Origin of the sequence: Pseudomonas shahriarae (assembly GCF_014268455.2) — a bacterium.
GTDB classification, from domain to species: Bacteria; Pseudomonadota; Gammaproteobacteria; order Pseudomonadales; family Pseudomonadaceae; genus Aquipseudomonas; species Aquipseudomonas shahriarae.
Genome location: NZ_CP077085.1, coordinates 3,545,463 through 3,603,133, shown reverse-complemented (window position 1 = coordinate 3,603,133; position 57,671 = coordinate 3,545,463). Strand labels below are relative to the sequence as shown.

General features: G+C 59.4%; 49 protein-coding genes, 1 tRNA gene and 1 pseudogene (2 of these 51 cut by a window edge). 25 read left to right on the top strand and 26 right to left on the bottom strand.

The features are described from left to right. From HU773_RS15915 to HU773_RS27565, 12 genes are all read right to left on the bottom strand, one after another. Positions 1-1,148: the 5' end (the start) of a PAS domain-containing hybrid sensor histidine kinase/response regulator gene (locus tag HU773_RS15915; protein ID WP_057959250.1), read on the bottom strand. The gene continues 1,402 nt to the left of window position 1, outside the view; only the first 1,148 of its 2,550 coding nucleotides appear in the window; the start codon lies at positions 1,146-1,148; its stop codon lies off the left edge, out of view. 145 nt (positions 1,149-1,293) lie between these two features. After that, positions 1,294-3,246 carry an acetoacetate--CoA ligase gene (locus tag HU773_RS15910; protein ID WP_186625647.1) on the bottom strand — a complete coding sequence of 651 codons (1,953 nt, stop codon included), beginning with the start codon at positions 3,244-3,246 and terminating at the stop codon, positions 1,294-1,296. Between the two features lie 100 nt (positions 3,247-3,346). Further along, the gene (locus HU773_RS15905) at positions 3,347-4,120 is read right to left on the bottom strand and encodes a 3-hydroxybutyrate dehydrogenase (protein ID WP_057440854.1); all 774 of its coding nucleotides are present in this window, start codon (positions 4,118-4,120) and stop codon (positions 3,347-3,349) included. Positions 4,121-4,127: 7 nt separating this feature from the next. Beyond that, positions 4,128-5,519 carry a GntP family permease gene (locus HU773_RS15900; protein WP_057959253.1) on the bottom strand — a complete coding sequence of 464 codons (1,392 nt, stop codon included), beginning with the start codon at positions 5,517-5,519 and terminating at the stop codon, positions 4,128-4,130. Between the two features lie 286 nt (positions 5,520-5,805). Continuing rightward, positions 5,806-7,212, bottom strand: coding sequence for a sigma-54 interaction domain-containing protein (locus HU773_RS15895; protein ID WP_186625649.1), 1,407 nt, complete (start codon positions 7,210-7,212; stop codon positions 5,806-5,808). 49 nt (positions 7,213-7,261) lie between these two features. Beyond that, positions 7,262-8,839, bottom strand: a complete 1,578-nt coding sequence (locus HU773_RS15890) for an ABC transporter ATP-binding protein (protein WP_186625651.1) — start codon at positions 8,837-8,839, stop codon at positions 7,262-7,264. 14 nt (positions 8,840-8,853) lie between these two features. Then, a complete protein-coding gene (locus tag HU773_RS15885) occupies positions 8,854-9,876 on the bottom strand; it encodes an ABC transporter permease (protein ID WP_057959255.1) in 1,023 nt (340 codons plus the stop codon). Continuing rightward, positions 9,876-10,937 (bottom strand): microcin C ABC transporter permease YejB, encoded by a 1,062-nt coding sequence (locus tag HU773_RS15880; protein ID WP_057959256.1) that lies wholly within the window; start codon positions 10,935-10,937, stop codon positions 9,876-9,878. The genes HU773_RS15885 and HU773_RS15880 overlap by 1 nt, the downstream gene beginning before the upstream one ends. Then, positions 10,937-12,796, bottom strand: a complete 1,860-nt coding sequence (locus HU773_RS15875) for an extracellular solute-binding protein (protein ID WP_186625652.1) — start codon at positions 12,794-12,796, stop codon at positions 10,937-10,939. The genes HU773_RS15880 and HU773_RS15875 overlap by 1 nt, the downstream gene beginning before the upstream one ends. Before the next feature lie 135 nt (positions 12,797-12,931). Then, positions 12,932-13,213: a peptidylprolyl isomerase gene (locus HU773_RS15870; RefSeq protein WP_128592944.1), complete on the bottom strand. Its 282-nt coding sequence runs from the start codon at positions 13,211-13,213 to the stop codon at positions 12,932-12,934. 80 nt (positions 13,214-13,293) lie between these two features. Further along, positions 13,294-14,364 (bottom strand): 3-deoxy-7-phosphoheptulonate synthase, encoded by a 1,071-nt coding sequence (locus HU773_RS15865; protein ID WP_057959258.1) that lies wholly within the window; start codon positions 14,362-14,364, stop codon positions 13,294-13,296. A 339-nt stretch (positions 14,365-14,703) separates the two neighbouring features. Further along, positions 14,704-14,838, bottom strand: a complete 135-nt coding sequence (locus HU773_RS27565; protein WP_258571517.1) for a hypothetical protein — start codon at positions 14,836-14,838, stop codon at positions 14,704-14,706. A gap of 147 nt (positions 14,839-14,985) precedes the next feature. On the opposite strand from HU773_RS27565, the gene HU773_RS15860 reads away from it, so the two are divergent. Together HU773_RS15860 and HU773_RS15855 are read left to right on the top strand one after the other, a co-directional pair. Further along, the gene (locus tag HU773_RS15860; RefSeq protein WP_120733400.1) at positions 14,986-15,735 is read left to right on the top strand and encodes a carbon-nitrogen hydrolase family protein; all 750 of its coding nucleotides are present in this window, start codon (positions 14,986-14,988) and stop codon (positions 15,733-15,735) included. Positions 15,736-15,754: 19 nt separating this feature from the next. Continuing rightward, a complete protein-coding gene (locus HU773_RS15855; RefSeq protein ID WP_120734439.1) occupies positions 15,755-16,204 on the top strand; it encodes a GNAT family N-acetyltransferase in 450 nt (149 codons plus the stop codon). Between the two features lie 36 nt (positions 16,205-16,240). On the opposite strand, the gene HU773_RS15850 is transcribed toward HU773_RS15855, so the two are convergent. Then, positions 16,241-16,480, bottom strand: a complete 240-nt coding sequence (locus tag HU773_RS15850) for a DNA-binding protein (protein WP_057440874.1) — start codon at positions 16,478-16,480, stop codon at positions 16,241-16,243. An 81-nt stretch (positions 16,481-16,561) separates the two neighbouring features. On the opposite strand from HU773_RS15850, the gene HU773_RS15845 reads away from it, so the two are divergent. The 5 genes from HU773_RS15845 to HU773_RS15825 all read left to right on the top strand — a co-directional run bounded on the left by HU773_RS15845 (position 16,562) and on the right by HU773_RS15825 (position 20,292). Beyond that, complete coding sequence (locus tag HU773_RS15845) at positions 16,562-16,927, top strand: helix-turn-helix domain-containing protein (RefSeq protein WP_057959260.1); 366 nt, start codon at positions 16,562-16,564, stop codon at positions 16,925-16,927. Between the two features lie 151 nt (positions 16,928-17,078). After that, positions 17,079-17,720 (top strand): response regulator transcription factor GacA, encoded by a 642-nt coding sequence (gene gacA / locus HU773_RS15840; RefSeq protein WP_029293774.1) that lies wholly within the window; start codon positions 17,079-17,081, stop codon positions 17,718-17,720. Between the two features lie 16 nt (positions 17,721-17,736). Further along, positions 17,737-19,560 (top strand): excinuclease ABC subunit UvrC, encoded by a 1,824-nt coding sequence (gene uvrC / locus HU773_RS15835; RefSeq protein WP_120734438.1) that lies wholly within the window; start codon positions 17,737-17,739, stop codon positions 19,558-19,560. A gap of 32 nt (positions 19,561-19,592) precedes the next feature. Continuing rightward, positions 19,593-20,153: a CDP-diacylglycerol--glycerol-3-phosphate 3-phosphatidyltransferase gene (pgsA, locus tag HU773_RS15830; RefSeq protein WP_057959261.1), complete on the top strand. Its 561-nt coding sequence runs from the start codon at positions 19,593-19,595 to the stop codon at positions 20,151-20,153. Between the two features lie 63 nt (positions 20,154-20,216). Next, a tRNA-Gly gene (locus HU773_RS15825) sits at positions 20,217-20,292 on the top strand. Positions 20,293-20,617: 325 nt separating this feature from the next. Here the strand turns inward: HU773_RS15825 and HU773_RS27815 are convergent. Continuing rightward, the gene (locus tag HU773_RS27815) at positions 20,618-20,947 is read right to left on the bottom strand and encodes a phage integrase central domain-containing protein (RefSeq protein ID WP_408980310.1); all 330 of its coding nucleotides are present in this window, start codon (positions 20,945-20,947) and stop codon (positions 20,618-20,620) included. Between the two features lie 577 nt (positions 20,948-21,524). Between HU773_RS27815 and HU773_RS15820 the strand changes: the two genes are divergently transcribed. After that, complete coding sequence (locus HU773_RS15820) at positions 21,525-23,651, top strand: TonB-dependent siderophore receptor (protein ID WP_057959262.1); 2,127 nt, start codon at positions 21,525-21,527, stop codon at positions 23,649-23,651. 238 nt (positions 23,652-23,889) lie between these two features. Here HU773_RS15820 and HU773_RS15815 read toward each other — a convergent pair whose 3' ends face one another. From HU773_RS15815 to HU773_RS15800, 4 genes are all read right to left on the bottom strand, one after another. Beyond that, complete coding sequence (locus HU773_RS15815) at positions 23,890-24,048, bottom strand: YeeE/YedE family protein (RefSeq protein WP_178118094.1); 159 nt, start codon at positions 24,046-24,048, stop codon at positions 23,890-23,892. Between the two features lie 76 nt (positions 24,049-24,124). After that, positions 24,125-25,408 carry a C4-dicarboxylate TRAP transporter large permease protein DctM gene (gene dctM, locus HU773_RS15810; protein WP_057959263.1) on the bottom strand — a complete coding sequence of 428 codons (1,284 nt, stop codon included), beginning with the start codon at positions 25,406-25,408 and terminating at the stop codon, positions 24,125-24,127. Further along, a complete protein-coding gene (locus HU773_RS15805; RefSeq protein WP_057959264.1) occupies positions 25,405-26,037 on the bottom strand; it encodes a TRAP transporter small permease in 633 nt (210 codons plus the stop codon). The genes dctM and HU773_RS15805 overlap by 4 nt, the downstream gene beginning before the upstream one ends. A gap of 65 nt (positions 26,038-26,102) precedes the next feature. Beyond that, positions 26,103-27,098 (bottom strand): TRAP transporter substrate-binding protein, encoded by a 996-nt coding sequence (locus HU773_RS15800; protein ID WP_057959265.1) that lies wholly within the window; start codon positions 27,096-27,098, stop codon positions 26,103-26,105. A gap of 775 nt (positions 27,099-27,873) precedes the next feature. On the opposite strand from HU773_RS15800, the gene HU773_RS15795 reads away from it, so the two are divergent. After that, complete coding sequence (locus HU773_RS15795) at positions 27,874-29,754, top strand: DUF294 nucleotidyltransferase-like domain-containing protein (protein ID WP_057959266.1); 1,881 nt, start codon at positions 27,874-27,876, stop codon at positions 29,752-29,754. Continuing rightward, positions 29,751-30,473 carry a 3'-5' exonuclease gene (locus HU773_RS15790; protein WP_057959267.1) on the top strand — a complete coding sequence of 241 codons (723 nt, stop codon included), beginning with the start codon at positions 29,751-29,753 and terminating at the stop codon, positions 30,471-30,473. Before HU773_RS15795 ends, HU773_RS15790 begins: the two co-directional genes overlap by 4 nt. A 228-nt stretch (positions 30,474-30,701) precedes the next feature. On the opposite strand, the gene HU773_RS15785 is transcribed toward HU773_RS15790, so the two are convergent. Next, positions 30,702-32,369 carry a BCCT family transporter gene (locus HU773_RS15785; protein WP_057959268.1) on the bottom strand — a complete coding sequence of 556 codons (1,668 nt, stop codon included), beginning with the start codon at positions 32,367-32,369 and terminating at the stop codon, positions 30,702-30,704. A gap of 410 nt (positions 32,370-32,779) precedes the next feature. Then, on the bottom strand, positions 32,780-33,697 hold the full coding sequence (locus HU773_RS15780) for a LysR family transcriptional regulator (protein ID WP_057440882.1): 918 nt from the start codon (positions 33,695-33,697) through the stop codon (positions 32,780-32,782). A 126-nt stretch (positions 33,698-33,823) separates the two neighbouring features. Here HU773_RS15780 and HU773_RS15775 point away from each other — a divergent pair, with 126 nt between their 5' ends. The 6 genes from HU773_RS15775 (at position 33,824) to HU773_RS15750 (ending at position 39,581) form a co-directional block, all read left to right on the top strand. Then, positions 33,824-34,582, top strand: a complete 759-nt coding sequence (locus HU773_RS15775) for a 5-oxoprolinase subunit PxpA (RefSeq protein ID WP_169960879.1) — start codon at positions 33,824-33,826, stop codon at positions 34,580-34,582. A gap of 95 nt (positions 34,583-34,677) precedes the next feature. Next, positions 34,678-34,923 (top strand): acetyl-CoA carboxylase, encoded by a 246-nt coding sequence (locus HU773_RS15770; protein ID WP_057440886.1) that lies wholly within the window; start codon positions 34,678-34,680, stop codon positions 34,921-34,923. Between the two features lie 10 nt (positions 34,924-34,933). Continuing rightward, on the top strand, positions 34,934-36,307 hold the full coding sequence (locus HU773_RS15765; RefSeq protein ID WP_186625653.1) for an acetyl-CoA carboxylase biotin carboxylase subunit: 1,374 nt from the start codon (positions 34,934-34,936) through the stop codon (positions 36,305-36,307). Next, positions 36,304-37,176: a 5-oxoprolinase subunit B family protein gene (locus tag HU773_RS15760; RefSeq protein ID WP_057440888.1), complete on the top strand. Its 873-nt coding sequence runs from the start codon at positions 36,304-36,306 to the stop codon at positions 37,174-37,176. The genes HU773_RS15765 and HU773_RS15760 overlap by 4 nt, the downstream gene beginning before the upstream one ends. Continuing rightward, positions 37,173-38,147 carry a 5-oxoprolinase subunit C family protein gene (locus HU773_RS15755; RefSeq protein WP_057959271.1) on the top strand — a complete coding sequence of 325 codons (975 nt, stop codon included), beginning with the start codon at positions 37,173-37,175 and terminating at the stop codon, positions 38,145-38,147. Before HU773_RS15760 ends, HU773_RS15755 begins: the two co-directional genes overlap by 4 nt. Positions 38,148-38,378: 231 nt before the next feature. Continuing rightward, complete coding sequence (locus HU773_RS15750; RefSeq protein WP_390897818.1) at positions 38,379-39,581, top strand: purine-cytosine permease family protein; 1,203 nt, start codon at positions 38,379-38,381, stop codon at positions 39,579-39,581. Positions 39,582-39,868: 287 nt separating this feature from the next. Here HU773_RS15750 and HU773_RS15745 read toward each other — a convergent pair whose 3' ends face one another. Beyond that, on the bottom strand, positions 39,869-40,096 hold the full coding sequence (locus tag HU773_RS15745; RefSeq protein WP_081044215.1) for a helix-turn-helix domain-containing protein: 228 nt from the start codon (positions 40,094-40,096) through the stop codon (positions 39,869-39,871). Between the two features lie 10 nt (positions 40,097-40,106). Further along, positions 40,107-40,667 (bottom strand): DUF2975 domain-containing protein, encoded by a 561-nt coding sequence (locus HU773_RS15740; protein ID WP_057959273.1) that lies wholly within the window; start codon positions 40,665-40,667, stop codon positions 40,107-40,109. 207 nt (positions 40,668-40,874) lie between these two features. Between HU773_RS15740 and HU773_RS27445 the strand changes: the two are divergent. Both HU773_RS27445 and HU773_RS15735 read left to right on the top strand, forming a co-directional pair. After that, positions 40,875-41,110: pseudogene (locus tag HU773_RS27445) on the top strand (IS3 family transposase); the annotation flags it as partial. Positions 41,111-41,452: 342 nt separating this feature from the next. Beyond that, positions 41,453-42,964: a trypsin-like serine peptidase gene (locus HU773_RS15735; RefSeq protein ID WP_120733383.1), complete on the top strand. Its 1,512-nt coding sequence runs from the start codon at positions 41,453-41,455 to the stop codon at positions 42,962-42,964. Between the two features lie 76 nt (positions 42,965-43,040). Here the strand turns inward: HU773_RS15735 and HU773_RS15730 are convergent, their stop codons facing one another. Continuing rightward, the gene (locus tag HU773_RS15730; protein ID WP_120733381.1) at positions 43,041-43,559 is read right to left on the bottom strand and encodes a GNAT family N-acetyltransferase; all 519 of its coding nucleotides are present in this window, start codon (positions 43,557-43,559) and stop codon (positions 43,041-43,043) included. Between the two features lie 311 nt (positions 43,560-43,870). Here HU773_RS15730 and HU773_RS15725 point away from each other — a divergent pair, with 311 nt between their 5' ends. The 6 genes from HU773_RS15725 to HU773_RS15700 all read left to right on the top strand — a co-directional run bounded on the left by HU773_RS15725 (position 43,871) and on the right by HU773_RS15700 (position 53,034). Further along, a complete protein-coding gene (locus HU773_RS15725) occupies positions 43,871-46,444 on the top strand; it encodes a heavy metal translocating P-type ATPase (RefSeq protein WP_186625654.1) in 2,574 nt (857 codons plus the stop codon). Between the two features lie 165 nt (positions 46,445-46,609). After that, a complete protein-coding gene (gene cueR, locus HU773_RS15720; RefSeq protein ID WP_120734437.1) occupies positions 46,610-47,110 on the top strand; it encodes a Cu(I)-responsive transcriptional regulator in 501 nt (166 codons plus the stop codon). A gap of 50 nt (positions 47,111-47,160) precedes the next feature. Continuing rightward, positions 47,161-47,376 (top strand): heavy-metal-associated domain-containing protein, encoded by a 216-nt coding sequence (locus HU773_RS15715; protein ID WP_057959277.1) that lies wholly within the window; start codon positions 47,161-47,163, stop codon positions 47,374-47,376. Positions 47,377-47,737: 361 nt separating this feature from the next. After that, the gene (locus HU773_RS15710; RefSeq protein WP_057959278.1) at positions 47,738-49,456 is read left to right on the top strand and encodes a hydrogenase maturation protein; all 1,719 of its coding nucleotides are present in this window, start codon (positions 47,738-47,740) and stop codon (positions 49,454-49,456) included. Positions 49,457-49,603: 147 nt separating this feature from the next. Further along, positions 49,604-51,976, top strand: a complete 2,373-nt coding sequence (locus HU773_RS15705) for a DUF3772 domain-containing protein (protein ID WP_390897822.1) — start codon at positions 49,604-49,606, stop codon at positions 51,974-51,976. Positions 51,977-51,987: 11 nt separating this feature from the next. Further along, positions 51,988-53,034 carry a DUF2931 family protein gene (locus HU773_RS15700; RefSeq protein ID WP_186625655.1) on the top strand — a complete coding sequence of 349 codons (1,047 nt, stop codon included), beginning with the start codon at positions 51,988-51,990 and terminating at the stop codon, positions 53,032-53,034. Between the two features lie 36 nt (positions 53,035-53,070). On the opposite strand, the gene HU773_RS15695 is transcribed toward HU773_RS15700, so the two are convergent. From HU773_RS15695 to HU773_RS15685, 3 genes are all read right to left on the bottom strand, one after another. Continuing rightward, positions 53,071-54,297 (bottom strand): MFS transporter, encoded by a 1,227-nt coding sequence (locus tag HU773_RS15695; protein ID WP_057444027.1) that lies wholly within the window; start codon positions 54,295-54,297, stop codon positions 53,071-53,073. Between the two features lie 281 nt (positions 54,298-54,578). Continuing rightward, on the bottom strand, positions 54,579-55,502 hold the full coding sequence (locus HU773_RS15690; protein WP_120733374.1) for a LysR family transcriptional regulator: 924 nt from the start codon (positions 55,500-55,502) through the stop codon (positions 54,579-54,581). Positions 55,503-55,589: 87 nt separating this feature from the next. Continuing rightward, positions 55,590-56,525, bottom strand: a complete 936-nt coding sequence (locus tag HU773_RS15685) for a LysR family transcriptional regulator (RefSeq protein ID WP_225923793.1) — start codon at positions 56,523-56,525, stop codon at positions 55,590-55,592. A 104-nt stretch (positions 56,526-56,629) separates the two neighbouring features. On the opposite strand from HU773_RS15685, the gene HU773_RS15680 reads away from it, so the two are divergent. Beyond that, positions 56,630-57,671: the 5' portion of a CaiB/BaiF CoA transferase family protein gene (locus HU773_RS15680; protein WP_057440908.1), read on the top strand. 188 nt of this gene lie beyond the right edge of the window; only the first 1,042 of its 1,230 coding nucleotides appear in the window; its start codon is at positions 56,630-56,632; the stop codon falls past the right edge of the window.

Here is a 57,671-nt window from a genome sequence, read left to right as displayed (position 1 = left end):
CGATGGGGGGTGACGGTAATGAAGCTGCAGGCCTTGCCCTTGAGGGCGGCGGCGATCTTATCGGCGCGCCCGGCATAGATCTCGGCGCCGATCACTTCGCGGATGGTCTTGCCATACAGCTCTTGCGGGGTCAGGCCATACCAGTCGAGGTAGGCGCTGTTGTTCAGGCGAAAGCGTTCTTCGTGATCGACATAACCGATCAGCACCGGCATCGCGTTGATGATCAACTGCAGCTCGGTCTGGCTCTGGCGCAGGGCTTGCTCGGTGTGCTTGCGTTCGGTCAGGTCCAGGGCCGCCCCGAGAAAGCGCGTCGGCCGGCCGTGGTGATCCTTGTAGCAGCGGCCACGGGCAAACACCCAGCGCACCTGGCCGTCGGCCTGGAGCAGGCGATATTCCTCGGCGTACTCGGAGCCATGGCTGATGCAATGCTTGATGCTGCGGGCCACCATGCCACGGTCTTCCGGGTGCACGCCTTGCAGGTAGTCACTGATGGGCAACTGCCGGGCTTTAGCCGGATCAACCCCATGCAGCTGGGCAAAATGGCTGTCGGCGATAAAGCGGTCTTCGCTGATATCCCAGTCCCAGGTGCCCACTGCATCGGTGGCGGCCAGGGCCAGTTGCAAGCGTTGCTCGGTATCGTGCTGGGCCTTGAGGCTGGCCTCGGAGCGTTGTTGCAGCTCCTGGGCGAGTTGCCGGCGCTCGTTGGTTTCAATCGCCGTCACCAGGACCCCGGCGACCCGGCCGCGTTCGTCGCGGATCGGGCTGTAGGTCAGGTCCAGCCAGATTTCCGTATCACGGTGATTGCGCTGCAGGATAAAACGCTGCTCGCTGAACGTACGCACCTGGCCGGCCAGTACGGCGCTGTAGATCGGGGCGGTGAAGTGTTGCATCTCCGGCCAGACCCGGTGGGTCGGCTGGCCGAAGGCCTGGGGGTGCTTGTTGCCGGCCAGCAGGGCGAAGCCATCGTTGTAGATCTGCGTGAGTTCGTCGCCCCACAGCAACAGCATCGGCATCGGTGAGTGGATGACGATATCGACTGCCGTGCGCAGGCTTTGTGGCCAATGGCTGGCATCACCGAGGGGGCTTGTGGCCCAGTCCAGCCGTGCGATCAGGGCCGCGGCCTGGCTGCCGGTGGGTGATCCGTTCATGTGTAAGTGTCCCGCGCGTAACGCTTGAAGAATGACAGAGGCCGATTATCCCGTGCTGCGGAAACGGCTGCCTACCCCTCGAAAAATAGCATGCTTGAGGGGTTTATCTTCAAATGAGTGTGTGGGCGCTGAAACCTTTCATCCTTTATGCCAGCTCAGGGCGGTCGCGAAACTGCTCCAGGGCTTCGGGGTTGGCCAGGGCATCGGTGTTTTTCACCGGTTCGCCATGCACGACATTTCTTACCGCCAACTCGACGATCTTGCCGCTGATGGTGCGCGGGATGTCGCTGACACTGAGGATCTTTGCCGGCACATGGCGCGGCGTGGTGTTGGCGCGGATCACCTCGCGGATCTGCTGCTCAAGCGCGGCGTCCAGGTGTTCGCCGTCATTGAGGCGCACAAACAGCACCACGCGCACGTCGTCCTGCCAGCGTTGGCCGATGGCCAGGCTTTCCAGGACCTGGGGGACTTTTTCCACCTGGCGGTAGATTTCCGCCGTACCGATGCGCACGCCGCCGGGGTTGAGCACCGCATCCGAACGGCCATGGATCAGCAGGCTGCCATTGGCGCGCTGCTCGGCATAGTCGCCCTGGGCCCAGACGCCGGGGAACTGGCTGAAATACGAGGCGCGCAGTTTTTCCCCCTGTGGGTCATTCCACAGGCCAATGGGCATGGCCGGGAAGTGCCGGGTGCACACCAGTTCGCCTTTTTCACCGACCAGCGCCCGGCCCTGGTCGTCCCACACTTCGATGGCCATCGCCAGGCTCTTGCACTGCATTTCGCCGCGCCGTACCGGCAGCACCGGGTTGCCGATGACAAAGCAGGAGACGATATCGGTACCGCCCGACATCGACGACAGGCACAGCTCCTGTTTGATGTCGCGGTACACGTAGTCGTAGCTCTGGGGCGACAGGGGCGAGCCGGTCGAGATCAGGCCCTTGAGGCTGCCCAGGTCATGGCTGCGACGCGGTTGCAGGCCAGCCTTTTCCAGGGTGGCGAGGAATTTCGGGCTGGTGCCGAACACGCTGATGCGCTCCTGGTCGATCAGGTCAATCAGGCGCTCCGGCCCCGGATGAAACGGCGAGCCGTCGTACAGCACTACCGTGGCACCGATGGCCAGGGCCGACACCAGCCAGTTCCACATCATCCAGCCGCAGGTGGTGTAGTAAAACAGGCAGTCGTCGTGTGACAGGTCGGCGTGCAGGCCATGTTCCTTGAGGTGAGTCAGCAGCACGCCGCCGGTACTGTGGATGATGCATTTGGGCACGCCGGTGGTGCCGCTGGAGTAGAGGATGTACAGCGGATGGTCGAAGGGCACGGCGACAAACTGCGGTTCGCCGCCGGGGCGGTAGAAGTCATCCCACAGGGCGACGTTGGCCTGGGTCGGGTAATCCTCGACGCGCGCCTCGGGCCGGGCGTAGGGCACAATGATCAGGTGTTGCAGGGACGGCAGGCGGTCGAGGATTTCATTGAGCTTGGCGCTCTGGTCGATCAGCTTGCCGGCATAGCGATAACCGGCGCAGGTGATCAGCACCTTGGGCTCGATCTGGCCGAAGCGGTCGATCACCCCTTGGGTGCCGAAGTCCGGCGAGGAACACGACCAGATCGCCCCGAGGCTGGTGGTGGCAAGCATGCCAACCAGGGTTTGCCAGGTATTGGGCATGCACGCCGCCACCCGATCACCCAGGCCCACGCCCGCCGCTTGCAGGCTGCGTTGCAGGCCGGCGACGTGGCGGGCCAGTTCGGCATAGCTCAGTTGTTCGCGCTGGCTGTCTTCGCCGATGGCGACCACGGCGGGGTGGTCATCGCGGCGGCGCAGCAGGTGCTCGGCAAAGTTCAGGGTGGCGCCGGGAAACCACTGGGCGCTGGGCATCGGCGTGCCTTCCACCAGCACGGTGCTGGGTGGCGTACGAAACTGCACGTCGAAGAACTCGACAATCGCCGCCCAGAAATCCGGGCGCTGGTCGATGCTCCATTGGTGCAGGGTGGGGTAATCGTTGATCTGCAAGGCGTGGCGATCATTGATAAAGCGCCGGAACTGGTCCATCCGGGTGGTGTGGATGCGTTCCGGGCTGGGTTGCCAGAGGATATCGGACATGGCGCACTCTCTTGTTCTTGTATGAAATCTGCCAGGCACCACACATCCAAACTGTAGGCGCAGGCTTGCCTGCGCCTACAGGGGATTTGCGATGTTTGGGTTACTGGGCCAACCACCCACCATCAATATTCCACGCCGCGCCACGCACCTGGCTGCCGGCTTCACTGCACAGGAACAGTACCAGTTCACCCAGTTGCGGTGGGGTAACGAACTCCAGGGAGGGCTGCTTCTCGGCCAGCAGATCATGCTGGGCCTGTTGCGGGTCTACGCCTGCAGCAATGCGATCGTCGATCTGCTTTTGCACCAGCGGGGTCAGGACCCAGCCGGGGCAGATGGCATTGCAGGTCACATTGCTGGTGGCGGTTTCCAGGCCGACCACTTTGGTCAGGCCGATCACCCCGTGCTTGGCCGCTACGTACGCGGCCTTGCCGACCGAGCCGACCTGGCCGTGTACCGAGGCGATATTGACGATCCGTCCCCAGCCCTTGGTCTTCATGCCCGGCAGGCTCAGGCGCGTGCTGTGGAACACCGACGACAGGTTGATCGCGATGATCGAGTCCCAGCGCTCCACCGGGAAGTCTTCCACTGCCGCCACATGCTGAATGCCCGCGTTGTTCACCAGGATGTCGATGCCGCCGAACTCGCGCTCGGCGTAGGCGACCATCTCGGCGATTTGCGCCGGGTCGCTGACATCCGCCGGGTGATGGCCGACTTTGCCGCCGAAGGCCTGCACCTGGGCGATCACCGCGCTGGCATCGCCGAACCCATTGAGGATCAGATTGGCGCCGGCCTTGGCCAGGCTCAGGGCAATCCCCAGGCCGATGCCGCTGGTGGAGCCGGTGACCAGGGCGGTCTTGCCGTTCAATGTCGTCATGAAAACCTCACACAATACCGGTGGCGTAGAAAGTACCGATCACCACGAACACCGCGAGGGTCTTGATGATCGTGATGCCGAAAATATCCTTGTAGGCTTCGCGGTGGGTCAGCCCGGTGACCGCCAACAGGGTAATGACCGCGCCGTTGTGCGGCAGGGTGTCCATGCCGCCGCTGGCCATGGCCGCGACCCGGTGCAGCACTTCCAGAGGGATATTGGCGGCATGGGCCGCGGAAATAAAGCTCTCGGACATGGCCGCCAGGGCGATGCTCATGCCGCCGGACGCCGAGCCGGTGATGCCGGCCAGCAGGGTCACGGTAATCGCTTCGTTGACCAGCGGGTTGGGGATGCCCTTGAGCCAGTCCGCCAGCACCAGGAAGCCTGGCAACGAGGCGATGACCGCGCCGAAGCCGTATTCCGAAGCGGTGTTCATCGCCGCCAGCAGCGCGCCGCTGACTGCGCTTTTACTGCCTTCGGCCAGCTTGCTCTTGATCGCCTGGAAGCCGAACACCAGGACCATGATGATCCCCACCAGCAAGGCCGCCTGCACCGCCCAGATCGCGGTGAGCTTGGCGATTTCGGTGGTCACCGGTGCGCTCATGCCCGGCAGGGCGAGGCTGTGGGTCTTGCCGTACCACTGCGGGATCCAGTGGGTGAACAGCAGGTTCATCACCCCCACCAGAATCAGCGGCGACAGGGCGATCCACGGGTTGGGCAGGCTCAGGTCTTCGGCGGTTTCCGGCTCGTTGCGCAAGTCGGTGCCATAGCCTTCACCGGCACGCTGGGCCTTGTTGCGCTGGCGCGCCAGGTACAGCATGCCGGCGCAGAACACAAAGATCGTGCCGATCACGCCCAGCCAGGGCGCGGCCCAGGCGGTGGTGTTGAAGAAGGTGCTGGGGATGATGTTCTGAATCTGCGGCGTGCCGGGCAGGGCGTCCATGGTGAACGAGAACGCGCCCAGGGCAATGGTCGCCGGGATCAGGCGCTTGGGGATATTGCTCTGGCGGAACATCTCGGCGGCGAACGGGTACACCGCAAACACCACCACAAACAGCGACACGCCGCCGTAGGTCAGCAAGGCACACACCAGCACGATCACCAGCATCGCCTGGCGGGTGCCGAGCAAGCGGATGGCGGCCGCGACAATCGAGCGCGAAAAGCCCGACAGCTCGATCAGCTTGCCGAACACCGCGCCGAGCAGGAACACCGGGAAATACAGTTTGATAAAGCCGACCATTTTTTCCATGAACACCCCAGTAAAGGCTGGGGCAACGGCGGAAGGGTCAGTGAGCAACACCGCGCCGAGGGCGGCGATAGGGGCAAACAGGATGACGCTATAGCCACGGTAGGCAGCCAGCATCAGCAGCGCGAGCGCCGCCAGGGCAATGATCACACTCATGGTGTGTCTCCATCGGATTGTTATTGTTGTGGGGTGTAGCTGTAGGAAGGGGCTATAGCGGGAAGCGTGCCAAGTTTGTAACTTATTGATATATATGGATATTTATAATTTCTGAGCTGTGGTTTTCATGCTGAGTCTCTATTTCAAGACAGATGAAATTCCAATGTGGGAGCGGGCTTGCTCGCGAAAGCGCTGTGTCAGGCAATGATTTTGTTGCTGATAGACCGCATTCGCGGGCGAGCCCGCTCCCACATGGAGGTGTCTTTGTTGTGAGATTTATATCTCTTTATTGAGATTGCTCGATGCCCAGCGCCACCATCTTCTTGTACAGCGTCGAACGCCCGAGCCCCAATTGCTTGGCGGCCTCGATCACATTGCCCCCGCATTGGCGCAACGCTGCACCAATCAACTGCCGGTCAAACCGCTCCCGCGCCACGCTGAAGGTTTCGACCTCTACGGGCGCCACAGCGCTACGCTCCACCGGGCTGAAGGTGCCGATCGCCGCACGAATCTCCTGCGCATCCAACACCAGGTCATCACTGAGCAACGCGGCGCGCTCCAGCACGTTGCGCAGCTCGCGGATATTCCCCGGCCAGGCATGCCGGGCCAGCAGTGCCAGGGCTTCGCGGTCCAGTTCATGCTGGCTGCGCAGTTCTTCGAGGATTGCTTCACTCAACGCCGGGATATCGTCCAGGCGTTCGCGCAGGGGCGGGACTTGGATCGGCAACACGTTGAGGCGGTAATACAAGTCGGCGCGAAACTCGCCACGCTTGATCGCCGCTTCCAGGTCGTTGGAGGTCGCGGCAATCACCCGCACGTCGCTGTGGATCATCTCGTTGGAGCCCACCGGCTCAAATTCTTTCTCCTGCAGCACCCGCAGCAGTTTGCTTTGCAGGGGCAATGGCATGTCGCCGATTTCATCGAGGAACAACGTCCCGCCCTGGGCGATTTGCAATTTGCCGGGGCGGCCCTTGCGGTCGGCGCCGGTGAAGGCGCCGGGCGCGGTGCCGAAGAACTCGGCTTCCAGAAGGTCATGGGGGATGGCGGCGCTGTTGATGCTGACAAACGCTTTATTGGCTCGGGGTGACGCACCATGGATGGCCTGGGCCAGCAGCTCCTTGCCGGTGCCGGTCTCGCCCAGCAGCAACACCGGCGACTCGGCACTCGCGCTGCGCCGCGCCCGGCGCTTGACCTCGAGGCTGGCAGCGCTGGTGCCGATAAAGTGTGCGAAGTTGTACTTGCTCTGGCGTGAACGCAGCAGCGAGCGGGTCGAAGCCAGTTCCTGTTGCATGCTCAGGTAGCGCTCGATCATCGGCGAGAGGTTGCGCAACTCATCGAACAGGGCAAAGCCGATGGCGCCGATGACCTTGCCGGCATCGTCGTGGATCGGCAGGCGCATCACCACCAACGGGCCTTTGGGCGTGTCCTGGATATCCAGGAGGATCGGCTGGTCACTGCGCACCACCTGGCGTAACAGGCTGTTGGAGATCACCCGCTCGCAAGGTTGGCCGATGGCCTGGTCGGCGCTTTTCAGGCCGAAGCGCTTGGCGTAGCGCTCGTTCATCCACACGATGTTGGCGTCGCGGTCGACAATCACCGTGCCTTCGCTGGACTGCTCGATGATCTCGAACAGGGACTGGATCGCCAGGCCGCGAACGTGCGGGTAGTCCTTGAGGCTTTCGGTGGTGTTCATGGTCGGGGCGCCAAAAATAAAGGATGAGTTCAATGGTAGGAGCCGGCTCCTACAGGGGAGCGTGCGCGGCAGCAAGCAGCTCTTGAGTGTAGGGGTGCTGTGGCGCGGCAAAGACGTCAGCGCATGGCCCGCGCTCAACCACCTGGCCATCCTTGATCACGATCATATCGTGGGCCATGGCCCGTACCACGGCCAGGTCATGGCTGATAAACAGGTAGGTCAGGGCGTATTTTTCCTGCAGTTCACGCAGCAGCGCCACCACTTGTTTTTGCACGGTGCGGTCCAGGGCCGAAGTCGGCTCGTCCAGCAGCATCAAGGCCGGGCGCAGCACCAGGGCGCGGGCGATGGCGATGCGTTGGCGCTGGCCGCCGGAAAATTCGTGGGGGTAGCGGTGACGGCTGGCCGGGTCGAGCCCCACATCCTGCAGCACTTTGATCACCTGGGCGTCACACTCCTGTGGGCTGCATGGCGCGTGTACTTCCAGGCCTTCGCTGATGATCTGCTGTACCGACATGCGCGGGCTGAGGCTGCCGTAGGGGTCCTGGAATACCACCTGCATCTGCTTGCGCCACGGGCGCATCTGTTTCTGGCTGAGGTTGTCGAGGGCCTCGCCCTGGAAGCGGATGCTGCCGCTGGAGTCGAGCAGACGCAGGATCGCCTGGCCCAGGGTGGACTTGCCGGAGCCGGACTCGCCGACGATTCCCAGGGTCTTGCCCCGTTGCAGGTCCAGGCTGATGCCGTCCACCGCCTGCAGGTACTGCTTGCGCCGGAACAGCCCGCCACCGATGGGGAAGCGCACACTCAGGCCGGCGACCTGCAACACCGTCTCGCGCTGATCCTGGCACAGCGCGGTACCGACCGGTTCGGCATCCAGCAGCAGGCGGCTGTAGGGATGTTGCGGGGCATTGAACAGGGTTTGGCAGTCGGCCTGCTCGACAATTTCCCCGGCCTGCATCACGCACACGCGCTGGGCAATGCTGCGCACCAGGTTGAGGTCGTGGCTGATCAGCAGCAGCGACATGCCCAGGCGTTGCTGCAAGGATTTGAGCAGCAGCAGAATCTTGCGCTGCACCGTCACATCCAGGGCGGTGGTCGGCTCATCGGCGATCAGCAGTTCCGGTTCGCAGGCCAGAGCCATGGCGATCATCACCCGCTGGCGCTGGCCACCCGACAACTGGTGGGGGTAGGTCTTGAGGCGTTCCTGGGGGGCGCGAATGCCCACCAGGTCCAGCAGTTCGAGGATGCGTGCCTGCGCCGCCTTGCCGCCCAGGCCCTTGTGCAGCAGCAGGGTTTCGCCGATCTGCTTTTCGATGCTGTGCAAGGGATTGAGGGAGGTCATCGGCTCCTGGAAGATCATCGCGATGCGGTTGCCGCGCAGCTTTTGCAGGGTGCCGGCCTCGGCGCCGATCAGCTCCTGGCCGCGATAGCGCACCCACCCTGTGGTAACGGTGCCGGCCTGGGGCAGCAGTTGCAGGATCGAATGGGCGGTCACCGACTTGCCCGAGCCCGACTCGCCCACCAGTGCCAGGCACTCGCCGGGGCGCACATCCAGGCTCAGGTTGCGCACCACGGTCTGGCCGCTGAAGGCGACGCACAGGTCGCGGATCTCGATCAGGTTGTCAGTCATGGATGCATCGCCCTTCATGATCGTGGGTCGAAGGCGTCACGCAGCGCCTCGCCGATAAATACCAGCAGTGACAGAATCAGCGCCAGGGTGAAAAAGGCCGTGAGCCCGAGCCACGGTGCTTGCAGGTTCTGCTTGCCCTGGGCGATCAACTCACCGAGGGACGCGCTGCCCGCCGGCATGCCGAAGCCGAGAAAGTCCAGGGCGCTGAGGGTGGAAATCGCCCCGGTCAGGATAAAAGGCAGATAGCTCAGGGTGGCGGTCATCGCGTTCGGCAGGATGTGCCGGCGAATGATCTTGGCGTCGCCCAGGCCCAGGGCGCGTGCGGCTTTCACGTACTCCAGGTTGCGCCCGCGCAGGAACTCGGCACGCACCACATCCACCAGGGCCAGCCAGGAAAACAGCGCCATGATCCCCAGCAGCCACCAGAAGTTCGGCTCGACAAACCCCGAGAGGATGATCAGCAGGTACAGGACCGGCAGCCCCGACCACACTTCAAGGATGCGCTGGCCGAGCAGGTCGACCCAGCCGCCGTAATAGCCCTGCAAGGCGCCGGCGGCAATGCCGATGACGGCGCTGATCAGGGTCAGGCCGAGGGCGAACAGGATCGACACTCGCGCGCCGAAGATCACCCGCGCCAGCACATCGCGGGACTGGTCGTCGGTGCCCAGCCAGTTCACCGTGGACGGCGGGCTGGGGGCTGGGCGGGTCAGCTCGTAGTTGGGCGTGTCGTCGCTGAAGGGGATCGGCGGGAACAGCATCCAGCCGCCGTCTTGCTTGATCAGTTGCTGCACGTAGTCACTGCGGTAGTCGGCCTGGAATGGCAGTTGCCCGCCGAACTGCTGCTCGGTGTAGCGCTTGAACACCGGGAAATACAACTGGTCCTGATAGCTGAGCACCAGGGGTTTGTCGTTGGCGATCAACTCGCCGCCCAGGGTCAGGATAAACAGGCCGATAAACAGCCACAGCGACCACCAGCCCCGGCGGTTTTGCTTGAAACGTTCGAAGCGGCGACGGGCCACGGGAGACAGATTGAGCATCAGGCGTTCCTCGCGGCGAAGTCGATACGCGGGTCCACCAGGGTGTAGCAGAGGTCGCCGATCAGTTTTATCAGCAGGCCAAACAGGGTGAAGATAAACAGCGAACCAAACACCACCGGATAGTCCCGCGACACCGCCGCTTCGTAGCTCATGCGGCCCAGACCGTCGAGGGAGAAGATCACCTCGATCAGCAGCGAGCCGGCGAAGAACACACTGATAAACGCCTGGGGGATCCCGGAGATCACCAGCAGCATGGCGTTGCGAAACACATGGCAGTAGAGCACGCGCCGCTCGCTCAGGCCTTTGGCGCGTGCCGTGACCACGTACTGACGCGTGATTTCATTGAGGAACGAGTTTTTGGTGAGGATGGTCAAGGTGGCGAAACCACCGATCACCAGGGCGCTGACCGGCAGCACAAGGTGCCAGAAGTAATCGGCGATCTTGCCCAGGGTGCTCAGTTGCTCGAAGTTCTCCGACACCAGGCCGCGCACCGGGAACCAGTTCAAGGTGCTGCCGCCGGCAAAGACCACGATCAAAAACATCGCAAACAGGAAGGCCGGCATCGCGTAGCCAATGACGATGGCGGTGCTGCTCCATACATCGAAACTGCTGCCGTGGCGCACCGCCTTGCGGATCCCCAGGGGGATCGACACCAGGTAGGTGATCAGGGTTGCCCAGAGGCCGAGGGAAAGGGTCACCGGCAACTTTTCCAGGATCAGGTCGATCACCGTGGCGCCGCGAAAGAAGCTGTTGCCGAAATCCAGCTGGGCATAGTTCTTGAGCATCAGCCACAGGCGTTCGGGGGCGGACTTGTCGAAGCCGTATTGTTTTTCGATGTCTTTGATCAGCTTGGGGTCAAGGCCGCGACTGGCGCGGGAGCCACTGCTGACGCCGTCGCCGGCCGAGCCGCCGACGCCCCCGCCGCCAATCCCCTGCAAGTGGGCGATGGCTTGCTCCACCGGCCCGCCGGGCGCGGCCTGGACGATCACAAAGTTCACCAGCAGGATAATCACCAGGGTCGGGATGATCAGCAGCAGGCGCCGCACGATATAGGCAAACATCAGTGGGCACCTCGCGGCTTGCTCAGTTCGGCTTTCATCTGCTCATTGGTCAGTGGCGTGGGGCTGACTTCCCACCACGATTCCAGTGCTTCGTCGTTGCTGGCCTCGATGGCCGGGCGACCGAAGCGGTTCCACCACGCGGCCGAGGTGCCGGGCGGGTAGTAATTGGGGATCCAGTAGTAATTCCATTGCAGCACCCGGTCCAGGGCATGGGCGTAGCTGAGCATCTGTGCCTGGGTGGTGGCGCGTACCAGGCCGGTGACCAGGGTATCGACCGCCGGGTTTTGCAGGACGATGTAGTTGTTGCTGCCCGGGTCGAACGCCGACGACGAACCGAAGTAGTTGTACAGCTCCATGCCCGGCGAGGTGGTGACCGGGAAGCCGGTGACGATCATGTCGTAGTCCCGGGTCATCAGGCGGTTGACGTACTGGGACGAGTCGATGCGCCGGATGTTGAGGGTGATGCCGATCTGCGCCAGGTTGCGTTTATAGGGCAGCAGCAGGCGTTCCAGGCCGTTTTGCACATTGAGGAAGGTGAACTCCAGGGGCTCGCCGGCGGCATTCACCAGTTTGTCGCCCTTGGGCGTCCAGCCGGCGTCTTCCAGCAGGGCCAGGGCTTGTAGCTGCTTGTCGCGGATCATGCCGCTGCCGTCGGTGGTCGGCGCCTTGAACACCTGGGTAAAGACTTCGTCGGGGATCTGCCCGCGCAGGGGCTCGAGAATCGCCAGCTCCTGGGCGTCGGGCAATTGAGTGGCGGCCAGTGGGCTGTTGGAAAAGTAGCTTTGCTGGCGGATATACAGGTTGCGCATCATCTGCCGGTTGGCCCACTCGAAATCCCAGAGCATGGCCAGGGCCTGGCGCACGCGGCGGTCCTGGAACATCGGTTTTTGCACATTGAACACATAGCCCTGGGCTGTTTGCGGGGCGTGTTTGGCCAGGTGCGCGCGTTGCAGGCGGCCATCGTCCAGGGCCGGGCCGTTGTAGCCGATGGAATAGCCGGTGGCGGAGAACTCGCGATTGAAGTCGTAGGCACCGCCGCGCAGGACCTGGCGCGCGACTTCGGTATCGCCGAAGTACTCCAGACTCAGGCGGTCGAAGTTGTACAGGCCGCGGCTGACGGGCAAGTCCTTGCCCCACCAGTCGGGATCGCGCTGGAAGGTGATGGTACTGCCGGCATTGATTTTGCTGACCTTGTACGGGCCGCTGCCCAGAGGCGCTTCATAGCCGCCACCATTGGCAAAGTCGCGGCTCTTCCACCAATGCTCGGGGAACACCGGCAGGGTCGCGAGATCCAGGGGCAGGGTGCGGTTTTCATTGCTGGCGAAGTCAAAGCGCACTTGCAGCGGGCCTTCGACCTCGACGTGCTTGACGTCGGCAAACAGTGTGCGAAAGCGCAGGCTGCCCTGGGTCATCAGCAGGTTGTAGCTGTAGCGCACATCTTCTGCGGTGATCGGCTTGCCGTCGGCAAAACGTGCCTTGGGGTTGAGGAAAAATCGCAGGTACAGGCCGTCCTCGGCGCGCTCCATCTTTTGCGCGACCAGGCCGTAGACGGTATAGGGTTCATCCAGTGAGCGGTAGGCCAGGGGCGAATACACCCAGCCGTCCAACTGGCTGACGCCGATGCCTTTGTCGATATACGGCAGCACATGGTCGAAGCGACCGACCTCGAGGGCCGAGCGCTTGAGGCTGCCGCCCTTGGGGGCGTCGGGGTTTACATAGTCAAAATGGCTGAAGCCGGCAGGGTACTTGGCTGGCTCGCCGTAGACGGTCAATGCATGTTGCGGGGCTGCGAACGAGGCGGTACTCGCCAGCAGCAGGGCCAGGGTAGAGCCAACGAACGTGAGGAAATCCAGTCGCATTATCAGCCTTGAGCACCGGGTGAAGAAGGAAGGGGACTTGTACCCTAACCGTGCGCGGGTCGCCAGTCACCTGGTGACCCCGCAAACACAACGGCCCACCAAAAGGCGGGCCGTTGAGTGCTGCGAAGACGTAGATCAGTCCTGGCGGCTGGTCACTTCCAGCAGGTGATAACCGAACTGGGTTTTCACTGGGCCTTGCACGGTATTGACCGGTGCGCTGAATACGACCGCGTCGAATTCCTTGACCATCTGGCCAGGACCGAACGAACCCAGGTTGCCGCCGTCGCGGCTCGATGGGCAGCTGGAGTTGGCTTTGGCGACTACTGCGAAATCAGCGCCGCCTTCGATCTGGACTTTCAGTTCGTTGCACTTGTCTTCGGTGGCAACCAGGATGTGACGGGCGGTGGCTTTGGCCATGGTGGGTAACTCCTTGAATAAAAAAGGTGAGCGTACCGGATTCAGGCGGTTATTTCCCGGCAAAGTTCCGCTGATTTACGTCAGGCTTGATCGCGCAGACGTGCGGCTGCTTCACGCAGCAACTGCTCAGTCCCGTCCCAACCCAGGCAGCCGTCGGTCACCGAGACGCCGTAGCGCATCGACGGGCTGAGGGGCTGGCAGCCTTCGAACAAATGACTCTCCAGCATCATGCCGATCAGCGAGGTGTCGCCCTGCAAGCGTTGCTCCAGCACGTCATTGAATACCGCCGGTTGGCGCATCGGGTCCTTGCCGCTGTTGGCGTGGCTGCAATCGACCATGATCCGCGTGGCCACTTTGCTTTTGGCCAGGTCGGTCTTGACTTGGGCCACGCTCTGGCGATCGTAGTTCGGGCCACGGTGGCCGCCGCGCAACACCAGGTGGGTGTCGGCGTTGCCCGGGGTCTGGATGATCGCCGGATGGCCCTGGCTGTCGACGCCGAAGTGGCGGTGCGGGTGGGCCGCCGAACGCATGGCGTCACAGGCGATGGCTACGCCGCCGTCGGTACCGTTCTTGAAGCCGACGGGCATGCCCAGGCCGCTGGCCATTTCCCGGTGGATCTGCGATTCGGTGGTGCGGGCGCCAATGGCCACCCAACTGAGCACATCGTCGAAGTAGCCGGCGGCCATCGGTTGCAACAGTTCGGTGGCGACCGGCAGGCCCAGGCGCAGCATTTCGCGCATCAGTTCCCGCGACAGCGTGAGGCCGGCGGCCATGTCATCGCTGCCATCCAGGTGCGGGTCGTAGGCCAGGCCTTTCCAGCCGATGGTGGTGCGCGGTTTTTCGACGTAGGCGCGGATCACCAGCAGCATCTGGTCACTGACGTCATTGGCCAGCTTCTTCAGATTGCGCGCGTATTCCATGGCGGATTCGGGATCATGGATCGAGCAGGGGCCGACGATGACGAGCAGGCGGGAGTCTTGACCATTGAGAATCGCGCGGATGGCCTGGCGATGAGCGTTGACTTGCTCGGTCAGGAACGGGCTCAGGGGCAATTGGTGCTTGAGCTCAAGGGCGCTGGGCAAACGCTGGGTCAGCGCTTCATTGGCGCTGGACAGGGTGGTAACGGGCAGTGCGGCGATAGAGGAGTTCATGATTTCTGCTTCCTGGGCAAGCGGCGGGCTGTTCCCGCGCGCTCTGCCCTACTGGGGTGTTCGACAATTGGCCGTATTGGCTGCGTGTGTTGGCTTGCCACCAATAGGTGACCGATCGGAGGCGGCAGGCTGTCCCGAACGGAGCTTGCTAAATCGCCAGGCGGTGCAGGTGTCGTAACGGTAATAAGTGGTGAAGTTCATGGTGTGATTTCCTTTAAGTTCGGTGTGTAGCAAAAATTGTTCAGGGCTGGAAAAACAAAACCCCCGGTCGGGGAGCCGACCGGGGGTTAGATTTCTCTGGCAGGCGACCCCTTGAGTAGTGGGCGCCGATTTCAGGTATCAGGCGCGCCAGTGGCTAAACCAATACCCAAAATAAAAGCTGACCAGTGCGCTCAAACCGTTCACGCGGGTAGCCACGACCGAACGCTGGGCGTCGGCAGTAGGGCAGGCCTGGGTGAGAGTGAGTGGCAACATGGTGTTTCTCCAAATGATGGGGTGGAGCTTAACTGAGGGATGCCGCTGGATTCAATCAGTAATTTCTATCGCGATGAGCGACTTAGCGCTATGGCGCAAGTCCCGATATGCTGGATGGATAGTCCCAATGATTGCCAGGATGCGAGCATGACCGCTTTGATTATTGCCAGTGCCCAGACCTGTTCCATTGCTGGCGACCTGGCGGCCAATATCCAGCGTCACCTGGCGTTGATGGTTGCGGCCGCCGAGCACGGCGTACAACTGCTGGTGTTTGCGGAGTTGTCCCTGACCGGTTACGAGCCCGCGCTGGCGCGGGAGCTGGCGATTGCGCCGGACGATACGGTGCTTGCGCCCCTGCGAGAGCTGGCGCGTGAGCTGCAGATGACGGTGGTGGTGGGTATGCCGATTCGCTTGGCGTCGAGCAGCGGGGTGCTGATTGGTGCGCTGGTGTTGGCGGCGGATGGCTCATTGGCGGTGTACAGCAAGCAGCATCTGCACCCCGGTGAAGACGCGGCATTTGTGCCGGGCTCGGGTGGCAAGGCGTTGGTGTGGGGCGAGGACCGGATTGCCCTGGCGGTTTGCGCTGACTTTTCCCACGCCAGCCATCCGCGTGATGCGGCGGCGCTTGGGGCTACAGTCTATGCAGCGGGTGTATTGATCAGCGAGGGCGGTTACGCCGCAGATAGTGCGTTGCTTCAGGGGTACGCCAGCGAACACTCGATGGTGGTGCTGATGGCCAATCATGGCGGGCCGTCCGGTGGCTGGGCGTGTGCCGGGCGCAGCGCAATCTGGGGGCCTGATGGCGAGTTGATTGCGGCTGCGCCGGGGGTGGGCGACGCCTTGGTAATAGCCCGCAGGGAGGCCGGCAACTGGAGTGGTTGGCAGGTCATGCTGTAACGCAATGGAGTACGCCGCGATGGCATTCACCCTCAAGGCCGCATCGGATCAGCACTTGGCCTTTGCACGCAGCCTGACGCATCAGGCGATGGGCCATTACTATCGGCAGTACGATCTGACATGGTCCGACAAAGGCTTCGACACCGCCTGGGCCGGGCGGGAAAACTGGTTGATTTGCCAAGAGGACAGGCTGGTGGGGTTCGTCAGTCTGAGCCGCGATGACAACGCGCTGTATATTCGCGAGCTGCACATACTCGAGGATTTTCGCCGCCAGGGCGCTGGCAGTTGGGTGCTGGAGCAGATGTTCGCCAAGGCTCGGGCCGAAAGCCGGGGTTATTTGCGATTGACGGTGTTCAAGACCAATCCGGCAAAAAGGCTGTATCAGCGTCGGGGCCTGAGTATTGTCGGTGAGGAGGGCTGTTTCTGGCGGATGGAGTCTGTTTGTCTGTCAGCGCAGTCGTCCCGGTAAACCTCGCGCTCAACTTGAATCGGTGCATACTGCTCTTTAGGAGCCGATCTCCTGATCATTGCACAGGCTTTGCGCCTCGTTAAGGATGATCCCCTCTTTCATGCCCAGAAGGACCGCCACCTTATGGGCTTCTCCACGCCGCCCCTTTTTGCGCCCAGCGAGCACTTGATAGGTGGTCGCCGGGTCCACGCCATGTTCCCTGGCGAATGCCTGAACCGACTTGCCTTGATGTTCCAGCCAGGCTTTGGCTTGTGCAGCAGTACGGATTCCGGGCATAGTTCAAAACCGTTCAAGTTTGTGTAAAACGAGATGACATCGTCACCTCTTGGGGTGTGCCATAAAGGATATTACATCCAAATGAGTGGAATAGGTTCGCGCTTAAGGCAAGAAAGAGAGCGACTGGGCTTGTCGCAAAAGGTTTTTGGTGAAATAGGAGGTGTGGAGGCAAACGCACAGGGAAAATACGAAAGCGGTGGGCGCGCGCCGAAGGCCGATTACCTATCCCGCGTGGCAGAGAAGGGTGTCGATATTCTGTTTGTTTTGACAGGTAGCCCGACGCCCATCCACTTGGACAACCTGAGCCAGATCGAAGAAAAGGTCTTGGGTAACTACCGTGCGATGTTTAAAGAGGACCAGGATGCAATCCGCAGACTGACCAGCACCTTGGCAGAGCATTCCTCAGCGGCGAGTGGAAAACCCCGGTCGATCCTCAAGGAATCCTGACCTTTTGCCCAGGAAACACCCCCGCCTGCCGCTCGGCAGGCGTTCGTAGTGTATTGAAACTCTATATATATGACGCGTTCAGCTAGGTCTGTGCCTTGGTTTTTTGCTAAGGTGCTCAGCAACCTATAAGACCATTTCGCGAGGTGTCTGCTTGATTAGGGTGCTAGTAGTCGATGACCATGATCTCGTTCGTACAGGCATTACACGAATGCTGGCTGACATCGATGGCCTGCAAGTAGTCGGTCAGGCCGAGTCGGGGGAGGAATCCCTGATCAAAGCGCGTGAATTGAAACCCGATGTGGTCTTGATGGACGTCAAGATGCCGGGGATTGGTGGTCTTGGTGCGACCTGCAAACTGTTGCGCAGTCATCCGGACATCAAGGTCGTGGTTGTTACGGTCTGCGAAGAAGACCCTTTTCCTACCCGGCTTCTGCAGGCTGGCGCAGCAGGTTATCTGACAAAAGGCGCGGGGCTCGCGGAAATGGTCCAGGCTATCCGCCTGGTATTTGCCGGCCAGCGCTACATCAGTCCGCAGATTGCCCAGCAATTGGCGATCAAGTCCTTTCAGCCGGTCAGCGACTCGCCGTTTGATGCCTTGTCCGAGCGCGAGATTCAGATCGCCCTGATGATCGTCGGCTGCCAGAAGGTCCAGTCGATTTCCGACAAGCTTTGCCTGTCGCCGAAAACCGTGAACACCTACCGTTATCGAATTTTCGAGAAGCTATCAATCAGCAGTGATGTTGAACTGACCTTGCTGGCGGTTCGCCACGGCATGGTGGACGCCAGCGCCTGAAATGCAAGCCTCTGAAATAAACACCGTGTTTGATCCGAGTGCATTTCTTGCGACCTGCAGCGGCCGGCCAGGCGTGTATCGCATGTTCGACAGCGAGGCGCGCCTGCTGTACGTGGGCAAGGCCAAGAACCTCAAGAAGCGCCTGGCCAGCTACTTCCGCAAAACCGGCCTGGCGCCGAAGACGGCCGCCCTCGTGGGGCGTATCGCCCAGGTCGAAACCACCATCACGGCCAACGAAACCGAGGCGCTGCTGCTTGAGCAGACGCTGATCAAGGAATGGCGGCCGCCCTACAATATTCTGCTGCGTGACGATAAGTCCTACCCGTATGTGTTTCTGTCGGACGGTGACTTTCCGCGCCTGAGCATCCATCGCGGGGCGAAGAAGCACAAGGGTAAGTATTTTGGCCCTTACCCCAGCGCGGGGGCGATCCGCGAGAGCCTGAGCCTGCTGCAAAAGACCTTCTTCGTGCGCCAGTGCGAAGACAGCTTCTACAAGAACCGCACCCGCCCGTGCCTGCAATACCAGATCAAGCGTTGCAAGGCGCCCTGCGTCGGGCTGGTCGAGCCTCAGGAATATGCCGAAGACGTACGTCACTCGGTGATGTTCCTCGAAGGGCGCAGCAACGCCCTGGCCGACGAACTGTCCGGCGCCATGGAGCAGGCAGCCAGTGTCCTGGACTTCGAGCGGGCCGCCGAACTGCGTGACCAGGTGTCCCTGTTGCGACGGGTGCAGGACCAGCAGAGCATGGAAGGCGGTACCGGTGATGTCGACGTGATTGCGGCCTTCGTCAATCCGGGCGGGGCTTGTGTGCACCTGATCAGCGTGCGTGGTGGCCGGGTGCTGGGCAGCAAGAACTTCTTTCCCCAGACCGGGATCGAGGAGGAAGTGGCCGAGGTCATGGCCGCGTTTCTCGGCCAGTACTACGTCAGCAGTCCCGAGCGCGACTTGCCGGGTGAACTGATCGTCAACGTGGTTCACGAAGACTTCCCCGCATTGATTGACGCCATTCACGCCCTGCGCGGCCGCGAGCTGGACATCAGCCACCGCGTGCGCGGCACCCGTGCGCGCTGGCAGCAACTGGCGGTGACCAACGCCGAACAGGCCCTGAGCGCGCGCCTGGCCAACCGCCAGCACGTTGCCGCACGCTTTGAAGCGCTGGCCGACGTGCTCAAGCTTGACGAGCCACCGCAACGCCTGGAGTGCTACGACATCAGCCATTCCAGCGGCGAGGCGACCGTGGCGTCCTGCGTGGTCTTTGGTCCGGAAGGGCCGATCAAGTCCGATTATCGACGCTATAACATCGAAGGCGTCACCCCAGGCGATGACTATGCGGCCATGCACCAGGCCCTGACCCGGCGCTTCAGCAAATTGAAGGACGGCGAGGGCAAGCTGCCGGATATCCTGCTGGTGGACGGCGGCAAGGGCCAGTTATCCATGGCCCGTGACGTGCTCAACGAGCTGGCGGTGCCCGACCTGATCCTGCTCGGCGTGGCCAAGGGCACGACGCGCAAGGCCGGTTTCGAAACGTTGTACTTGAATGATGCCGCCCATGAGTTCACTTTGAAGGGCGATTCACCGGCATTGCACCTGATTCAGCAGATTCGCGACGAAGCCCACCGTTTTGCCATTACCGGTCACCGCGCCCGACGTGGTAAAACCCGGCGTACCTCCACCCTGGAAGGGGTGGCGGGGGTAGGGCCGAAGCGGCGACGCGAACTGTTGAAACATTTTGGTGGATTGCAGGAATTGTCCCGTGCCAGCATTGAAGAAATAGCCAAAGCCCCCGGAATCAGTAAAAAGCTCGCTGAGTTGATTTATGCAAACCTACACAGCGAGTAGAATGCCTTCTCACCTCGTAGCCAGTTGTGCCGATGAATATCCCTAATCTGATCACCGTTCTACGCGTTCTGCTCATACCGATTTTCATTTTGCTGTTTTACCTGCCTTATGATTGGAGCTACATGGCCTCCAGTTCGGTCTTTGCCTTTGCGGCCGCGACCGACTGGCTGGACGGCTACCTGGCACGACGCCTGGAGCAAAGCACGCCGTTTGGCGCGTTCCTCGACCCCGTGGCCGACAAGCTGATGGTTGCGGTGGCGCTGGTGCTGCTCGTGCAGGAGCACGGCAACCTGTGGCTGACCCTGCCGGCGGCCGTGATCATCGGTCGCGAGATCGTCGTCTCGGCCTTGCGCGAATGGATGGCCGAAATCGGCGCACGCGCCCACGTGGCCGTGTCCAACATGGGCAAATGGAAAACCGCTGCGCAGATGCTGGCGCTGGTCATCCTGCTGGCCAACCCGTCGAGCTTCACCTTCTGGGTGCTGCTGGGTTATGCCTTGCTACTGATCGCCGCCGGCCTGACTCTGTGGTCCATGCTGCAATACCTGCGCGCCGCCTGGCCCCATCTGCGCACGACCGTGGAAAAGAAATAAAACTTTTTTGAATCAAGGGGTTGACGGGTGGTGAGGATTCTATAGAATGCGCATCACCAAGACGCGGGAATAGCTCAGTTGGTAGAGCACGACCTTGCCAAGGTCGGGGTCGCGAGTTCGAGTCTCGTTTCCCGCTCCAAACATAGCACTGCAGAGTTCCACTGAATTCTGCAAGTGATTGAAATAAGGACCTTCGGGTCCTTTTTTCGTTGTGGCGCGAACCACTGAAATCCAGCTCCATCCAGTGCGTTAAGTCCCGAATGAGGATCTTGGATTTGGATGTGCACTGAATCGGTTTTTTGCTGGAGCAGCATGGATAGCGAGACGAGCATCTGGCCCTGACTCTGTTCAGGAGTTCGCTATGGCACTCTCGGATACGACCGTTCGGCAAGCCCGAATCACTGGCAATGACTGCACGATACTTCACTGGTTCTGCAGGCCGTCAGGATGGTAAACGGAGGGCTTTAGCGCTGAGCGCTTCTGCTTTTTCGAGGGTCTTCATGAAGGCGGGAAGCTCTGTCCATGCCAATGCTGCATGGTGCTTCACTGCACGTACTTCGGCGCGAGGAGGCAGCAGTTTGTCCCCATCGAGCAGGATTCTCACCTTCGCGCAGCCCCACGGCTTTGACCGCATCTACAACCCGTTCGATGCGGTTGCGCACACGGCTAGCGGTTTCGGGTATCACTGTCCAAATCGGCTTAAGAATTTTCAGTACGTGTTGAGTGCCAATTTCCTGCGTTGGAAGTTTGCCTATTTCTGCGAACGCATAGGGTGTCCTGCCATTGCTGTGCATGCTTGGTATTTTTCCAGCCTGGTTTGTGATCGACGATGTAGCCGAGTGCGACCTCTTTGAAAGTGGTTGCTTTCGCCTTGGCGGCATCCTGCGCTAAACGCTCAGCCTCTTTTTAGAGCCGTCGCCTTTCCAGTTCTTCATTCCGATGGGCAAGCGGATCGACGGCAGACTTGCCTCGGGGTGCCTGCCCAGTCCCATATCTCGACTCTTACCAGCCAATTTGTACCGAAAAACCCAGCTGGCGGCTGCCACCCGTTTTCGTTCCTGTCCATTCAGGCGAGGTTGTGCTCATACGCACTGTTACTTTGAGCATACAGAGCAAAATCACCCTGCTCTGCGAGTCTCTGCTTGATTTTGGTGGTAATCCTGCTGGTGGGCCTTTCTCTTTATCAGAGCAGTGTCAAACGCTGCTCCTACTTACAAGTCGTTTTTTCTGGTTTTTCGGCCGATACAAAGCAGGTATTCGATAGTTGGTAAATGAGAATCCCTGTTAAATGTGAACGATTGGTATATTGTGTGCTGCAAATTTTTTGGCAGGTTTACTTTCCATTCGGCTTATCCATTAGGTCTAACTTCCATGCGTCGTACCTTGATTTCCCTTTGCGTGCTTCAGGCGTTTTCTCCTTTTGTCTGTACGCAGGTTGCCGCTTCCGAAAATGCCAGCCTTGAGCTGCAAGCCATCAATGTCACGGGCGAAATAGACGCTGAGACGGCTCAAGGGCCGGTCAAAGGGTATCGCGCTACACGTTCTGCAAGTGCGACACGCACCGATACCGCTATCCATGAGACACCTCAGTCCATCAGCGTGGTGCCCAAAGACGTGGTAGAGGATATTGGTGCAACCCGCTTGCAGGAGGCCTTGGACTATGCCGGTGGCGTCGGCCGGGCGAACAACTTCGGTGGGCAAGGGCTTACCAGTTTCACCGTGCGGGGCTTTACAACCGCAGAGTTCTACCGCAACGGTTTTCCGATTAACCGGGGCTATCCAAGCATGCCGGACGCCAACAGCATTGAGCGTCTCGAAGTGCTTCGCGGGCCAGCGACCATGCTTTATGGCCGGGGCGATCCCGGCGGTACCTTCAACGTGGTCTCCAAGCAGCCTTTACCTGAGCGTACGGTCACATTGGGTAGCCAGTTGGACGATCAGGGTATGAAACGTGGCACCCTTGATGCTTCAGGCCCGCTGGATGAGCAAGGGCGTCTGGCTTATCGCCTGAACCTGGTGGGTGAGGGAGGAGACACCTTTCGCGACCATGTATCCACCGAGCGCTATGGGGTGACGCCTGTCCTGAGCTGGCAGGTCACGGACGACACCAAGGTGATTTTCGAAGGCGACTTCATGCGCAACAACCAGCCGCTTGACCGAGGCCTGACCCGCTTCGCCAACCAGCACGGTACGCCGTCCCGCGACACCTTCTGGGGTGAAAGATACGCCGGCAATCTGCACAACGATAACAACATGGCTCAGCTGCGTTTCGAGCATATGCTCAACGACAACTGGACCCTGGGCGGTGGTTTCCAGTGGCTGGACGGGACTATGAAGGGTAATGCTGTTGAGGCTAACGGTGCCAACAGCTTGAATGCCGATGGTCGAACACTCCAGCGCAACTTCAACTACCGCAAGCTGGACTGGACCGATAAAGACTATCAACTGAACCTGACTGGGCACTTTTCTACGGGTGGCCTTGATCACACGTTGCTGACTGGCGTCGAGTACGAAGATTACGACTACAAGTCGATCATTCGACGCTCCAGCGGCGATTTTCCAATTGACATCTTCAACCCGGTCTATGGCCAGCCACGTCCGGCGCTGACTCGTACGCCGACCCACGACAAAGAAAACCTCAAGACTTACGCAGCTTTCGTACAGGATCAAGTGGCTCTGACCGAGCGTTTAAAGGTGCTCGCTGGTGCGCGCTTTGAGCGCTTCGAGCACGAGTACGAATCCTACGTGCCCGGCGTAAAAAACTGGAACTCTGCTGACAACGCCGTCACCCCGCGCGTCGGCGTGATGTATGACCTCACTGACACTGTCGCGATCTACGCGAATGCCGCGCGCTCGTTCAAGCCCAACGCGGGTGCCAGCCGCCAAGGCGGCGGGTTTGAGCCGGAGAAGGGCAAGTCTTACGAGATGGGCGTGAAGTGGGAAGCGCTTGACCAGCAGCTGAGCGTCGACGCGGCGATCTACCAGATCGACAAGAAAAATGTCCAGGGGGACGACCCCGTTGACTCAGCCTTCAAAGTCGCTACAGGCCAGGTACGCAGTCGCGGCTTCGATTTGAATATAGCCGGCAACCTGACGCCCGAGTGGCGGGTGATCGGCGGCTATGCCTATGTGGATGCTGCAGTGACCAAAGACACTACAGTACGTACCGGGACGCGCTTGGCGAACATTCCGCGCAACAGCTTCAGCCTGCTCAATGTGTATGAATTCCAGGATGGCGCGCTGAAAGGGTTGGGCCTCGGCGGGGGGGGTAAATACGTGGCCGAGCGTGCCGGCCAGACCGCCAACAACACGTTCTCGATGGGGGCTTACACGGTCGTAGACTTGCTTGGCTACTACAAGGTCAACGAAAAGGTCAGGCTCAATCTCGACATAAAGAACCTGTTCAATCGTGAGTACGAAGAAGGTTCATTCCTGAATTTCTACGCCTACCCGGGTGAGCCACGTACGGTGCAAGTGGGGATTTCTTACACCCTTTAGCCAAATCAGAACGCTGCTCGCTGGGGCATTATCGAAAATCTCAAGTCCACCTTTGCTCAGGTGGGCTTACACCTATCGATGAAAGCGCTTTGCGCAATGGTCTGCCCCGCGAGCCTTGGCCTCTCGCATTGAACCGCAATCAGCGAAAAACGAAAAAAGAGAATCTCTGTCGGTCCCTATGCGCTGTTTAATGTAAGGAATAGGGCTTGTGTGGCCTCCTTATACCAATACGAAATCATCAACAGCCCCAGCACAAATGTAGCTCGCCGGCGACATCCCCGGGCACCGGGCGTAGCAGACCGCCGACGATGCCGCTGATGCCGGCGATACGTCCATTGAACAGTATCAACAGCACGGCGCCCGTACCGATCAATAAGCCACCGCCCCATGCACTCATCGGTGTGGCTCATATCGATCATAGCGATTTCCTTTTAGGGACCTCGCGGAGGATGCCTGGTTGGGGAGGGCGGGCATTAATTCATGCCCAGCCAGTTGGGCAGTGCCAGTGCAATCCAGGGTACATAGGTAATCAGCACCAGGAACAGCAGCAACAGCACCAGCCAGGGCATGGCTGCCTTGATGGTGGCAGGCACTGACATGCCGGTCACCGCGGACGTCACGAACAAGTTCAGACCGACCGGGGGTGTGATCAAGCCGATCTCCAGATTGACCACCATGATGATCCCAAGGTGAATCGGGTCGATACCCAGCTTTATGGCAATTGGAAAAAGGATCGGCGCCAGGATCAGGATAATGGCCGAGGGCTCCATAAAGGCGCCAGCCACCAACAAGACAATGTTCACCACCAGTAGGAAGGTCACCGGTGTCAGCCCCGCCTCGATCACCCAGGCCGTGATTTGTTGGGGTAACTGCTCGGTGGTTAATACATGAGCAAAGAGCATGGCGTTGGCAATGATGAACATCAGCATGATGCTCAACTTGGCGGCGTCCAGCAGCACTTTAGGGGTCTCGCGAAACGTCAGATCCTTATAGACGAACAAGGCGATGAACGCTGAATACACGGCAGCAACGGCGGCGGCTTCCGTCGGCGTGAACATCCCGGTGTAAATGCCACCCAGGATGATCAGCATCAACAGCAATCCCCAGATGGCTTTACGCGCAGCACTCAGAAACTCACGCAGGGTTGCACGTGGCAGGGCCGGTAAGTTTTTCTTAACGGCGACGATGTAGATCGCCACCATCAGCGTTATCCCCAGCAACAGGCCTGGTATGACGCCGGCCATGAACAGCTTGCCAACGGATGTCTCGGTGGCGGCGGCATAAACCACCATCACAATTGAGGGTGGTATCAGGATACCCAGTGTGCCCGCGTTACAGACGATTCCCGCGCCGAATGCCTGCGGGTAGCCAGAGCGCACCATGCCGGCAATGGCGATCGAACCTACCGCCGCAACCGTCGCGGGGCTGGAGCCGGAAAGGGCTGCAAACAGCATGCAGGCCAATACGGCGGCGATGGCCAGCCCCCCACGAATATGGCCGACGCAGGCGTTGGCAAAGTCGATCAGTCGGCGTGCGACGCCGCCGGTGGTCATGAAGGCGCCTGCAAGCAAGAAAAACGGAATCGCCAGCAGGGTGTAGTGCTCCGACGTTTCAAACAACTTTATTGCAAGGGAACGTACTGAGTCTGGGCTGAAAAATACAAGGGTCAGCGAGCCCGCCAAGCCCAAGGAAATGGCAATGGGCACACCAATGAACATCAATGCGAAGAGTGCCGTGAACAGGAAGGCAATGGTCATGGTTTATTGTCCTCGTGCTCGGTCAGTTTCATCACGTCAGCGGCTTCATCGGCCAGGCCGAGACCGGTTTGGCGGTGCAGCAGGATGCGCACGAAAATTTCAGCGAAACGGATGAAAACCAATGCAAAACCCACGGGGACAATCAGCCCTATGTGCCACTGCATGATCCCGAAATGGCCAAGGTCCTCGGCGCCTATTCCCGCCGACATCAAGGTATGAATCCACTCGAAGCTGGCCGTACTGAACAGGCCGGCATAGAGCAGGCAGCAAAGACAGGCCAAGATTCCAATGAGCCGCTGGACGGGTTTACTCGCCAGCTTTACCAGCGCGTCAACGCCAATATGCCCGGCGGTGCGCACGCCATAGGACAGGCCGAAGAAGATCAGCCAGCCGAACAGCGCCTTGGTGAGTGCGGTGCTCCAGGTCATGGCTTGAGCCATGCTCATGACGCCATCACCCATGGCAAACAATACGTTACTGGCGCCTTCCCAGTTGTCGGCAAGACGGTAGAAAAGCGTATAGAGATTGTTGAGAATGACATAGACGAACGTTACCAATGTCATGGCGGCCAGAAGGAAGACAATGAAGCCTTCCTCGAAGTGTTCCCAGATGCGCCGAAAGGCCTGCATGGATGGCATCTCCCGTATCGTAATGACTGGCAGGTGCTACCACGTCGGTAACACCTGCCTCCCGGTCATTGAGCCGTGTTGGCGGCTTGCGCAGCGGTGATCAGCTCAGGGCCAATATCAGCTTCGAATTTTTTCCAGACGGGTTTCATCGCGGCTCGCCATTGCTCGCGTTGCTCAGGAGTCAAGGTAATGATTTCGGTGGTTTTGGCGGCAATGATGCTTTGCTTGGCGTCCTGATTGAGCTGTTCGGCCTCTTTGTTAACTTGCGCGGTAACCTGCACGATGATCTTGTCCAGTTCACTGCGAATATCCGGCGGCAGACCGTCCCAGAACTTGGTGTTAGTGATCAGCATGTAGTCCAGCACACCATGGTTGGATTCGGTGATGTATTTCTGTACCTCATGCATTTTCTGGCTGTAGATGTTCGAGTAAGGGTTTTCTGCACCGTTGACTACACCGGTCTGCAAACCCTGATACACCTCGGCAAAGCTCATTTTGCGCGGGTTGGCGCGCAAGGCCTTGAACTGCTCCTCAAGCACGGCGGAAGCCTGCACCCGAAACTTCAGGCCTCGGGCATCCCCAGGAACACGCAGCGGTTTGTTGGCCGACAACTGCTTCATCCCATTGTGCCAATAGGCCAGGCCGGTGATGTTTTTACTCTCCATGGACTTAAGCAGTCCCTGGCCCTGCGGGCTCATCTGGAAGCGGTCAACTGCAGCGATGTCATCAAACAGAAAGGGCAGGTCGTACAGCTGGAGGGTCTTTGTGTATTGTTCGAACTTGGCCAATGACGGCGCAATTAACTGCACATCCCCCAACAACAGGGCTTCCATCTCTTTGCCATCACCAAACAACGATGAGTTGGAATAAACCTCGACCTTGACCTTACCGGGTAAGCGTTCCTCTACCAGCTTCTTGAACATCAGTGCGCCCTGGCCCTTGGGCGTATGGTCGGCGACGACGTGTGAGAACTTGATGATGACTGGATCAGCTGCCATGACTGCACTCATGCTCCCTAGAGCAAGCGTGCAGGCGAGTGCCTTACAGATGGATTTGAACATTTTGGGGGAATCCTCTTATTTTTGTATTTTTTGGCCAACGCTCTGACGCGCATTCGGTTATACGGCCAAGACTCCAGTCTAGGCAAAAACATCACTTGGTGCAGGAGCGCAAGCGTGGCAATGGAAAGCGCCACTGAGCAGTTTCCGAATCTTCTGCCCCTGTGCGACACCCGCGGTGTCAGATTGGGCCAGGTCCTGGGGGGCGGCCTCCTAGTATTCGCCCAGTTATACCGCCCGATATTGCTTCTAGGTAGTTTCCGAGACTATTCAATAGCCTGCACAGGTCGCTAACTTGGGGGTATGCCGTACTGGAGTAGAGCGCACTTTTAGACAGGCGTTGCCCGGCCGCTAAACTTGCGTGTCTCGCACCGTGTTCAGGGTCCCGAAAAATAAGGTTACTGAATATGTCGGAGACGCCTACTCCCAATAGAACCCTTTATCCGCTCTGAAGGCCTCATCCTGGCAGGTGGCGCAGCGGTCGCGCAATCGCTCATCTCCTGCGCAATCATCGCCGGCAGGATGCCCATAAATATTTGTAACTTATGTGCTTTGGCGATAGCACCTGCGCTATGCATTCAGCGAATGCCGCTCCTGCCGGTATTGCCAATATGACGGCCAGCCGTTGCGCAGCAGTTATTGCAACTCTTGGCGTAGATTAGACGTGGCGCTTGATCCTTGTATCGGGATGTGATGTGGTGGGCCACACAGAAAGACGACTGTCCTTTGTCATTTAGGGCGCTCGCAACTTTAGTTCTTTTGAGCATTTCGAGGTTTCATGCAAATCGAGTTACAGGAGATTAGCGACCACCTCTATCGTTTCGCTCCATTTGATACGCTACCAAAGGAAACGGTAGACGCCATCGCCCGGCGGGTAGAAGTGAGTTATTTCAAGGCCGGCAGTGACATCCTTGAAGCGGGCGCAATCATTCATGACTTGCACTATGTCCGTAGCGGTGCGGTGGAGATTTACCGGCGCAATGGCGAACTCTATAACCGACTTGTCGAAGGCGACCTCTTCGGTCAGGCCGGTTTGTTGCGCAGTAACAAGGTGCGTTTTCCCGCCAGAGCCTTGGAAGATAGCCTGATCTATTACATACCCGCCAATATCTTCGCTGAACTGTGCGCACAGCATGATGCTTTCGCCGACTTCGTTGAAGCTGAGGGGCATTCCAGGCTCAAGACTGCCGTAGAGGCGCAGGGGCGGGCGAGTGAGCTTATTCAGCTCAAATGCCGAGGCCTTATCTCTCGGCCCTTGGTGTGGGTCACGTCGGATACCTGTGTCGGCGACGCGGCAAAAATCATGACAGAGCAAAGTGTTTCTTGCGTTCTGGTGATGTCATCAGCGGGCTTGCAGGCGGCTGAAATCCAAGGGATTGTGACCGATCGGGACCTTCGCACACGCGTTGTCGCGGAAGGCCGAAACGCTGACGAAACGTCTGCCCGAGACATCATGACGGCCGAGCCGGTAGCGATAGGCGCAGACGACTCAGTGTTTGAAGCGATGCTGGTGATGTTGCGCCGTAATATTCACCATCTGCCGGTGGTCCATCTTGGCCATCCGATCGGGCTGATCAACTTGTCGGATATCATCCGCTACGAGTCACACAGCAGTTTGTACCTGGTAAACAGAATCTCTAACCAGACGTCGGTCGACGGTTTGAAATCGCTTTTGCGTGACCTGCGCGGAACCTACATCCGCATGGTGCGTGATGGCGCGACGGCGCACATGATTGGCAGCGCGATTTCTGGTATTGGCCGAGCCTTTACCCAACGTTTGCTGGAGCTCGCAGAGAAAAAGCTGGGGCCGCCTCCGGTGCCTTACTGCTTTATGGTGCTGGGCTCCATGGCACGTGATGAGCAGCTATTGGTGACGGACCAGGACAACGCCCTGGTGCTCGACGACCGCTTCGATCCGATCCAGCACGATGCATACTTCCGCGCGTTGGCGACGTTTGTGAGTGATGGCCTGGCCGCGTGCGGTTACAGCTATTGCAAAGGCGGGATCATGGCGACGAACGATCAGTGGCGTCAGCCGCTGAAGGTATGGCGAAGTTATTTTGATCAGTGGATCGAAAAGCCTAATCCGACGACGTTGCTCAATAGTTGTATTTTTTTCGACCTGGATGGTGTGTTTGGCGAACTCGAGCTTGTCCAGGAACTTAAGGTTCTGTGTGCTCGAAAATCCAGCGCACATCCTGTTTTTCTAAGTGCCATGGCTCGAATTGCCCTTAACCGGACACCGCCATTGGGCTTTTTCCGGACCTTTGTGGTTGAGACAGATGGGCAGCATAAACGGATTATCAACCTCAAGGGGCGAGGCACTGCACCGCTGACTGATCTGATCCGTATCCACGCGCTCGCGTGTGGCAGTACTGCGCAGAATTCATTTGATCGCATGGATGCCATCGCGAACAGCAACGTCATTCCGCCTGAAGCATTAAAGCAACTCCGATACGCGCTGGAGTTCCTGTCGATGGTGCGAATTCGACATCAGGTTGATGCACTGGAGCAGGGAGCTGCGCTTAACAATTACATTGAGCCTGAGCGCTTTTCCAATAGTGAGCGGCATAACCTCAAAGAGGCGTTTCAAGTCTTGAGTAATGGCCAGAATTTCTTGCGCTTCCGTTATCCCTCCAAGGGTCGCCTGTCCTCATGAACCACGTGAAAGCGCAGCCCAATCATAAAATGCTGGAGTGGTCCGCGCGGTTTGAGACGCTGGCAGGCGAGGCCGTTAACAGCCGCTTGCGACAGTTCTATCAAGCCGGCGCGGTCTCGGCACAGGCATCCATTGAAAGCGTGCAATTGCTGGCCTTGGACGTAGAAACCACCGGCCTTGATGCACAGGCTGACAGTATTGTGAGCATCGGCGTCATGCCGTTCACGCTGCAGCGCATTTATTGTGGGAGTTCGCTTTACTGGGTGATAAAGCCAGCGTCCGAGCTGAAGGAAAAGTCAGTGACGTTTCATCACATAACCCATGCTGAAATTTCAGATGCTCCCACCTTTGAGCGGGTGCTGGCGCCATTGCTGGAGGCCATGGCAGGTAAGGTGATGGTCGTCCATTACCGGAATATTGAGCGGGCCTTTCTGGATCAGGCAGTGCGTAGCCATTTAGGGGAGGGGTTTGAGTTTCCGGTCATCGATACGATGCAGTTAGAAGCCCGTCTACACCGGCGAAAACGCGGGTGGTTCGCCCGACTTATGGGGCGCTCACAACCGTCCATAAGGCTGGCGGATAGCCGAGCGCGCCTTGGCCTTCCGGCTTATCACGCTCACCATGCATTAACCGATGCCCTGGCGACGGCAGAACTGTTGCAGGCGCAAGTAGCGACTCATTACTCAACGTCCACGCCTGTTGGCGAGTTATGGAACTGAGTCGCCGCTTGAAAGTGAAACGCTTGCGGCTGTCTGACGGACCTTCCTGAGGCCTCCGCTTGGGCCGATGGATCTCGCTTTGAGATGCATTTGGGTGTTGGGCCTGCCGTCATTATCCGCCTTGAGCAAATGGGCATTGACTCGCTAGCGGTACTCAGGGTGACGCCATCTGCGCAGACGATGGCGTCACGGGGGGGGGGCTGCGCGCTGACAGCGGCAGCCTATTTGCTAGCGAGGCTCAGACATCAGTCCTTTCACGAGGGATATGCACCCCAGCATTAATACGATTGCGAAAGGCAACCCTGTAGACACTGCCATTGCCTGCAATGCCACAAGACCGCCGCCCAGCAGGAGAGCAATAGCAATAACGCCCTCGATCACTGCCCAGAACACACGTTGAGGCACCGGCGCATCCACCTTGCCGCCGGCGGTGATTGTGTCGATTACCAAGGAGCCTGAGTCCGAGGAGGTAATAAAGAACACAATGACCAGAACGATGCCCAGGAATGAGGTGATCTCTTTAAGCGGCAACTCCCCCAGCATGGCAAACAACTTCAGTTCCAGCACAGCGTCCTTGACGCCCATCAGGCCCTGTAAGGTCGTTTGGTCAATGGCCGTTCCACCGAACGTTGTCATCCACAGCACAGACACCACTGAGGGGACGAGCAAGACCGAAATCAGAAACTCTCTGACCGTTCGACCACGACTGACGCGGGCGATAAACATCCCTACAAACGGCGACCAACTGATCCACCACGCCCAGTAGAAGGCTGTCCAGCCTTGGGTGAATTGAGTGTCAGTGCGGCCGAATGGATTTGACAGCGCCGGCAGGTATTCAACATACGTCACCAGGTTACTGAAGAACCCGGTGAAGATGGCCAGGGTCGGCCCCACTACGATGATAAATACCAGTAAGAGAAACGCGAGTCCCATATTGATCTGGGAAAGCATTTTGACGCCCTTGTCCAAACCGGAAAGGACTGACCACAGCGCGATCAAGGTGATGCCAACGATCAGGACAACTTTGCTGAGATTTGTCGATTGTATCCCGAAGAGATATTCAATCCCCGCAGCAGCCTGTTCTGCGCCAATGCCCAGAGAGGTCGCCAACCCAAATAGTGTGGCGAATACCGCGAGAATATCGATGAGATGCCCCGGCCATCCCCAAACGCGCTCACCCAGTAACGGATAGAAAATTGAGCGTATCGACAGCGGTAAGCCCTTGTTGTAAGAAAACAATGCCAGGGACAACGCCACAATTGCATAGATCGCCCAGGGATGAAGTCCCCAGTGAAAGATCGTAGCGGCCATGGCCAAGTCGGCGGATGCTTTCATATCGCCTGCTGCACCGCCCAACGGTGCCCAGTCCGTACGCACTCCGCTCGCATCGACGGTCACGCCTCCCATGGATGCCGCGTAATGCGACATGGGTTCGGCTACGCCATAAAACATCAACCCAATGCCCATGCCCGCGGCAAACAGCATTGAAAACCATCCGACGTAGGAGTGGTCTGGTTTGGCATCTCTGCCGCCCAAACGCACCTTTCCCAGCGGGGAGAAAATCAGCGCAATGCACAGCACCACAAAAACATTCGCAATGCTCATGAAGAGCCAGGCGAGGTGGCTGGTTAACCAGTTCCGGATGGCGCTGAAGAGGGGCTCTACTTCATTTTGCAGTGCCAATGTCAAAATCACGAACAGTAAAATTGTGGCAGCTGAAATGATGAATACTTTGCCGTGGATATCGAGCGAGAATGAAAACTCTCCCTTGATATTGTCTTGACCGATGACGTAGTCAGTGTCGATCAGATTGGCAGCCCCACTAGGCGCAGGAATACCGTCCTCACTGGGGACGTTTGGGGTGTTCGGTCGATCATCCGTAGGCTTTTCAACCATAAGAATCTCCTTGTTGTTGGCACGTCTTAACGTGTAGTTGTGATTATCCCCGCTGTTCCTATGGTAAAACGAGATGTAAGCGCGTTTATCCTAACAAGCTTTGAGAATAAAACCGGCAAAACTTGCCTATTGCACAGCCCTTCGATCGAATAGTTCACAACCACATGACTTGATTTTGGGCTTCAATCTGTTCGATTGAGTGCAATGAACAGGTTTGCGCGGGCCAGATCAATGCCCCATCAGCTTATGTATCCCGTCCGGTTTGGCGTGAGCGCCAAAGCGTTCCACGATCGTGAAAGTTGCCCGCTTCATACCGATGAGGTTTACGTGAAGTCCTTCGCGACGCCGCTTCAGTACGGGTAGCCCACCGTGCGTGGCTCCCGGTCATCCTTGATTAAAATCGCAAGTTTTCAGCGTCGTGCGAAATGCTGTTGGGGCGTTAGAAATGTGTGGTGGAAATAATTTCGAAATGCGTGCATCGCCGAGCTGAATTCACGTTCGCGATGCCACGCCAGGCCGACGCTCATGGGGGTCACCTGATCGGAGATGGTCAGGGTTTCAATGCGCTTTCCTTCCAGCGACCAGGGGCGGTGTACCAGGTCTGAGAGGATCGCAACGCCGTTACCATTGGCTACCATGCTGCGCACCGCCTCGACGGAACTGGTGCGCACTTTGACGTCCGGCTGAAAGTTTGCGAGTTCCCAGTAACGCATTGCACTTTGTTCGGCTTCGTCGACGGTCAGGAGAATGTAGGGCTCTTGCGCCACATCGGCGAGGCTCACGGCCGAGCGCTCGCAAAGGGCATGGCCGCTGGGCAGCCATAGCCGGCGCTCGGAGTTGAAGAGCGTCTCCGAGACGATGTCCGGGTGGGTCAGGTTCGCGGTGAGCACCACTGCCATGTCGAATCGACCTTCCAACAGACCCTGCTCGATGGCCGTGCGTTCTTGTTCGTGCACTTCGATGGCCACGTCCGGATGCCAGTGCTCAAGTCGTTGCAGGTGGTGCGGCAAGAAGTAACCGATCACCGTGTAGCTTGCCGCCAAGCGCAATACACCACTGGCGCGGATGTCCGGCAACGGGCTGTTCAACGCATCATCGACGCTGCGCAAAATCACGTAGGCCCGATTCAAAAAGTGCCGCCCGGCATCGGTCAGGCTCATGCCCTGGGCCGAGCGCTGGAACAACAGTGTACCGAGGATGCCTTCCAGCTCCTTGATCGCCGTGGTCACGGCCGATTGGGAAATATTTAACTGAATCGCCGCTTGAGAAATTTGCCCGATCTCGGCGGTGGCGACGAAATAGCGAATCTGGCGCAGGGTCAGTGACATAGGCTCTCCTGGTGAGCGCGTATCTGTTTTTCAGAAGACAGCCTATCTGATAATAGATCTTCCCAAGGGGGAGAGGAGGAATCTAACGTGGCCTGCAAGAAGTCACAAGCGTTGGGAGCAAGCGTCATGCAGGCAGTAGATTTCAACTCGGACATGGGCGAAGGGTTTGGCCCTTGGACCATCGGCGATGGCGTCGACAATGAGCTGATGGGCTTTATCAGTTCGGCCAACATCGCCACCGGTTTTCATGCTGGCGACCCCAGTACCATGCGACGTACCGTCGAGCATGCCAAGCGTTTGGGTGTGGCTATCGGCGCGCATCCGGGGTTTCGCGACCTGGTTGGTTTTGGCCGTCGGCACATCAATGCGCCGGCCCAGGAACTGGTCGATGACATGCTCTATCAGTTAGGCGCCTTGCGTGAACTAGCCAGGGTTCAGGGCGTAGCCTTGCAACACATCAAGCCCCACGGCGCGCTCTACATGCACCTGGCCCGGGACGAAGAGGCTGCGCTTTTGCTGGTGGAGAACCTCCAGCGTCTGGAGCCGGAGTTGCTGCTGTATTGCATGCCCGGTTCCGTGATCTGGCGGATTGCCACGGACCTTGGCCAACCGGTGATTCGCGAGTTCTACGCCGACCGCGAATACGACCTCAGCGGCTCCATCGTCTTCACTCGCAACGTGCGGGCTTACGACCCGATCCAGGTCGCCGAGCGAGTGCTGCGTGCTTGCCAACTGGGCGTGGTGCGTACCGTCGAGGGCGAAGACCTGGCGATTGAATTCGATTCCATCTGTTTGCACAGCGATACGCCGGGCGCCCTGGCGTTGGTCGAAGCAACGCGTCGTGCCCTCGATGACGCGTGTATAGAGGTCCGATCACCGCGCTGAGACCGAATAAAAATACTTGGCACACACACGTCTGGGTTTGCCCACCCAGGTACTTTTTTGCCTGCCTTTCTACAACTATTCCAAGAGGAACAGACATGGCCGAACACAGTGTAATCACCCCGTTGCCGGGGTCCTTCTACCGCAAAGCGACTCCGGAATCGGCGAACTACGTCGAAGTGGGCGCTCAGGTCAGCGCCGATACGGTGATTGGCCTGATTGAGGTCATGAAGCAGTTCTCCGAACTGACCGCCGGGACGGCTGGTCGTCTCAGCGCATTCCTGGTAGAAGACGGTGATCCGGTGGAGCCGGGTCAAGTCATCGCAACACTCGACGTCGAGTGAGGGCGCGATCATGACCCAAGGTATTCATAAATTACTGATCGCCAACCGTGGCGAGATCGCGGTGCGGATTATTCGTGCCGCCAAGGCGCTCGGGATTCCCACCGTGGCGGCGTGCAGCGAGGCGGACGTCGACTCCCTGGCGGCGCGCATGGCCGATGAAGTGCACATTCTCGGCCCGGCCCGTGCTGACAAAAGTTACCTGAACGTAGAAGCCTTGCTCGGTGCCTTGACATCCACGGGCGCCAACGCAGTGCATCCCGGTTATGGCTTTCTGTCAGAGAACGCCGATTTCGCTGAAGCAGTCGTGTCTGCCGGTGCCATTTTCGTCGGCCCGAGCGCGGAGACGATCCGGCGCATGGGCGATAAAGCTGAGGCTCGGCGCACGGCGCAAGCCGCTGGCGTACCGGTGGTGCCGGGTTCGCCGGGTGAACTGTTCGACGTTGAATCGGCGCTCAAGGCTGCCGAATCCGTTGGTTTCCCGCTGCTGATCAAAGCTTCGGCCGGTGGCGGCGGGCGCGGTATTCGGCTGGCGGAAAACGCCGAGCAATTGAGTGAAGAGTTCCCCCGTTCCCAGCGCGAAGCCCAAGCGGCGTTTGGCAATGGAGCGGTGTACCTGGAGCGGTTTATCAGTAAGGCCCGGCATATTGAAGTGCAGGTACTGGGCGACGGTCATCACGCCGTGCATTTGTTCGAGCGCGAATGCTCGTTGCAACGGCGCCGGCAGAAAATCTTTGAGGAGGCGCCGTCGCCAGCCCTCAGCCAGCAGCAACGAGAGACCCTCTGCGAAAGCGCCGTGCGTCTGACCGAATCTTTGGGCTACAAGGGCGCCGGTACTCTGGAGTACCTGTATGACGACGCCACTGGGGAGTTCTTCTTTATCGAGATGAACACGCGGATTCAAGTGGAGCACCCGGTCAGTGAACTGATCACCGGCATCGATTTGGTCCAGGCCATGTTACGCATCGCAGGCGGCGAGCCGCTCGGCTTCAAGCAGAGCGACATCCGACTCAACGGCGCGGCCTTGCAAATGCGCCTGAACGCCGAAGACCCGGCGCGGGATTTCTTCCCGAGTCCAGGCCTGGTCGAGGAGCTGATCTGGCCGAACGGCGAGGGCATTCGCGTCGATACGCATCTGTATCCAGGCTATCGCGTGCCGCCGTACTACGACTCGCTGCTGGCCAAACTGATTGTTCACGGCGCGGATCGCGCTGAAGCCCTAGGCCGAGCGCGAGTCGCGGTGGCAAACACCACGCTTACCGGCATGGCCAACACCTTGGCGTTGCACGGCGAATTGCTGGAACAACCCTGGTTGCACAACGCCGACTTTCACACGGGCACGCTGGAAACCTGGTTGGCCGAGCGCGGCAATGGAGGCGAATCATGAGTACTCCCGTCCGCTACAGCTTTGGCGCTGATGAACATTTGTTTGCCGAAGTCAGTGACAGCATGTCCCTGGACGCCTTCTTCAAAGGACTGGCCATCACCCGCGCCGTGGAACGGTTGGCTCTGGATGGTGTGCTCGATATCTGCCTGGCTAACGCATCATTCCAGATTCGTTTCGACCCGGATCGCATCGCCCCTCACACCTTGCTCGAAGCGGTACAAATCGCCGAGACCGGGGCCGTCGCGGAGCGCACGTTGCAGACGCGGATCATCGAGATCCCCGTGCTCTACAACGATCCCTGGACCCACGAAACCCTGATGCGTTTTCGCGACCGCCATCAAGACCCGAGCGCCACGGACCTGGAATACGCCGCACGCATCAACGGCCTGGCCGACGTCGATGCATTCATCGCGGCCCACAGTGGCGCACCGTGGTTTGTCTCGATGGTGGGCTTCGTTGCCGGGTTGCCGTTCATGTTCCAGATGGTTGAGCGTGAGCGCCAGTTGCAAGTGCCTAAATACCTGCGCCCACGCACCGACACGCCAAAATTGACCCTTGGCCACGGCGGTTGCTTTGGATGCATTTACTCAGTGCGCGGCGCCGGCGGCTATCAGATGTTTGGCGTTACGCCCGCGCCGATCTACGACCCGCAACAGAACCTTGCGTACCTGAAAGAACACATGGTGTTTTTCCGTCCAGGCGACATTGTGCAGTTCAAACCGATGGACCGCGAAGCCTACGACCACGCGGTCGCCGAAGTGGAAGCCGGTTGCTTCGAGCTGCGGATTCGACCAGTCGAGTTTTCGCTGGACGCGTTCCTTGCCGATCCTGTCGGCTATCCCAAGTCGCTGCAGGAGGTATTGGCATGATTAAGGTCCTCAAACCCGGCCTCGCCACTTCTGTGCAGGACCTAGGCCGCGAAGGGTATTACCACTTGGGCATTCCGCCGTCCGGCGCGCTTGATCAATACGCCTTGAGCGTGGCCAATCAATTGGTCGGCAACCCCGCAGGAGCGGCGGCGCTGGAGTGCACCTTGCTGGGCCCTGAGTTGGAGTTTCAGCAGGATGCACTGGTGGCGGTCAGTGGCGCGCACATGACGCCACGGGTCGATGGCGTGGAAATGCACCACGACACCGCGTTCACGGTGAAGGCCGGGCAAGTGCTGCGCTTTGACTTTCCCAAGGCCGGTGCCCGCACTTATGTGGCGGTGGCCGGCGGCATTGATGTACCGGTGGTGCTCGGCAGTCGATCCACCTACGCGCTCGGTGCGCTCGGCGGTTTTCAAGGGCGACGGCTGAATGCGGGGGACGAATTGCCGGTCGGTATCGCCAGTGGCAAGGGGCTCGCCGGGGCCAGTTTGCCCATGGCGTTACGGCAAGCATTGGGGGGCGAAATCACCCTGCGGGTAGTGCCCGGTTTGTACTACCACCGTTTGACCGAATCGGCGGCGCAGAGCTTTTTCGCCGAACCGTGGACGGTCGGTTCGGAAGCGGACCGCATCGGCTATCGCTTCAAGGGTGGCAGCGCGCTGAGCTTTCAGCCCCGCGAGCAGCCATTCGGCGCCGGTTCCGATCCGTCGAACATCGTCGACAGTTGCTACCCGATCGGCTCGATCCAGGTGCCCGCCGGGCTTGAACCCATTGTGTTGCACCGTGATGCGGTGTCCGGTGGCGGCTACGCGATGATTGGCACAGTGATTAGCGCCGACCTCGATTTGATCGGCCAGATGCAACCCAACCAGAAAGCCCGCTTTGTTGCGGTGACCCTCGAAGAGGCGCTGGAGGCACGACGATCCTATAAGAAAAAACTCAGCTGCCTGAACAAGCTGTTCCCTTCCTGATCCTGCCCGCCGCATAGCGCGGGCCATGCCAAACGGTATGCCAACGCCGTACTTCGGTGCGGTGACGGCTGCCCGCGCTTCAACCTTTGACTGGTTTTGGAGTTCACGCATATGGCTGCTTTATCGCAATCGAATCAAACCGGGCAAGACCCGGCCCATCAGCCCGTCCCGACCGAAGCACGCATGGGGCGATTATCCCTGACTATGGCTTGGTGGGCGGTGTGCAGTGCGATGTTTTACATCGTCGTGGGTGCGTCATTGGCGTTGTCGTTCGGTACGCGCAATGCGCTGATCGGCATGGTCCTGTCGGTGATCAGCTATGGACTGATCAACAGCGTGCTCAGCCGCTTTGCGATTCGCAGCGGTCTGTCGGTGGCGTTGTTTTCACGACTACTGTTCGGCAGCACTGGGGCGTGTCTGGCGACGCTGATTTTCTTCTCGACCGCGATCTATTACGCAGTGTTTGAAGGTTCGGTGATCGCCGTGGCGCTCAACCACCTCTATCCGCAATTGGCCTATCCGCTTGCCGCACTGGTAGTGGTGCTCTACAGCGTGCCGCTGATACTGGGTAGCGTGCAGCACTGGCTGGACAAGCTCAACGGCGTGTTGCTCCCGGTGTACCTCGCAGGTTTGCTGGTGGCGGTGGGGCTATCGATCAGCCGGTATGGCTACCAGCCTCAATGGCTGGATTTCGGCCCGGCAACGCCGAGTGCATTCGGCTGGTGGGATTGCTTTGTCGCTTACATGGGCGTCTGGGTGCTGATGCTGTTCACCTTTGACTACGCACGTTTTGGCAAGCCTGAAGACGCCGAATACCACGGTCGCTGGAACTTTGGCATGCCATTCTACGCGGTGACGTTTCTGCTCAACGGCGCGGCGGGGATCTATCTGGTGAGTAGCATTCCCCATGAAGGTGCGCTGAGCGAAGTGTCAGTAGTGATGGCGATTCTGCAGTTGATGGGCCTGTGGGGGTTGCTGTTCGTCTGGGCTACGCAAACCCGGATCAACACCGCCAATTACTACTTGGCGACGCTGAATATGCAGGCGTTCTTCGGGCGTTTTGGCGCGCGCGGTTCATACCTGATGTGGGCAATAGTGGTCGGTGTGATCGTCTATGGGTTGATGCTGGCGGATGTGTTTGCCTACCTCCTCAAAGCGTTGGCGTATCAGGGGATTTTCGTGGTGGCCTGGGTCGGCGTGGCGTTGGCCAAGATCCTCTGCGAGCACAGTGATGTGAAGGCGCTTGAGCGGGTGGCAGCCTTCAATCCGGTGGGTTTGACCGCATGGTTTGGGGCTACAGCACTGGGACTGGCGTTGATGTTTGCAGGCGGTGAGCTGAGCCGCTTTTCCGCCCCCTCTACCGTGATCGTTGCGTTTGCATTGCAGGCAGGCTTGTCCCGCCTAAGCCATTCACGGTGGAGGTACGCAGAATAGGATTTTACGTCGGACTCACCGGCACCCACGGAGCAGGGCGGGCGCCGGTAGGCTGATCCGACTTCATTCCACTTGGGTTTTCCTTGACCCTTTCCCATGCAGCAGCACTCGACGCGGCCTAGGCTGCTGTTTCCAACAATAAACAGTAGCTGTTTTGAGCCGGTCGTATCCAAAATAGTCTGCAAACTCCAAATCACAACTATTCAGAAAGTGAATGCTGGAAGTTGGCGTGTTTTGAGCGCGTACCAGACTCTAACTCGCAGTTGATCTCCCGTGGTGGGCATTTGCTAGACGACAACAGAAACATGTGGCTCCGGTTGGTACACTAGGAGATCTCCAGGCTGACAACTTAAATGGGCACAGATCGCCTCAAGTGTAGCTAGACGTACTCCTTTGACCTTGCCTTGCTTTAATAGGGATAGATTTTGTTCGGTGATACCAATTGCGGCGGCAAGGTCTTTTGATTTAACTTTGCGTTTTGCTAGCATTACATCTAACTCAATAATGATCGTCATTATGCTGGCCTTACACAAAGGTTTGATTTTCGGAACTTACTTCACTCGCTTGTGCCAAAATTCGCGCGATCACTGCGATACATCCGGCGAGAAAGAGAGCGATAAAGTCCGCTGGTGTAAAGCTGATGGTAAGTAAGCGTTGACCGGGTGGAGCATGTAAGGTGACCAGAATACTCAATATTGGTGTGCATAAGAAACTTGAAACCACCCAAAGAATGACCCCCCTTCCAACTTTCCCTAAGTGAACGGCAGCATTATTGGAGAAATACTCGCTCCGGGCATACCCCTGGAACAGGCGGCGGAGGTGATTCAGGCCGCTGGCCAAGGCGATCAAAGGCACGCTGGAGATGACGATCGCGCCGAGTATTTGCCACCAGGCGAGCACTTCGATTTTTACCGCGAGTTGGGTCAACATCACTCCGCTCAGGGAAAATCCAAGCCCTAATCCATCGTTTGACCCCAATGTCGGAAATACCCACAGTGCGGCATTGAGGATGAGCATGCAGGCTATGAGCGTCAGTGTTAGAGCAGCCATACGCTGGCTAAAGGAAGCAAGGCGGTTAATGGGCATTTTTTTAAGCCTTTTTGATGGGTGGAACTCGATTTTTGCACAATAAATTACTGCATTACAATAATTAATTATTAAATAGTGCCTTTTGTGGTGTGTTGCCGCCCCTGGCACCTGCCTGGTTGTAGTGGAGGGATAGGGTCTGAGCGCCCAATGACCCACCGTGTCTACAAACGGGTCAACGCCGTGCTTTCTGACAAAGTCGAGAAACAGGTCAACGAACGGTGGCCGAGTGTGAGCAGTCGAGGAAAATACCAGGGCAATGCAGCGACGGAGGATTTTTTAGAAGCCTGCAGAAAGAACGCATTTGCAAGAGAATCTACAGAGCTCGGGATATGGCCCAGGTCGATGTGCTCGATTAGATTTAAGCGTTTTACAACCGAACGCGTCGTCACCGTCACCTGGGCGGCGTCAGTCCTGATGCCTTCGAAAGTGCCTCAGTTTGAGGCTGAGGAATGTCTACTGTGCCGCGGGTAGCTCAAAGACAGGTCTCAAGCCAGTTTCTGGTGGTGAGCCCGGCGAGTCATTTGCTGAACATCTCGCCCTAAGCACAACCTTCAGAAGGCTGCAAGCAGGGCGCTTTCAGATGCAGCCGTCCGGTAGGCCAAGATTACACCCTTGCAACATTGACGGCCGGTCTCTGGTGGTGACGACTTCACGCGGGCGTTGTTGGCACGTGCATGAGTACTTTCTCGGTCGTTCACTGTAGCAACCCGATATGTCACATCAGTGAGAAGTGCCGAGTAAATTCAGCGCAAATCACTGTTGCAACACTTCGAGGCTCTATCATGCTGACCCGTTGTTTTATCCCCTTTCTATTTCTTTTGGTTTCTTGTATTGCCGGACAAACCCACGGCAGGGATCTGGCTGAAGGACTGACCGAACAGGACCCGTCTGTGGCGTTGCAGAACCACGACCTGCGCTATGGGCTGTGGTCTGGCATTGGACTTATGAAAAATGCAATCGGGCAAAGCTGCAATGCGGTTCTGCTGGATACTCGCGACCGGCAGAATAAAACCGTTGGCCCCGCCTATGTATTGACGAGTGGGCATTGTGTTTACTTCAGCTACGGCACGGCTTCTATCAACCAAACCGTAGAGGCGAGCATCACCTTCAACTATTTCCACGATACTCCCGCGCAACACCGGAAATTTCGCATCAAAACAGCGCATTGGAGCAGTATGGTCGGCACTGATCTGGCGGTTCTGGAGCTTGATGCGCCATTGGCTGCCCTCATTGCAGAGGGGGTCATGCCACTCAAGCTCGCGGCTCATCAGCACACTGGAGAGCGGGAGGTCATCAATGTCGGATCCCCGACCGGGTTTCGCCAAAAAGGCTTACGCATGAGTGCGTGCAAGGAAACGGCAACAAATAGCTTTGTCGAGCATCCCGGTGTATTTCCTGGCGCCATGAAAAACCGTTGCCAAGACCTTCAGTACGGAAGCTCCGGGAGCCCGATGCTCGATCGGGGTACCAACGAAATTACTGGCATTGTCAGCAAGGTCGCTGCTGTCATCAAAAAGGACATCCTCAGCAACTGTCTGAATACCTCCGCGTGTGAAGCGGCCAAGTTTAACTATAGCTATCCAGCGAACGACCTTCATCATTGTTTTGTCGATGGCCAGTTCTTGAATAACACGCGGGACTGCCAACTGAAATCCGTCGAACTCGTCCTTGAAGAGCCTTGGAAACTCAACCCCTACGTGCATTTGCAGCAGGGTGTGAACGGGCTCAGTATTTGGCCCACGTGGAACATCAGATTCTCGGTCAACGATCCCTACTATCGATTCAAGGCCGTGCGCGAGGTCAGGGAGTGTCGATCTCCCAGCGACTATCACAACGCCGTAGCGTCAACGGATGGTTACATCAACCAGGCGATCGGGCCGGCGCTGGGGGCCCATGTGTTGTGCATCATTGGGATACAAAACCGCAGCGAGCCCCTGACGCCAGCCTTGCTCCACAATGTTTTCACACACTCCGTATTTTTGACCGCCCCAACGCCGACACCGCAGATCAGCCTGAGCTACAACGTCAACTGGGACGACCAAACCACAGACTTCACCCATCACTACTTCTACGTGGATGCTTCAGAACGGGCTTTGTGCCAAGACATCGACGACGTCCGCTATGCATTGGCCAACGGCAGCAACCCTTACCAGGTGTCACAGCTCCCCATCACATTGTGCAGCTATGCCCGCAACCTTGCTGGTCAGCCGTCCGCCGTCCGTACGGATGTAATCGAAATATCAAGGTATCTCCCTCCCCAGCAAACGGTGAAGCCATCACCGTCACTACGCTAAGAGCTCATCGGTGACGATAAAAACGTCCCCGCTTGTTCACAAGGAGTGTCAGTGGGACGTTTACCGCGTAAACGCCTTAAGCCACTGGCCATGCCATGGCACACCGACTGCCCGGCGCGAATCCGTGCTGGTACTCCTCGCTCAATACGGCCGCTAGCCTCTGATCCAGGTCTGCGGTGGCTTTGATCTGGAATCCCAGGCGGGCATAAAAGGGGGCGTTCCATGGCACGCTCGTGAATGTCGTGAGCGTTACGAAACTCAGTCTGTTGGCGCGGGCATAGTCCTTTGCGGCCTCAACCAGACGCCGCCCCCAACCTTGTCCCTGCACCGCGTGCATCACGGATAACTCATAGATGTGTAAGTCATTGCCGTGGCGCGCAGCGCTGAGAAAACCTTGCGGCCGGTTTTCGGCGTCCAGGGCGACCCAGCAGGTCGAGAGCGCGATACGTTGGCGATGTTGCTCAACGGACATCGGGGGTGATTCAGCCAGCCAACTCAACCCATCAATCATGCGGAAGGCTTGAGCTGCGGAAATTTCGATGGCAGGCAGGCGTTGTGCATCTTCCGGTACAGCAACGCGAATAATCGCCGGCATGGGTCGCCCTTGGTGAGGTGAGACTGAACTGGAAAAACCAGCGTTGGAGGGGTGAAGATATCATGCACTCAGAGCCTCAGGCTCAGTGGTTTTGATGGCCGTCGAACTCATCAGAGGCCGGTCTAGAGCGGTTGCCGGTATCGCTCAAGGTCCGCGCGCAGGCTCTTACGCTCCGCGTGCGGTAACGTCCTCCGCAGTCCAGCTGTCACACCAAACGCCAACCTGGCGAAACAGATGATGCAAAAGCCTTGACCTTTCCATCATGGGAAGCTTCAGGCTTGCTTCATCAGTAACATTCAAGGGGTATTGCAATGGCTACGGTTTCCCATCAGCAGGGGTCCAACCCATCCAGTTCGCGGGAGGTGCGCCTGAGTCTGCCGGTCGAGGGCATGACGTGCGCATCCTGCGTCGGTCGGGTCGAGCGCGCGCTGAAAGCGGTGCCTGGCGTGCACACGGCCGCCGTCAATCTTGCCACCGAGCATGCCAGCATCACCTTCACCGGGGCGCCCGATCCCCAGGCGGCGGTGCGTGCCATCGAGAGCGCAGGCTACAGCGTGCGTGAAGAGACGACTCATCTTGCGATAGAAGGCATGACCTGTGCGTCATGTGTGGGCCGGGTCGAAAAGGCCCTGGCTAAAATCCCCGGCGTGCTCGAAGCCACGGTTAACCTGGCCACCGAGCGTGCCCGGGTGCGCCACTTGGGCGGCGCAGTCTCCACGGCAGACCTTGAAGCAGCAGTGGAGCAGGCCGGCTACAAGGCCCGCAGCTTGTCCGCCGAGTCGCCGAGCGAGGGCGACCAGGATGCCGCGCGGCGCGACAGCGAAGCTCGGGAGTTGCAGCGCTCCATGTTGATTGCAGCGCTCCTCACTTTGCCGGTCTTCATCCTTGAGATGGGTTCGCACCTTATCCCTGCCATGCACCATTGGGTGATGGGGGTCATGGGGCAGCAGACGAACTGGTATGTACAGTTCGCGCTGGCCACCCTCGTGTTGTTCGGCCCAGGGCTGCGGTTTTTCCGCAAAGGCGTACCGGCGTTGCTGCGAGGGGCGCCAGACATGAACTCGCTAGTCTCTGTGGGCACCGCGGCGGCTTACGGTTATTCGCTGGTCGCGACGTTTATTCCCGAGGTTCTGCCGCAGGGCACCGCCAACGTCTATTTCGAAGCCGCAGCGGTGATTGTGACCCTGATCCTGCTGGGCCGCACGTTGGAGGCGCGCGCCAAGGGGCGAACCTCACAGGCGATCAAGCGGCTGGTCGGTCTTCAGGCGAAGACCGCGCGCGTGGAGCGCAATGGCGAAATATTGGAAGTTGCCCTTGATCAGGTGACGGCCGGCGACATTGTCTTCGTCCGTCCGGGGGAGAAGGTCCCGGTCGACGGCGAGGTGATTGAAGGCACCTCGTACGTTGACGAGAGCATGATCAGCGGCGAACCGGTGCCCGTGTCCAAAAGCGTAGGCGCCGAAGTCGTTGGCGGCACGATCAACAAGACCGGTGCGTTCAGTTTCCGGGTGACCAAAGTGGGGGCCAACACCGTCCTCGCGCAGATTATTCGCCTGGTGGAAGAGGCGCAGGGCTCCAAGCTGCCGATCCAGGCACTGGTGGACAAGGTCACGATGTGGTTTGTCCCGGCGGTGATGGCGGCGGCCACGGTGACCTTCCTGGTCTGGCTGATTTTTGGCCCGACGCCGGCGCTGACGTTCGCGTTGGTCAACGCGGTAGCGGTGCTTATTATTGCCTGCCCCTGTGCCATGGGGCTGGCCACGCCGACCTCGATCATGGTCGGCACGGGCCGCGCAGCCGAGCTCGGGGTGCTTTTCCGCAAGGGCGAGGCATTGCAGGCGCTACGCGATGTGTCGATTATCGCCCTCGACAAGACTGGCACGCTGACCAAGGGCCGGCCTGAGTTGACCGACCTGGTTCCCGCCGAGGGCTTTGACTACGACGAAGTATTGGCACTTGTCGCGGCGGTGGAGACACGCTCCGAACATCCGATTGCCGAAGCGATTGTCAGCGCGGCAAAGAGCAAGGGCATCACGCTTGCACCGATTGAGGCCTTCGACGCCGTACCGGGCTTTGGCGTGACGGCGAAGGTCGCCGCGCGCACGGTCTCTGTGGGGGCTGACCGGTTCATGACGCAACTGGGCCTTGATGTGACGGGCTTCCAGTCGACTGCCCAGCGTCTCGGCGAGCAAGGCAAAAGCCCGCTCTATGCGGCGATTGATGGCCGCCTGGCGGCGGTGATCGCGGTTGCCGATCCGATCAAGGAGACCACGCCCGAAGCGATCAGGGCCCTGCATGCGCTGGGGCTCAGGGTGGCGATGATCACCGGTGACAATGCGGCCACGGCAGCGGCAATCGCCAGGCAACTGGGTATCGATGAGGTGGCGGCCGAGGTGTTGCCCGACGGTAAGGTCGCGGCGCTGAAAAAGTTTCGCAGCAAGGGGGCGCGAGTTGCCTTTGTGGGTGACGGGATCAACGACGCACCGGCACTCGCCGAAGCAGACGTCGGGCTTGCCATCGGCACCGGCACCGATGTGGCCATCGAAGCCGCTGACGTGGTGCTGATGTCGGGCGACTTGCGCGGCGTGCCGAACGCCATCGCCCTCAGCCAGGCGACGATCCGCAACATCAAGCAGAACCTGTTCTGGGCCTTCGCCTACAACGCGTTGTTGATACCGGTTGCGGCGGGCGTTCTGTACCCGCTGAACGGCACGCTGCTGTCGCCGATCTTCGCCGCGGCGGCGATGGCGCTCTCCAGTATCTTCGTGCTTGGCAACGCACTGCGGCTCAAGCGCTTCCGAGCACCGATGACAGTAGAGAGCAGCGCCGAGGCGCCAGTGGGTGGGGCGGCATTGGCCAAGCCACGCCTAGCGAATGAGCACTGATATCAGGCTTGGGTTTGAACACGATTGAGGAGGCTGTAATGGCCAGTGAACCTCATCCGAGCGTGATTGTTTAAGGACACGGCCAAGCGTACTCATGCGCCGTGTGCAGGTGAGTTCCCGAATTTGCGGTGAGTAGTTGATAGGTTCCCTCAGGAGGAGAGAATGATGAATATCGGTCAAGCAGCCAAGTTCTCCGGCGTTTCGGCTAAGTCGATTCGCTACTACGAACAGATTGGTTTGGTGCCCAAGGTCAGCCGGTCTGATGCCGGCTATCGAAACTACGGTACACAGGATGTGCAAAACCTGCGTTTCATTCGCCGCGCGCGTGACCTTGGCTTTTCGGTCAGGCAGATCTCCGAGTTGCTGGTTTTGTGGGGCGACCCTGATCGCGGCTGTATCGACGTCAAGGCCATGGCCCTGTCCCATGTGGCCGGGTTGAAGGCAAAGATTGCTGACCTGCAGGCCATGGCGCAAACCCTAGAGCAGTTGGCCGAGCAATGCCATGGCAACGATCGTCCGGATTGCCCGATCATTGCCGGTTTGGCGCAGCGCACAGCCGCCGTGGCGATGGAACTGCGCCCCAGGGCTCCTCAGAATCCCCCCCGGTTTGGGGGGGATACGGCGGCCTCATCCCAGCATCGCGCCGCGATGCAGATGCATTTGTAAGCGCTGGCAAGGCTCACATTCACTCTTCAGAGCAACTTCAGGAGTTCCACATGCTGCGTTTTTTCATACCAAACATGACCTGTGGCGGCTGCGCCAGGTCCGTTACCCGGGTACTGCTGGGCGTAGACCCGCAGGCCCAGATCAAAACTGATCCGCCCACACGTGTGGTCGTGATTGACAGCACTCTGGATGCGCACACGCTGCTCACGGTGCTGAGTGACGCCGGGTATCCGGGTGAGCATCTGCCGCAAGCGATATCCAGCTGATCGTTGCCGGCGTAGTCCCGCAGGGCTGGCGCGAGATCAGATTTTTATCAATAAAAAGCCGGGAGATTGTCTCCCGGCTTTTGTATTTCCCACGTTTAGAAAGCCGTCACAAGGTGTCAGGAGACTACGCCTGCAGCCCAAGCAACCAGTACATCAGCAAGATCAGGCGGGTAGCTGCTGAGCGGGTCAAGCTGGGTGCATTGGCTAACATGCACGCCACTCAAATCAAGCCGATGTGCTGACACAAGATTGACCTCGATCATCTGCCTCCCCTGTTACTCCCTCTACTCTGGCACTTCCATAAAAGGCCAAGGATGGCTCAAGGAGCCTGCGGCCATGCATTTTCAAGGAAGAGTCAGTCATGCAGTCATTGAAGATCATGTTGTTGTCATCGGCGTTCAACGGTTTGACCCAGCGGGCCTGGCTGGACTTACGCCAGTTGGGGCACACGCCCAGTGTGGTGCTGTTCACCGATGAAGCCTCGGTATGTCGGCAGATCGAGGCATCGGCGGCGGACCTGGTGATTTGTCCGTTTCTCAAGGACCGCGTACCGCAACAACTCTGGAGCAATCCTGAGCGCCCGGTGGTGATCATTCATCCGGGCATCGTCGGCGACCGTGGCGCCAGCGCGCTGGACTGGGCAATCACCCAGCAAGTCAGGCGCTGGGGCGTCACGGCCTTGCAGGCGGTGGAGGAAATGGACGCCGGTCCGATCTGGTCGACCTGCGAGTTCGACATGCCCGCCGACGTGCGCAAATCCGAGTTGTACAACGGCCTGGTGAGTGACGCGGCGATCTCTTGCATCCGCGATGTGGTGGAGAAATTCGCCAGGGGGTTCGTGCCCACGCCCCTCGATTACACGCAGCCCGACGTCGCTGGGCGTTTGCAGCCGAATATGAAGCAGGCTGACCGCACCTTCAGTTGGTACGATTGCGCACGGTTTATCAAGCGCAGTATCGACGCCGCTGACGGCCAGCCCGGGGTGTTGGCCAGCCTCGCCGGCGGGCAGTATTACCTGTATGACGCGCACCTGGATGCGCGCCGCGGCACGCCGGGCGAGATCCTTGCGGTACAGGACGACGCGGTATTGGTTGCGGCCGGCGATCACAGCCTGTGGCTCGGCTCGCTCAAGCGCAAGGCCTTGCCCGGCGAGGAAACCTTCAAGTTACCGGCCCGCCATGTGTTAGCCGGGCAACTGGCTGATGTGCCGGTGCTGGACGGCTCGCTCGCCAACCAAGGCTTCGACGAGATGGCCTATCAGCCGATTCGTTACCGAGAAACCGGTCATGTGGGCGAGCTGACCTTCGAGTTCTACAACGGTGCCATGAGCACTGAACAGTGCCAGCGGCTGGTCGCAGCGTTGCGCTGGGCCAAGGCTCGGGACACCCAGGTGCTGCTGGTCAGGGGAGGGCGCGGGAGCTTTTCCAATGGGGTGCACCTCAACGTGATTCAGGCGGCCGAAGTGCCGGGGTTGGAAGCCTGGGCCAATATCCAGGCCATCGATGATGTTTGCCGCGAGCTGCTGACGGCCCGGCAACTGGTGGTCAGTGGCCTGACGGGCAGCGCCGGAGCCGGCGGTGTGATGCTGGCGCTGGCCGCCGACATCGTCTTCGCCCGGGCGGGTGTGGTCCTTAATCCGCATTACAAGACCATGGGCTTGTATGGCTCCGAATACTGGACCTACAGCCTGCCTCGGGCGGTCGGCAGTGAAGTCGCCCACAAGCTTGTCGAAGAATGCCTGCCGATCAGCGCCCTCCAGGCCCGGCACTGGGGAATGGTCCAGGACATCGGCCCACGCTGCCCACGGGCATTTGGCTTATGGCTGCTGCAACAGGCCAGTGACGCGTTGACCGATGAAAGATACGCCCTGCATCGTGCGCGCAAATCGAACATGGACCTTGCGCAGATTGAGCGCTGCCGCGAAAACGAGCTGGCACAGATGCGGTTGGATATGGTGGAAAACCGCCAGCAGTTTGCCGAGAAGTGCCGCAACTTCGTGTTCAAGCGCAAAACCTGCCAGACCCCGCAGCGCTTGCAGGCGCCGTGGGCATTGGCGCCCAGGGCCACACTGGTTGACTGAGAGGAAAACGCCGCATCTACTCTTTTACCGCCAGGGCGGAATTTCCTTTCTGCCGTGGCGGTCCATAATGCCAATGGAAAAAAGACAGAAAAGGGTGAATTGATGCGGCGAATTTATAGGGGCGTCATCTGCCAGGCCTTGCTGGCCATGGTTATGGCTATCAGCCTGCCGGGATGGGCAGATGCGGCCGCCACGCCGGCGCCAGTAGAGGTCGTCGACAGCCTGGTGCTGTTGCCCGAAGACGCCAACCTCAAGCAGCTTGGCCAGCAGCTTGAGCTGATTCGCCAGAGTGTCCCCATCAGTACCAGTGACGAAAAGCTGGCGGAATTTCGACAGGGCGCACTGCAGGTGCAACAACTGGCCGGGGCATTGCTCACGGTGCGCGCCACCGAGATGGAGCGCATTGACGATCAGCTCAAGGTATTGGGCGCGGCCCAGCCAGGAGAGGCGCAGAGCCTCACCGAGCAGCGGGATGCCCTGACCCGAAAAAAGAACAGCCTGCTCGAGGATGAGCAGCACGCCAAGCAACTGAGCCAGACGAGCCGCGAACTCGCCGCGCAGATCGTCAACCTGCGGCGCAATCTGTTCAATTCCCAGGTCACCTCCCGTACCGATTCGCCCTTCAGTCCCACATTCTGGTCGACCCTGATCCGCCCCACCGCTGAAGACCTGCAGCGCCTGGACAACCTCAAGGCCGAAGGCATCGTTGCCCTCAAGAGTGCCATCAGCCCGGAGCACCGCTGGGCGTTCTTCAGCACGCTGTTGGTGGCGGTACTGATCTGGAGTTTCGGCCGGCGACTGCTCGAGCATCTGCTTACCTGGGCGATGATCCGTTGGCTGCCGGAGGGGCGCCTGCGGCGCAGCACGTTGGCGGTGGCGGTAGGCTTATCGTCGATCCTGACGATCATGGGGGCCGTCTCGCTGATGCGCTGGGGCCTGGAAAGCAATGCGGTCCTGAGTGAAAACCTGGGCCGGCTGTCCGATCACTTGGTCACCCTGGCCACCTTCTGCGCGTTTATTGCCGGCCTTGGACGCGCCTTGCTGATGCTGCCACGCCCGTCCTGGCGGTTGCCGGCCATTGCCGATGAAATCGCCAGTGCCCTGGGGCCTTTCCCGGCGATTCTGGCGGTGGCGCTGATGCTGGTGGCGACCGAGGAGCGGATCAACAATGTTACGGGGGCCAGCCTGGCGCTGACCGTGGCGCTCAATGGCCTGACCGCCCTGACCACCGCGCTGATCTTCATCGCCGCGTTGCTGCGCGTGCGCCACGTGCGCAAAAAACTGGAGCTGCAGCGCCCGGGTGGGCTCGCCGGCATGTTGCCCTTTGTCGCATCGATGTGGGTGGCGGTGATTGTCCTCGCGTTGTTCACCGGGTATCTGTCCCTGGCCTACTTCCTTACCGTCAAATTGTTGTGGGTCAGCGTCGTGGCAGCCACGGCCTACCTGTTGATCGCCTTTTTTGGTGACGTCTGTGAAACCCTGCTTTCGCCCAGGCAGCCCAGCGGCCTGGCACTGGCCAACGCCCTGGGGCTGTCGCCACGGCACCAGGCCCAGGCGTGCACGGTGCTGGCGGGCGTCGGCCGTACCTTGCTGTTGCTCACCGCCGTGATGGCGGCCTTCCTTCCAGCGGGCTCCAGCCCCAGTGAGTTGCTCCAGGGCTTCAGCCAACTGGGCGAATCCAGCAAGACCCTGGGCAACCTGCAGATCGTTCCCCAGGACATCCTCATTGCGCTGCTGATGTTTGTCGTCGGCTTGTTCGCCGTGCGCACCTTGAAGCGCTGGCTGAGTGAGCGGTTGCTGCCGGAAACCAACATGGATGCCGGCATGCGCGCGTCCCTGGTGACCCTGGTGGGTTACCTCGGTTTTGTGTTGTTGAGCCTGCTGGTGATGTCCACCCTGCGGATCAACCTGACCAGCCTGACCTGGGTGGTCAGTGCCTTGTCGGTGGGCATCGGCTTCGGTTTGCAGGCGATTGTGCAGAACTTCATCTCCGGGCTGATCCTGCTCACCGAACGGCCGGTGAAGGTCGGCGATTGGGTCAGCCTGGGGGGCGTGGAGGGCGATATTCGCCGGATCAACGTCAGGGCGACCGAGATCCAGATGTCCGACCGCTCGACGGTGATTGTGCCGAACTCGCAGTTCATCTCGCAAAACGTGCGCAACGTCACCATGGGCAACGCGCTCGGTGTGGTGAGCATCACCCTTACCTTGCCGCTGGATACCGATGTACTGAAGGTTCGCGAACTGCTGATGCAGTCGTTTACCGAGCACGAGGCGATTCTCGACACTCCCGCCCCTTCGGTCACGTTCAAGGACCTGGCCAGGGATGGTTTGATCATTGGGGTCAGCGGCTACGTCAACAGCCCACGCTCGGTGTCCGGCACCCGCAGCGACTTGCTGTTCATCCTGCTTGCGCGCCTGCAGGACATGGGGATTACATTGTCTTCGCCCCAGAGCATGGTGCTGATTCCGGGAGAGGCAGGTGCAGTGGCTGGTGATGTTCCTGTGAGGCAATCATGAGGTGGCAGTGCGTGACACTGAAAAGCCCGATAACCGTGATCGCTGCGGTCGTGTTCTGTTTTTCCATGGCGGCGTGCAAGAGTAAAGACATGCCTGAAACCTATAGCTGGACGGGAACTGTCTCTGCACCACAGGAATACCCCATGGAGGTATACGGTGGCGCCCTGGTCGCTGAGGGCTTTACCTACGGTTTTGATGCGATCTGGGGCACGCAGAACACCGGTTGGGGGAGTCCTGGCGGAACCATGACCACGGCGCTGGAAAAAAAGGCAGTGCCCTATCAACTGGAATTCACGTGGTACTCGCTGGTGGAGAGAACGTTCTATAGCGGCCAATGGAACTTGGACCCACAGAAGATAAAGAGCCTCCTGGATGAGGGCTTTATTGATCAGGACACCCATAAAAAAGACACCTACAGCACGTTTATCGTGGGGTTGGCGCCACAGGGCAGGGTGGTGCTCTGGATGAGCGGGGCGGGAAACCAGAAGGAAGTGGGGGTCTTTCAGGCGCAGGCCACAAACCTTACCAAGGAGAGCGCCTACAGCAATGCCCAGTACATGTTCAAAGACGGCTATGCAGACCGCATGCTCAATGATCCATCCTATAAGACCTTCAGTGCCGATATCCGGCAAAAAATAGCCACGCAGGGCTATCCCCCGGCAAACATCTACGACACCTACCGGGAGAAATACAGCTGGAGGCCTGTGGTTGTGCTGCAGCAAGGCGAATGGCTTGATTTCGGATTCAGCGCCTACAACGGCGAGCAGGAGAATCTTTTCGGAAAGGCCCTACTCGACAATCACTATGTAAAACGGGCCATTCCAACGTTCTGCGGGTTCTATTGGCGCAATGGCAACAGCCGGTATGGCGTCTGGATTGACGCATTCGATGAAGAAGAAATCTTCGATATTTTCCAGAAACTGGGCAAACAAAAGGACATAGACCTGCTGGTGAAGGTTGACGCGCAAAACACCCGGGTTTCCCTGGCATTAAGGGCGGGCGCGCAAGAGATTCCCATCGGCAAAGCCAAAGTCAGGCTGTCCCGTAAAATCGAGTAGGCTCCCCCGCCTGAGGGGAGAGCCAGGTTTCACTGCTCAGCAGGGCTGGGCCGCAAGGCTGTTGCTGACATTGCGTCCCAGCACCAGCACCGTCACAAAACCCAAGCCCACCAGCACCGTGGCAAGGCTCAGGAGCACCGAGCTGCCCAACTGGTCGACGATCCGCCCACCGAAGAATGAACCCAGGGCAATAATCACCTGGAACAGGGCGACGAAGAGCGGCATGCCGCGTTCGACATCCTTGGGCGCCACGACAAACATCCAGATACTGGCGCAGGCCGGGAAGGCGCCGAAGGCAAAACCCCAGAGCCCAATCAACATGGCTGCGCCGGTCATGCCGGTGGCGAAGTGGGGGAACAGGGCGGTGCTGGTGCCGATCATCAGCGCCACCAGCAACAGGGTGTGACGTACGCTGCGGTTGGCGGCAAAGCCGGCAAAAATATTACCCGCGACCCCAGCCACGCCGAAGAGCAACAGCAACGAGCCAATCGTTGGGCCGTCGAAGCCGGCACTGTGCTTGAAGAATGGCGCCACATAGGTGTACGCGGCAAAGTGCGCCAGGCCGATAAGCAATACTGCGATCAATCCGACCCGCGCTTGGGGGTTGATAAACAAGGCGGGCAGGTCGCGGATGTGGATGGCTTTCTCCGGGTTGAGTCGTGGCAGCAGAAATATCTGCGCCAGGAGGACCGGGACGCCCATCAGCGCGGTGACCAGGAAGGTCATGCGCCAGCCCATCAGGCCGCTAAGCCAGGTGCCTACGGGCACGCCCAGCACGGTGGCGAGGGTCACGCCGACCATGATGATCGAAGTCGCCTGGGCGACGCCCACACCCTTGGGCGCCAGCCGGCCGCTGAGGGCGATGGCGGTCGCCCAGAAGCCGCCGATGCTGATGCCCAGCAGTACGCGGCCCAACAGCAGCAGGCCAAAGTCGCTGGCAAAAGCCACCACCGAGTTGGCGATGATCATGATCAGCGTCAGGCCGATCAATAAATAGCGACGGTCCATGGTGCCAATGCTGACCGACAGCAAAGGCGCGGCGAGGGCGGCCATGATGCCGGGCAGGGTCACCATCAGCCCGGCGTGACCGGCAGTGATACCCAAGTCGCTGGCGACATCATTGAGCACACCCACCGGCAGAAACTCACTGGTTACCAGGGCGAAGGCACCTACGGCCACGGAGAGAATCGCCAGCCACTGCTGTTTGACACTCTGTTGATTATGTTCGGGAAGGCTGCGAGGGGCCTGGTGGGCACTTGGCATGGGTGAAAATCCGGGGGAAATGCAGCCTGAAGCCAGGCCGGGGGGAGAATGTGGAGGCGATTATAGGAATCAGCGTGGGTAATTAAACAGGGCGCTCGGTTTGATAGTCATCATCAATGCAATCAATGCCGCCCCGGCGATGGATTGGGGGAGATGCTGGTGCGCCAGGCGCAGCAAGTGCAAGGTCACGCTATCCGGAGCCAGGCAGATGACCACGCTGCCGGCGGCAACCGCGCCATGGGAAATACTATAAAGTCTCTGCCCAATACTTTTGGCCGCGACTAATCGGTGGTCGCTGGCACAGCGGTGGCGCCGAAGTCGAGCAGGGAGATAAAACTGTCGAGCAACGGTGATTGGTTGTCGGTGTTCCAGCTCAGGTACAGGCCGATGGCCGGGTTGGGGGCGGCGCCGACCGGGCCGATCCGGCGAAACACGACCTTGTCGCGCATGATCGAGTTGGCAATCGACTCCGGCACCAGGGCAACGCCGAAGCCACAGGCCACCAGGCCGATCAAGGTATGGAGCTGCGCGGCTTCCTGCACCACCCTGGGGTAAAAACCGGCGGCTTCACACAGGGCGATCAACTGGCTGTGATAGCCGCTGCCCAGGGCCTGGGGGGTGAACACGAAGTCTTCCCCGGCGAAGTCCCGCAAGTCGATCTGGCCAGCGTCAGCCTTGGAGTGGTCGGCGGGCAATGCCATCACGATCTGTTCGTCCAGCAACAGGCGCGACTCGACGTTTTGCGCCGCAATCGGCAACTTGCGCATGAAAGCAATATCCGCTTCCCCCGACACAATGGCCTTGGCCTGGCTGGCGGAGGGCATCTCCTTGATGACCAATTGCACCTTGGGGAAGGTCTCGCGAAACCGGCGCAGGCTACTGAGCAGTGACGCGTAGTAGGTGATCGACACCGCAGTCACCGTCAGTTTGCCCGCAATCCCCTCGGCTACCTGGCGCGCGTGCTCGATACCCCGCTCCAATTCGTTGAGGGTGCTGTAGGCGGCATCGAGGAATACGCCACCGGCCGGGGTCAGTTTTACCCCGCGTTTGCTGCGGGTAAACAGGCTGAACCCCAGCTTGCCCTCCAGGCGGTTGATGGCCTGGCTCAGCGGCGGTTGGGCCATGTGCAGGCGTATCGCCGCCTTATGAAAGTGCAGCTCTTCAGCCACGGCAATGAACTGGCGCAGCAGGCGGGTTTCGATCATGTCTTCTGTTCCTTCATTTGAACCGATCAGTGGGCCAGGCGCGGCAATGGTACCGTTTATTGGCCCGCGTCGAGCCCCAGCCTCTTGTCACTGCCCGTCCGCCCACCCCGGCTGGCGCCCGAACGCCTCGAACAGCTCAATGATGGTTGCCTTGACCTTCTGTACCGCATTGCTCTCGACCACCGTGTCATGCCAGCACAGTGAAAGATCGCGCTTGAACAGTCGATGATCGATCCTGGCCAGCTTGAGCCGCTGTTGCCCCAGCTCGGCATGGGCCGCCGCCCACGGCAGGATCGTGACACCCAACTGCGCCTTGACGGCTGAGAACAACAGGTCGGTGGAGTTGGCTTCAAACTCAACCTCGCATTTGAGGCCGGCCTCCTGCAGGGCAAACTCGACCCGGCTGCGGATGGTATTCGGCGCACACGGCAGCACCAGCGGCATTTTTGCCAATGCCTCAATCGACACCGGGTCTTCGGCCAATTCAAATTCCGGCCAGGCCACCAAATACAGTGTTTCAGTTAACAGCCGCTGGAACGCCATGCCTCGGGTTTCGACCACATCAACGTTCACCGCCAGTGCCACCCGCCCCACGGTGATCAGGCGCCCCAGTTCGGCGCTGGGGGCGTCAATCAACTCCAGCTTGATGCCGGGATATCGCTGGCCAATCGCGCGCGCCAAGGGAATGGCCAGCATGCGTGCGGTACTCGAGGGCATGCCGACCGAGACTTTGCCCTGGGGGAAGTCGGCGTCCTGGCGCAGCATTTCCCGGGTGCCATCGGCTTGGCGCAGCAGCTCGATGGCGTGCCGGTAAAGGGTCTGCCCGGCCGCCGTGGCGACTACGCCGTGCACGCTGCGTTCGAGCAGCGGCATGCCCATATCCAGTTCCAGATTGCGCATCTGCTGACTGATTGCGGGCTGCGCAATATGCAGCGCTTCACTGGCGCGGGTAATGTTGCCGCACTCGATGACTTTGACGAAGTAGCGCAATTGGCGCAGGTCCATGGGTACCTCTTTAGTCATATAATTTTCCGATGAGATCAGAGGAATATCATATTTTTAGTTTATGAGATACGGCGCCTAGACTCGGACCACAACCCACTAAGCGTTCTTCACTGGAGAACCCTATGCAAGCTTTGCAAGGCGTGAAAATCGTCGACCTGAGTCGCGCACTGTCGGGGCCGTTCTGCACCATGGTGCTGGCAGATCTGGGTGCCGATGTGATCAAGATCGAGTCCGGCCCCGATGGCGACATGAGCCGTACCTGGGGGCCCTTTGACCGGGGCGTGAGCACCTACTATCTATCGTGCAACCGCAACAAGCGCGGCATGTGCATTGACCTGCGCAACCCCAAGGGGCTGGCCACCCTCCAGCAACTGATTGATGACGCCGATGTGGTCATCGAGAACTTCAAGCCCGGCACGCTGCACAGCATGGGCCTCGGTTATGAGGTGCTCAGCGCCCGCAATCCACGACTGGTGCTGGGCAGCATCAACGCCTTTGGCGCCGATGGGCCGATGAGCAGTTGGCCGGGCTTCGACCAGATCGCCCAGGGCTACTCGGGGCTGATGAGCCTGACCGGTTTCGGCGATGGCGACCCGACGCGCACCGGCACCGCTATTGGCGACCTGACGTCGGGCATGTGGCTGGTGACAGCCGTGCTGGGCGCGCTGCTGGAGCGCGAGCGCAGCGGGCGTGGCCAGCATGTCAGCACCTCGCTGTTGGCCAGCCTGGTCGGCTTGTTGAGTGTGCATGGCCAACGCTACCTCAGCCTCGGGGACGTGCCGCGCCGCACCGGCAACGCCCATTCGGTGATTGCGCCTTATGGCGTGTTCCAGACCCTGGATGGCCCGCTCAATCTGGCGCCGATTACCTCGGCCATGTGGGGGCGCCTGTGCATACTGCTGGATTTGCCCGGGCTGCCGGACGATCCACGGTTCGCCACCAATGAAGCGCGGGTCGAACGTCGTGATGAATTACGCGATATTCTCGAAGACCGCTTGAAAACCCGCAGCAAACGCGAGTGGACCGCTCTGTTTGTCGACGCAGGATTACCCGCAGGCCCGATCAATACCCTCGATGAGGTGTTCGCCGACCCACAGGTGCTGCACAGCCAACTGACTGAAACACTTACCCATCCGACCCTCGGCGCCCTGCGCCAGGTGGTGA

Excerpts from the sequence above, each read along its gene's own strand:
- HU773_RS15910 (WP_186625647.1), bottom strand. The coding sequence starts at position 3,246 with ATGTCCGATATCCTCTGGCAACCCAGCCCGGAACGCATCCACACCACC.
- HU773_RS15905 (WP_057440854.1), bottom strand. The coding sequence starts at position 4,120 with ATGACGACATTGAACGGCAAGACCGCCCTGGTCACCGGCTCCACCAGC.
- HU773_RS15900 (WP_057959253.1), bottom strand. The coding sequence starts at position 5,519 with ATGAGTGTGATCATTGCCCTGGCGGCGCTCGCGCTGCTGATGCTGGCT.
- HU773_RS15895 (WP_186625649.1), bottom strand. The coding sequence starts at position 7,212 with ATGAACACCACCGAAAGCCTCAAGGACTACCCGCACGTTCGCGGCCTG.
- HU773_RS15890 (WP_186625651.1), bottom strand. The coding sequence starts at position 8,839 with ATGACTGACAACCTGATCGAGATCCGCGACCTGTGCGTCGCCTTCAGC.
- HU773_RS15885 (WP_057959255.1), bottom strand. The coding sequence starts at position 9,876 with ATGCTCAATCTGTCTCCCGTGGCCCGTCGCCGCTTCGAACGTTTCAAG.
- HU773_RS15880 (WP_057959256.1), bottom strand. The coding sequence starts at position 10,937 with ATGTTTGCCTATATCGTGCGGCGCCTGCTGCTGATCATCCCGACCCTG.
- HU773_RS15875 (WP_186625652.1), bottom strand. The coding sequence starts at position 12,796 with ATGCGACTGGATTTCCTCACGTTCGTTGGCTCTACCCTGGCCCTGCTG.
- HU773_RS15870 (WP_128592944.1), bottom strand. The coding sequence starts at position 13,213 with ATGGCCAAAGCCACCGCCCGTCACATCCTGGTTGCCACCGAAGACAAG.
- HU773_RS15865 (WP_057959258.1), bottom strand. The coding sequence starts at position 14,364 with ATGAACTCCTCTATCGCCGCACTGCCCGTTACCACCCTGTCCAGCGCC.
- HU773_RS27565 (WP_258571517.1), bottom strand. The coding sequence starts at position 14,838 with ATGTTGCCACTCACTCTCACCCAGGCCTGCCCTACTGCCGACGCCCAG.
- HU773_RS15860 (WP_120733400.1), top strand. The coding sequence starts at position 14,986 with ATGACCGCTTTGATTATTGCCAGTGCCCAGACCTGTTCCATTGCTGGC.
- HU773_RS15855 (WP_120734439.1), top strand. The coding sequence starts at position 15,755 with ATGGCATTCACCCTCAAGGCCGCATCGGATCAGCACTTGGCCTTTGCA.
- HU773_RS15850 (WP_057440874.1), bottom strand. The coding sequence starts at position 16,480 with ATGCCCGGAATCCGTACTGCTGCACAAGCCAAAGCCTGGCTGGAACAT.
- HU773_RS15845 (WP_057959260.1), top strand. The coding sequence starts at position 16,562 with ATGAGTGGAATAGGTTCGCGCTTAAGGCAAGAAAGAGAGCGACTGGGC.
- pgsA (WP_057959261.1), top strand. The coding sequence starts at position 19,593 with ATGAATATCCCTAATCTGATCACCGTTCTACGCGTTCTGCTCATACCG.
- HU773_RS27815 (WP_408980310.1), bottom strand. The coding sequence starts at position 20,947 with ATGCACAGCAATGGCAGGACACCCTATGCGTTCGCAGAAATAGGCAAA.
- HU773_RS15820 (WP_057959262.1), top strand. The coding sequence starts at position 21,525 with ATGCGTCGTACCTTGATTTCCCTTTGCGTGCTTCAGGCGTTTTCTCCT.
- HU773_RS15815 (WP_178118094.1), bottom strand. The coding sequence starts at position 24,048 with ATGAGTGCATGGGGCGGTGGCTTATTGATCGGTACGGGCGCCGTGCTG.
- dctM (WP_057959263.1), bottom strand. The coding sequence starts at position 25,408 with ATGACCATTGCCTTCCTGTTCACGGCACTCTTCGCATTGATGTTCATT.
- HU773_RS15805 (WP_057959264.1), bottom strand. The coding sequence starts at position 26,037 with ATGCAGGCCTTTCGGCGCATCTGGGAACACTTCGAGGAAGGCTTCATT.
- HU773_RS15800 (WP_057959265.1), bottom strand. The coding sequence starts at position 27,098 with ATGTTCAAATCCATCTGTAAGGCACTCGCCTGCACGCTTGCTCTAGGG.
- HU773_RS15795 (WP_057959266.1), top strand. The coding sequence starts at position 27,874 with ATGCAAATCGAGTTACAGGAGATTAGCGACCACCTCTATCGTTTCGCT.
- HU773_RS15790 (WP_057959267.1), top strand. The coding sequence starts at position 29,751 with ATGAACCACGTGAAAGCGCAGCCCAATCATAAAATGCTGGAGTGGTCC.
- HU773_RS15785 (WP_057959268.1), bottom strand. The coding sequence starts at position 32,369 with ATGGTTGAAAAGCCTACGGATGATCGACCGAACACCCCAAACGTCCCC.
- HU773_RS15780 (WP_057440882.1), bottom strand. The coding sequence starts at position 33,697 with ATGTCACTGACCCTGCGCCAGATTCGCTATTTCGTCGCCACCGCCGAG.
- HU773_RS15775 (WP_169960879.1), top strand. The coding sequence starts at position 33,824 with ATGCAGGCAGTAGATTTCAACTCGGACATGGGCGAAGGGTTTGGCCCT.
- HU773_RS15770 (WP_057440886.1), top strand. The coding sequence starts at position 34,678 with ATGGCCGAACACAGTGTAATCACCCCGTTGCCGGGGTCCTTCTACCGC.
- HU773_RS15765 (WP_186625653.1), top strand. The coding sequence starts at position 34,934 with ATGACCCAAGGTATTCATAAATTACTGATCGCCAACCGTGGCGAGATC.
- HU773_RS15760 (WP_057440888.1), top strand. The coding sequence starts at position 36,304 with ATGAGTACTCCCGTCCGCTACAGCTTTGGCGCTGATGAACATTTGTTT.
- HU773_RS15755 (WP_057959271.1), top strand. The coding sequence starts at position 37,173 with ATGATTAAGGTCCTCAAACCCGGCCTCGCCACTTCTGTGCAGGACCTA.
- HU773_RS15750 (WP_390897818.1), top strand. The coding sequence starts at position 38,379 with ATGTTTTACATCGTCGTGGGTGCGTCATTGGCGTTGTCGTTCGGTACG.
- HU773_RS15745 (WP_081044215.1), bottom strand. The coding sequence starts at position 40,096 with ATGACGATCATTATTGAGTTAGATGTAATGCTAGCAAAACGCAAAGTT.
- HU773_RS15740 (WP_057959273.1), bottom strand. The coding sequence starts at position 40,667 with ATGCCCATTAACCGCCTTGCTTCCTTTAGCCAGCGTATGGCTGCTCTA.
- HU773_RS15735 (WP_120733383.1), top strand. The coding sequence starts at position 41,453 with ATGCTGACCCGTTGTTTTATCCCCTTTCTATTTCTTTTGGTTTCTTGT.
- HU773_RS15730 (WP_120733381.1), bottom strand. The coding sequence starts at position 43,559 with ATGCCGGCGATTATTCGCGTTGCTGTACCGGAAGATGCACAACGCCTG.
- HU773_RS15725 (WP_186625654.1), top strand. The coding sequence starts at position 43,871 with ATGGCTACGGTTTCCCATCAGCAGGGGTCCAACCCATCCAGTTCGCGG.
- cueR (WP_120734437.1), top strand. The coding sequence starts at position 46,610 with ATGAATATCGGTCAAGCAGCCAAGTTCTCCGGCGTTTCGGCTAAGTCG.
- HU773_RS15715 (WP_057959277.1), top strand. The coding sequence starts at position 47,161 with ATGCTGCGTTTTTTCATACCAAACATGACCTGTGGCGGCTGCGCCAGG.
- HU773_RS15710 (WP_057959278.1), top strand. The coding sequence starts at position 47,738 with ATGCAGTCATTGAAGATCATGTTGTTGTCATCGGCGTTCAACGGTTTG.
- HU773_RS15705 (WP_390897822.1), top strand. The coding sequence starts at position 49,604 with ATGGTTATGGCTATCAGCCTGCCGGGATGGGCAGATGCGGCCGCCACG.
- HU773_RS15695 (WP_057444027.1), bottom strand. The coding sequence starts at position 54,297 with ATGCCAAGTGCCCACCAGGCCCCTCGCAGCCTTCCCGAACATAATCAA.
- HU773_RS15690 (WP_120733374.1), bottom strand. The coding sequence starts at position 55,502 with ATGATCGAAACCCGCCTGCTGCGCCAGTTCATTGCCGTGGCTGAAGAG.
- HU773_RS15685 (WP_225923793.1), bottom strand. The coding sequence starts at position 56,525 with ATGACTAAAGAGGTACCCATGGACCTGCGCCAATTGCGCTACTTCGTC.